The sequence below is a fragment of the Bacillus sp. JJ1562 genome (genome assembly GCF_036962705.1).
Taxonomy (GTDB): domain Bacteria; phylum Bacillota; class Bacilli; order Bacillales; family Bacillaceae_L; genus Ferdinandcohnia.
In genome coordinates this window covers 1-55,360 of record NZ_JBALOQ010000011.1, presented here as the reverse complement: position 1 = coordinate 55,360, position 55,360 = coordinate 1, and the positions used below count along the sequence as shown (strand labels likewise).

The 55,360-nt window shown below is 39.4% G+C and carries 74 protein-coding genes and 1 other annotated feature (1 of these 75 cut by a window edge); of the genes, 67 read left to right on the top strand and 7 right to left on the bottom strand.

The features are described from left to right. From V7097_RS07325 to V7097_RS07020, 61 genes are all read left to right on the top strand, one after another. Positions 1-300, top strand: partial view of a Mini-ribonuclease 3 gene (locus V7097_RS07325; RefSeq protein WP_335702949.1) — the 3' portion only. Its footprint begins 108 nt before the window's first position; only the last 300 of its 408 coding nucleotides appear in the window; the start codon falls outside the window, past its left edge; its stop codon occupies positions 298-300. Positions 301-317: 17 nt separating this feature from the next. Beyond that, positions 318-1,061, top strand: coding sequence for a 23S rRNA (guanosine(2251)-2'-O)-methyltransferase RlmB (gene rlmB / locus V7097_RS07320; RefSeq protein WP_335702948.1), 744 nt, complete (start codon positions 318-320; stop codon positions 1,059-1,061). A gap of 5 nt (positions 1,062-1,066) precedes the next feature. Then, complete coding sequence (locus V7097_RS07315) at positions 1,067-1,576, top strand: NYN domain-containing protein (protein ID WP_335702947.1); 510 nt, start codon at positions 1,067-1,069, stop codon at positions 1,574-1,576. 99 nt (positions 1,577-1,675) lie between these two features. After that, positions 1,676-2,329, top strand: coding sequence for an RNA polymerase sporulation sigma factor SigH (sigH, locus tag V7097_RS07310; RefSeq protein WP_058000110.1), 654 nt, complete (start codon positions 1,676-1,678; stop codon positions 2,327-2,329). A gap of 129 nt (positions 2,330-2,458) precedes the next feature. Continuing rightward, complete coding sequence (gene rpmG / locus V7097_RS07305; protein ID WP_335702946.1) at positions 2,459-2,605, top strand: 50S ribosomal protein L33; 147 nt, start codon at positions 2,459-2,461, stop codon at positions 2,603-2,605. Between the two features lie 37 nt (positions 2,606-2,642). Then, positions 2,643-2,825, top strand: coding sequence for a preprotein translocase subunit SecE (gene secE, locus V7097_RS07300; RefSeq protein WP_335702945.1), 183 nt, complete (start codon positions 2,643-2,645; stop codon positions 2,823-2,825). Between the two features lie 151 nt (positions 2,826-2,976). Then, a complete protein-coding gene (gene nusG, locus V7097_RS07295) occupies positions 2,977-3,510 on the top strand; it encodes a transcription termination/antitermination protein NusG (protein ID WP_335702944.1) in 534 nt (177 codons plus the stop codon). A 168-nt stretch (positions 3,511-3,678) separates the two neighbouring features. After that, positions 3,679-4,104 carry a 50S ribosomal protein L11 gene (rplK, locus tag V7097_RS07290; protein WP_229141879.1) on the top strand — a complete coding sequence of 142 codons (426 nt, stop codon included), beginning with the start codon at positions 3,679-3,681 and terminating at the stop codon, positions 4,102-4,104. A 156-nt stretch (positions 4,105-4,260) separates the two neighbouring features. Beyond that, complete coding sequence (gene rplA, locus V7097_RS07285; RefSeq protein ID WP_335702943.1) at positions 4,261-4,950, top strand: 50S ribosomal protein L1; 690 nt, start codon at positions 4,261-4,263, stop codon at positions 4,948-4,950. A gap of 62 nt (positions 4,951-5,012) precedes the next feature. Then, positions 5,013-5,141 (top strand) — a sequence feature (ribosomal protein L10 leader region). Between the two features lie 74 nt (positions 5,142-5,215). Next, positions 5,216-5,716: a 50S ribosomal protein L10 gene (rplJ, locus tag V7097_RS07280; protein WP_335702942.1), complete on the top strand. Its 501-nt coding sequence runs from the start codon at positions 5,216-5,218 to the stop codon at positions 5,714-5,716. A 61-nt stretch (positions 5,717-5,777) separates the two neighbouring features. Then, positions 5,778-6,140, top strand: coding sequence for a 50S ribosomal protein L7/L12 (gene rplL, locus V7097_RS07275; RefSeq protein WP_335702941.1), 363 nt, complete (start codon positions 5,778-5,780; stop codon positions 6,138-6,140). 107 nt (positions 6,141-6,247) lie between these two features. Then, the gene (locus V7097_RS07270; RefSeq protein WP_335702940.1) at positions 6,248-6,853 is read left to right on the top strand and encodes a class I SAM-dependent methyltransferase; all 606 of its coding nucleotides are present in this window, start codon (positions 6,248-6,250) and stop codon (positions 6,851-6,853) included. Between the two features lie 424 nt (positions 6,854-7,277). Continuing rightward, entirely contained in the window at positions 7,278-10,847 is a 3,570-nt protein-coding gene (gene rpoB, locus V7097_RS07265) for a DNA-directed RNA polymerase subunit beta (protein ID WP_335702939.1), read from the top strand. A 257-nt stretch (positions 10,848-11,104) separates the two neighbouring features. Beyond that, on the top strand, positions 11,105-14,701 hold the full coding sequence (rpoC, locus tag V7097_RS07260) for a DNA-directed RNA polymerase subunit beta' (protein ID WP_335702938.1): 3,597 nt from the start codon (positions 11,105-11,107) through the stop codon (positions 14,699-14,701). Positions 14,702-14,842: 141 nt separating this feature from the next. Then, complete coding sequence (locus V7097_RS07255) at positions 14,843-15,091, top strand: 50S ribosomal protein L7ae-like protein (RefSeq protein ID WP_335702937.1); 249 nt, start codon at positions 14,843-14,845, stop codon at positions 15,089-15,091. A gap of 106 nt (positions 15,092-15,197) precedes the next feature. Then, complete coding sequence (rpsL, locus tag V7097_RS07250) at positions 15,198-15,620, top strand: 30S ribosomal protein S12 (protein ID WP_335702936.1); 423 nt, start codon at positions 15,198-15,200, stop codon at positions 15,618-15,620. A gap of 38 nt (positions 15,621-15,658) precedes the next feature. Next, entirely contained in the window at positions 15,659-16,129 is a 471-nt protein-coding gene (rpsG, locus tag V7097_RS07245; RefSeq protein ID WP_335417558.1) for a 30S ribosomal protein S7, read from the top strand. Positions 16,130-16,211: 82 nt separating this feature from the next. Continuing rightward, on the top strand, positions 16,212-18,290 hold the full coding sequence (fusA, locus tag V7097_RS07240) for an elongation factor G (protein WP_335702935.1): 2,079 nt from the start codon (positions 16,212-16,214) through the stop codon (positions 18,288-18,290). 122 nt (positions 18,291-18,412) lie between these two features. Continuing rightward, positions 18,413-19,603 (top strand): elongation factor Tu, encoded by a 1,191-nt coding sequence (gene tuf, locus V7097_RS07235; protein WP_335702934.1) that lies wholly within the window; start codon positions 18,413-18,415, stop codon positions 19,601-19,603. 349 nt (positions 19,604-19,952) lie between these two features. Next, a complete protein-coding gene (rpsJ, locus tag V7097_RS07230; RefSeq protein WP_003348621.1) occupies positions 19,953-20,261 on the top strand; it encodes a 30S ribosomal protein S10 in 309 nt (102 codons plus the stop codon). Positions 20,262-20,305: 44 nt separating this feature from the next. Continuing rightward, a complete protein-coding gene (rplC, locus tag V7097_RS07225; RefSeq protein ID WP_335702933.1) occupies positions 20,306-20,935 on the top strand; it encodes a 50S ribosomal protein L3 in 630 nt (209 codons plus the stop codon). 25 nt (positions 20,936-20,960) lie between these two features. Then, positions 20,961-21,584: a 50S ribosomal protein L4 gene (gene rplD / locus V7097_RS07220; protein WP_335702932.1), complete on the top strand. Its 624-nt coding sequence runs from the start codon at positions 20,961-20,963 to the stop codon at positions 21,582-21,584. Then, positions 21,584-21,871, top strand: coding sequence for a 50S ribosomal protein L23 (gene rplW / locus V7097_RS07215; protein WP_116354140.1), 288 nt, complete (start codon positions 21,584-21,586; stop codon positions 21,869-21,871). The genes rplD and rplW overlap by 1 nt, the downstream gene beginning before the upstream one ends. Positions 21,872-21,897: 26 nt before the next feature. Next, the gene (rplB, locus tag V7097_RS07210) at positions 21,898-22,728 is read left to right on the top strand and encodes a 50S ribosomal protein L2 (RefSeq protein ID WP_335702931.1); all 831 of its coding nucleotides are present in this window, start codon (positions 21,898-21,900) and stop codon (positions 22,726-22,728) included. 57 nt (positions 22,729-22,785) lie between these two features. Beyond that, entirely contained in the window at positions 22,786-23,064 is a 279-nt protein-coding gene (gene rpsS / locus V7097_RS07205) for a 30S ribosomal protein S19 (protein ID WP_335702930.1), read from the top strand. Positions 23,065-23,081: 17 nt separating this feature from the next. Beyond that, on the top strand, positions 23,082-23,423 hold the full coding sequence (gene rplV / locus V7097_RS07200) for a 50S ribosomal protein L22 (protein WP_010285059.1): 342 nt from the start codon (positions 23,082-23,084) through the stop codon (positions 23,421-23,423). A gap of 3 nt (positions 23,424-23,426) precedes the next feature. Further along, positions 23,427-24,083, top strand: coding sequence for a 30S ribosomal protein S3 (gene rpsC / locus V7097_RS07195; protein ID WP_335702929.1), 657 nt, complete (start codon positions 23,427-23,429; stop codon positions 24,081-24,083). Position 24,084: 1 nt separating this feature from the next. Further along, a complete protein-coding gene (gene rplP / locus V7097_RS07190; RefSeq protein ID WP_335702928.1) occupies positions 24,085-24,519 on the top strand; it encodes a 50S ribosomal protein L16 in 435 nt (144 codons plus the stop codon). Continuing rightward, complete coding sequence (gene rpmC, locus V7097_RS07185) at positions 24,509-24,706, top strand: 50S ribosomal protein L29 (RefSeq protein ID WP_010285065.1); 198 nt, start codon at positions 24,509-24,511, stop codon at positions 24,704-24,706. The genes rplP and rpmC overlap by 11 nt, the downstream gene beginning before the upstream one ends. Before the next feature lie 28 nt (positions 24,707-24,734). Next, on the top strand, positions 24,735-24,998 hold the full coding sequence (gene rpsQ, locus V7097_RS07180; RefSeq protein WP_335702927.1) for a 30S ribosomal protein S17: 264 nt from the start codon (positions 24,735-24,737) through the stop codon (positions 24,996-24,998). A gap of 47 nt (positions 24,999-25,045) precedes the next feature. After that, the gene (gene rplN, locus V7097_RS07175) at positions 25,046-25,414 is read left to right on the top strand and encodes a 50S ribosomal protein L14 (RefSeq protein WP_071396707.1); all 369 of its coding nucleotides are present in this window, start codon (positions 25,046-25,048) and stop codon (positions 25,412-25,414) included. Between the two features lie 37 nt (positions 25,415-25,451). Continuing rightward, a complete protein-coding gene (rplX, locus tag V7097_RS07170) occupies positions 25,452-25,763 on the top strand; it encodes a 50S ribosomal protein L24 (RefSeq protein ID WP_335702926.1) in 312 nt (103 codons plus the stop codon). Between the two features lie 24 nt (positions 25,764-25,787). After that, positions 25,788-26,327, top strand: a complete 540-nt coding sequence (gene rplE / locus V7097_RS07165) for a 50S ribosomal protein L5 (RefSeq protein WP_335702925.1) — start codon at positions 25,788-25,790, stop codon at positions 26,325-26,327. 13 nt (positions 26,328-26,340) lie between these two features. Continuing rightward, positions 26,341-26,526, top strand: a complete 186-nt coding sequence (gene rpsN, locus V7097_RS07160) for a 30S ribosomal protein S14 (RefSeq protein WP_010285078.1) — start codon at positions 26,341-26,343, stop codon at positions 26,524-26,526. Between the two features lie 30 nt (positions 26,527-26,556). Then, positions 26,557-26,955, top strand: coding sequence for a 30S ribosomal protein S8 (gene rpsH / locus V7097_RS07155; RefSeq protein ID WP_335702924.1), 399 nt, complete (start codon positions 26,557-26,559; stop codon positions 26,953-26,955). A 28-nt stretch (positions 26,956-26,983) separates the two neighbouring features. Then, complete coding sequence (gene rplF / locus V7097_RS07150; protein WP_335702923.1) at positions 26,984-27,520, top strand: 50S ribosomal protein L6; 537 nt, start codon at positions 26,984-26,986, stop codon at positions 27,518-27,520. Positions 27,521-27,552: 32 nt separating this feature from the next. Continuing rightward, positions 27,553-27,915, top strand: coding sequence for a 50S ribosomal protein L18 (gene rplR / locus V7097_RS07145; RefSeq protein ID WP_335702922.1), 363 nt, complete (start codon positions 27,553-27,555; stop codon positions 27,913-27,915). Positions 27,916-27,937: 22 nt separating this feature from the next. Continuing rightward, positions 27,938-28,438, top strand: coding sequence for a 30S ribosomal protein S5 (rpsE, locus tag V7097_RS07140; RefSeq protein WP_335417525.1), 501 nt, complete (start codon positions 27,938-27,940; stop codon positions 28,436-28,438). 13 nt (positions 28,439-28,451) lie between these two features. Beyond that, a complete protein-coding gene (gene rpmD, locus V7097_RS07135; RefSeq protein ID WP_335702921.1) occupies positions 28,452-28,634 on the top strand; it encodes a 50S ribosomal protein L30 in 183 nt (60 codons plus the stop codon). 33 nt (positions 28,635-28,667) lie between these two features. Continuing rightward, positions 28,668-29,108 carry a 50S ribosomal protein L15 gene (gene rplO, locus V7097_RS07130; protein ID WP_335702920.1) on the top strand — a complete coding sequence of 147 codons (441 nt, stop codon included), beginning with the start codon at positions 28,668-28,670 and terminating at the stop codon, positions 29,106-29,108. Beyond that, positions 29,108-30,400 (top strand): preprotein translocase subunit SecY, encoded by a 1,293-nt coding sequence (gene secY / locus V7097_RS07125; protein ID WP_335702919.1) that lies wholly within the window; start codon positions 29,108-29,110, stop codon positions 30,398-30,400. Before rplO ends, secY begins: the two co-directional genes overlap by 1 nt. A gap of 58 nt (positions 30,401-30,458) precedes the next feature. Next, positions 30,459-31,109, top strand: coding sequence for an adenylate kinase (locus tag V7097_RS07120; RefSeq protein WP_335702918.1), 651 nt, complete (start codon positions 30,459-30,461; stop codon positions 31,107-31,109). Then, on the top strand, positions 31,110-31,856 hold the full coding sequence (gene map, locus V7097_RS07115; protein WP_335702917.1) for a type I methionyl aminopeptidase: 747 nt from the start codon (positions 31,110-31,112) through the stop codon (positions 31,854-31,856). A gap of 171 nt (positions 31,857-32,027) precedes the next feature. Further along, positions 32,028-32,246 carry a translation initiation factor IF-1 gene (gene infA, locus V7097_RS07105; RefSeq protein ID WP_010285101.1) on the top strand — a complete coding sequence of 73 codons (219 nt, stop codon included), beginning with the start codon at positions 32,028-32,030 and terminating at the stop codon, positions 32,244-32,246. A 32-nt stretch (positions 32,247-32,278) separates the two neighbouring features. After that, on the top strand, positions 32,279-32,392 hold the full coding sequence (rpmJ, locus tag V7097_RS07100) for a 50S ribosomal protein L36 (RefSeq protein WP_003156543.1): 114 nt from the start codon (positions 32,279-32,281) through the stop codon (positions 32,390-32,392). A 23-nt stretch (positions 32,393-32,415) separates the two neighbouring features. Beyond that, on the top strand, positions 32,416-32,781 hold the full coding sequence (gene rpsM / locus V7097_RS07095) for a 30S ribosomal protein S13 (RefSeq protein WP_335702916.1): 366 nt from the start codon (positions 32,416-32,418) through the stop codon (positions 32,779-32,781). A 19-nt stretch (positions 32,782-32,800) separates the two neighbouring features. Next, complete coding sequence (gene rpsK, locus V7097_RS07090; RefSeq protein WP_229141912.1) at positions 32,801-33,190, top strand: 30S ribosomal protein S11; 390 nt, start codon at positions 32,801-32,803, stop codon at positions 33,188-33,190. Between the two features lie 292 nt (positions 33,191-33,482). Further along, positions 33,483-34,427 carry a DNA-directed RNA polymerase subunit alpha gene (locus tag V7097_RS07085; RefSeq protein WP_335702915.1) on the top strand — a complete coding sequence of 315 codons (945 nt, stop codon included), beginning with the start codon at positions 33,483-33,485 and terminating at the stop codon, positions 34,425-34,427. Positions 34,428-34,549: 122 nt separating this feature from the next. Continuing rightward, complete coding sequence (gene rplQ, locus V7097_RS07080) at positions 34,550-34,912, top strand: 50S ribosomal protein L17 (protein ID WP_335702914.1); 363 nt, start codon at positions 34,550-34,552, stop codon at positions 34,910-34,912. A 315-nt stretch (positions 34,913-35,227) separates the two neighbouring features. Beyond that, on the top strand, positions 35,228-36,067 hold the full coding sequence (locus V7097_RS07075) for an energy-coupling factor ABC transporter ATP-binding protein (protein WP_335702913.1): 840 nt from the start codon (positions 35,228-35,230) through the stop codon (positions 36,065-36,067). Then, positions 36,043-36,918: an energy-coupling factor ABC transporter ATP-binding protein gene (locus V7097_RS07070; protein ID WP_335702912.1), complete on the top strand. Its 876-nt coding sequence runs from the start codon at positions 36,043-36,045 to the stop codon at positions 36,916-36,918. Before V7097_RS07075 ends, V7097_RS07070 begins: the two co-directional genes overlap by 25 nt. Continuing rightward, positions 36,915-37,706 carry an energy-coupling factor transporter transmembrane component T family protein gene (locus tag V7097_RS07065; RefSeq protein ID WP_335702911.1) on the top strand — a complete coding sequence of 264 codons (792 nt, stop codon included), beginning with the start codon at positions 36,915-36,917 and terminating at the stop codon, positions 37,704-37,706. Before V7097_RS07070 ends, V7097_RS07065 begins: the two co-directional genes overlap by 4 nt. A gap of 11 nt (positions 37,707-37,717) precedes the next feature. After that, positions 37,718-38,470, top strand: coding sequence for a tRNA pseudouridine(38-40) synthase TruA (gene truA, locus V7097_RS07060; RefSeq protein WP_335702910.1), 753 nt, complete (start codon positions 37,718-37,720; stop codon positions 38,468-38,470). A gap of 174 nt (positions 38,471-38,644) precedes the next feature. Beyond that, positions 38,645-39,082: a 50S ribosomal protein L13 gene (gene rplM, locus V7097_RS07055; protein ID WP_335702909.1), complete on the top strand. Its 438-nt coding sequence runs from the start codon at positions 38,645-38,647 to the stop codon at positions 39,080-39,082. Positions 39,083-39,102: 20 nt separating this feature from the next. Further along, positions 39,103-39,495, top strand: a complete 393-nt coding sequence (gene rpsI, locus V7097_RS07050; RefSeq protein WP_335702908.1) for a 30S ribosomal protein S9 — start codon at positions 39,103-39,105, stop codon at positions 39,493-39,495. Between the two features lie 258 nt (positions 39,496-39,753). Next, on the top strand, positions 39,754-40,563 hold the full coding sequence (locus tag V7097_RS07045) for a squalene/phytoene synthase family protein (RefSeq protein WP_335702907.1): 810 nt from the start codon (positions 39,754-39,756) through the stop codon (positions 40,561-40,563). Positions 40,564-40,642: 79 nt separating this feature from the next. Continuing rightward, on the top strand, positions 40,643-41,671 hold the full coding sequence (gene fni, locus V7097_RS07040) for a type 2 isopentenyl-diphosphate Delta-isomerase (protein WP_335702906.1): 1,029 nt from the start codon (positions 40,643-40,645) through the stop codon (positions 41,669-41,671). Between the two features lie 192 nt (positions 41,672-41,863). After that, positions 41,864-42,649: an ABC transporter permease subunit gene (locus tag V7097_RS07035; protein WP_335702905.1), complete on the top strand. Its 786-nt coding sequence runs from the start codon at positions 41,864-41,866 to the stop codon at positions 42,647-42,649. 20 nt (positions 42,650-42,669) lie between these two features. Continuing rightward, a complete protein-coding gene (locus tag V7097_RS07030) occupies positions 42,670-43,365 on the top strand; it encodes an ABC transporter ATP-binding protein (protein WP_335702904.1) in 696 nt (231 codons plus the stop codon). 5 nt (positions 43,366-43,370) lie between these two features. Then, positions 43,371-44,384, top strand: coding sequence for an aliphatic sulfonate ABC transporter substrate-binding protein (locus V7097_RS07025; protein WP_335702903.1), 1,014 nt, complete (start codon positions 43,371-43,373; stop codon positions 44,382-44,384). Between the two features lie 14 nt (positions 44,385-44,398). Beyond that, positions 44,399-44,914, top strand: coding sequence for a thioredoxin domain-containing protein (locus V7097_RS07020; protein WP_335702902.1), 516 nt, complete (start codon positions 44,399-44,401; stop codon positions 44,912-44,914). Between the two features lie 90 nt (positions 44,915-45,004). On the opposite strand, the gene V7097_RS07015 is transcribed toward V7097_RS07020, so the two are convergent. From V7097_RS07015 to V7097_RS06995, 5 genes are read right to left on the bottom strand one after another with little or no spacing between them, the layout of a single operon-like run. After that, positions 45,005-45,646 (bottom strand): response regulator transcription factor, encoded by a 642-nt coding sequence (locus tag V7097_RS07015; RefSeq protein ID WP_335702901.1) that lies wholly within the window; start codon positions 45,644-45,646, stop codon positions 45,005-45,007. 12 nt (positions 45,647-45,658) lie between these two features. Further along, entirely contained in the window at positions 45,659-46,777 is a 1,119-nt protein-coding gene (locus V7097_RS07010) for a GAF domain-containing sensor histidine kinase (RefSeq protein ID WP_335702900.1), read from the bottom strand. A gap of 45 nt (positions 46,778-46,822) precedes the next feature. Further along, positions 46,823-47,200 carry a VOC family protein gene (locus V7097_RS07005; protein ID WP_335702899.1) on the bottom strand — a complete coding sequence of 126 codons (378 nt, stop codon included), beginning with the start codon at positions 47,198-47,200 and terminating at the stop codon, positions 46,823-46,825. A 16-nt stretch (positions 47,201-47,216) separates the two neighbouring features. Further along, positions 47,217-48,245, bottom strand: a complete 1,029-nt coding sequence (locus V7097_RS07000; protein WP_335702898.1) for an S-adenosylmethionine:tRNA ribosyltransferase-isomerase — start codon at positions 48,243-48,245, stop codon at positions 47,217-47,219. Positions 48,246-48,247: 2 nt separating this feature from the next. Further along, positions 48,248-48,967 carry an SDR family NAD(P)-dependent oxidoreductase gene (locus tag V7097_RS06995; RefSeq protein WP_335702897.1) on the bottom strand — a complete coding sequence of 240 codons (720 nt, stop codon included), beginning with the start codon at positions 48,965-48,967 and terminating at the stop codon, positions 48,248-48,250. Between the two features lie 226 nt (positions 48,968-49,193). On the opposite strand from V7097_RS06995, the gene V7097_RS06990 reads away from it, so the two are divergent. The 4 genes from V7097_RS06990 (at position 49,194) to V7097_RS06975 (ending at position 52,563) form a co-directional block, all read left to right on the top strand. Continuing rightward, on the top strand, positions 49,194-49,424 hold the full coding sequence (locus V7097_RS06990; protein ID WP_335702896.1) for a hypothetical protein: 231 nt from the start codon (positions 49,194-49,196) through the stop codon (positions 49,422-49,424). 745 nt (positions 49,425-50,169) lie between these two features. Next, a complete protein-coding gene (locus V7097_RS06985) occupies positions 50,170-50,613 on the top strand; it encodes a YbaK family protein (RefSeq protein WP_335702895.1) in 444 nt (147 codons plus the stop codon). A 66-nt stretch (positions 50,614-50,679) separates the two neighbouring features. Beyond that, positions 50,680-51,393 carry an N-acetylmuramoyl-L-alanine amidase CwlD gene (gene cwlD, locus V7097_RS06980; RefSeq protein WP_335702894.1) on the top strand — a complete coding sequence of 238 codons (714 nt, stop codon included), beginning with the start codon at positions 50,680-50,682 and terminating at the stop codon, positions 51,391-51,393. A gap of 120 nt (positions 51,394-51,513) precedes the next feature. Beyond that, positions 51,514-52,563: a P-loop NTPase gene (locus V7097_RS06975; protein WP_335702893.1), complete on the top strand. Its 1,050-nt coding sequence runs from the start codon at positions 51,514-51,516 to the stop codon at positions 52,561-52,563. 51 nt (positions 52,564-52,614) lie between these two features. Here the strand turns inward: V7097_RS06975 and gerD are convergent, their stop codons facing one another. Next, on the bottom strand, positions 52,615-53,208 hold the full coding sequence (gerD, locus tag V7097_RS06970; protein ID WP_335702892.1) for a spore germination lipoprotein GerD: 594 nt from the start codon (positions 53,206-53,208) through the stop codon (positions 52,615-52,617). Between the two features lie 148 nt (positions 53,209-53,356). Between gerD and V7097_RS06965 the strand changes: the two genes are divergently transcribed. Next, positions 53,357-53,953 (top strand): KinB-signaling pathway activation protein, encoded by a 597-nt coding sequence (locus V7097_RS06965; RefSeq protein WP_335702891.1) that lies wholly within the window; start codon positions 53,357-53,359, stop codon positions 53,951-53,953. 46 nt (positions 53,954-53,999) lie between these two features. Here the strand turns inward: V7097_RS06965 and pdaB are convergent, their stop codons facing one another. Then, positions 54,000-54,764 carry a polysaccharide deacetylase family sporulation protein PdaB gene (gene pdaB, locus V7097_RS06960; RefSeq protein ID WP_335702890.1) on the bottom strand — a complete coding sequence of 255 codons (765 nt, stop codon included), beginning with the start codon at positions 54,762-54,764 and terminating at the stop codon, positions 54,000-54,002. Positions 54,765-54,910: 146 nt separating this feature from the next. On the opposite strand from pdaB, the gene V7097_RS06955 reads away from it, so the two are divergent. Further along, positions 54,911-55,141 (top strand): hypothetical protein, encoded by a 231-nt coding sequence (locus tag V7097_RS06955; RefSeq protein WP_335702889.1) that lies wholly within the window; start codon positions 54,911-54,913, stop codon positions 55,139-55,141. The last annotated feature ends 219 nt before the right edge of the window (positions 55,142-55,360 follow it).

The following is a 55,360-nucleotide window of genomic DNA, read 5'->3' as shown; positions in this document are numbered from 1 at the left end:
CAAAAGGGAAGCGTGAGACCTAACCAACTTCATAATCAGGCGAAGCATTATGTTTCTGCAAAAGCTCAGTCGGCTGTGATTCACAAGATGCTGGATGAAGAGTTTTTTTCAGAAGAGGAGCAAGGAGTAATTAGAAGGGGGCGTAATGCAAAGAGTGGAACCGTCCCTAAAAATACAGATGTCCAGACATACCGATACAGTACTGCATTCGAGGCTTTACTAGGTTTTCTTTTTTTACAAAATGACACAGACAGAATACATTCCATTATTGAAGAAGCATTTCGAATCATCGAATCTTAAGAAAGGAGGAAAAAGAAATGGCGAGTGATTATACGATTGGAAAAAACCCTGTTATTGAAGCATTAAAATCAGAGCGGGATATTAATAAAATTTGGATAGCAGAAGGCTCAAATAAGGGGCAAATGAACCAGGTTATCTCTCTTGCAAAAGAAAGAAATGTTATGGTTCAATTTGTTCCGAAAAAGAAGATTGACCAAATGGTTGAAGGGAATCACCAGGGGGTTGTCGCACAGGTAGCAGCGTATGAGTATGCTGAGGTTGATGATATTTTAGCTCTAGCTAAAGAACGAAATGAAGCTCCATTTATCATTCTCTTGGATGAATTAGAGGATCCCCATAATCTAGGTTCGATACTTCGTACGGCAGATGCAGTTGGGGCACATGGGGTTATTATACCGAAAAGAAGAGCAGTTGGATTAACCGCAACTGTCGCGAAGGCTTCGACGGGAGCGATTGAATATATACCAGTTGCGCGTGTAACAAATCTAGCAAGAACAATCGATGAATTAAAGGACCGTGGTGTATGGATTGTCGGAACAGATGCGAAGGGAAAAGAGGATTATCGAAATGTCGATGGTAAAATGCCAATAGGCTTAGTAATTGGCAGTGAGGGAAGAGGCATGGGACGTCTTGTAAAGGAAAAATGCGATTTTCTTCTAAATCTACCGATGGAGGGGAAAGTAACCTCTTTAAATGCTTCTGTTGCTGCAAGTCTACTTATGTATGAGGTATATCGTAAGCGGAATCCGTTAGGAGAGTAAGACAAATGGATATCCTGCTGGTAGATGGCTACAACATAATTGGTGCATGGCCAGAACTACGTCTTCTTAAAACAAAGGACTTTTCAGCAGCGCGTGATTTATTAATCGAAAAGATGGCTGAATATCAGGCGTATACAGGATATAAGGTGATTGTTGTATTTGATGCACACCTCGTCCCGGGAATTGAAACAAAAACGAAAAGTCGAAAGATCGAAGTCATTTTTACTCGAGAAAATGAGACGGCTGATGAACGAATCGAAAAGCTTGCAAAACAATTAAACAATATCAAAACACAAATCCATGTAGCGACTTCGGATTTTACGGAGCAATGGCAGATTTTTGGACAAGGGGCCTTACGAAAATCAGCAAGAGAATTATTAACCGAGATGGAAGTCGTGGAGTCTGGAATTCAAAAGGATGTCAAGAAAACCTATCAAGAAAAAAGTGTGTCAAAAATTCCACTTTCCGACGAAATTGCAGAAATATTTGAAAAATGGCGTCGTGGACAGCGATGAGCGGTTGACGCTTGGAAAAGCACTCCTGTATAATATTTCTAGATGATGTTTAAAAATTTTTGGTTGAAACAACTTCTAAGGTAGGTCGGAGGGATCGGTGTGAGTTCAAGCTTCGATGATTATGGCAACAGGTTATATTATGACCGACTAGAGGATGAGGAAGTCGTGGAATTGGTTCATGCTGGAGAAAGTGAGGCATTGGACTATCTAATCAATAAGTATAAAAATTTTGTGCGCGCAAAAGCCAGATCATATTTTTTAATTGGAGCAGATCGTGAAGATATTGTTCAGGAAGGTATGATCGGATTATACAAAGCCATTCGTGACTTTAAAGAGGACAAGCTTTCATCATTTAAAGCGTTTGCGGAGCTTTGTATTACACGTCAAATTATTACCGCGATTAAAACGGCGACAAGACAAAAGCATATTCCTCTAAACTCTTATGTTTCGTTGGACAAGCCGATATATGATGAAGAATCTGACCGTACATTAATGGATGTTATATCAGGAGCGAAGATTTTGGATCCTGAGGAATTAATCATTAATAGGGAAAAGTTTGATGACATTGAATTAAAAATGGCTGAGCTCTTAAGTGATTTGGAGCGGAAGGTATTGTCTTTATACTTAGACGGAAGGTCCTATCAGGAGATATCGGAGGATTTAAACCGACATGTAAAGTCAATTGATAATGCACTCCAGCGTGTAAAACGAAAATTAGAACGGTATTTAGAAATTCAAGAAATTAAATTATAAATAACCGTTATTTACCTTTTTTTACAGATAGGAGCTAGTATTGACATATAAATCAGGCCTGTGTTACATTTTTAAGGAAAATGAGAGTTTATTATAAAAAATATAGCATTTTATATGGAAGGTGATAAAATGCGAAAAAAAGTAATTTTAGCCTGTGTGCAATGTGGCAGTAGAAATTATTCCACTATGAAGAATAGCACTTCAGCTGAACGCCTTGAAATGAAGAAGTTTTGTAAGACTTGCAATTCTCACACGAATCATCGTGAAACGAAATAGATTAGGACTGTTTTGATAAAGTTGGAGGTTACATGGGATGAAACGCATAACCAAGTTTTTTCGTGAAGTAGCTCGAGAAATGAAGAAAACAAGTTGGCCAAAGAGAAAAGAACTTACACGCTATACAATTGTTACATTAACAACGGTAATCTTTGTATCTGTATTTTTTGCTGTGATTGACCTAGGAATTTCCGAATTAATTCGTTTAGTACTTGAATAAACACAGTACACTCATGGTATAATGATGGATAGACAATAAAGAATGTTTTACGAAAAAGCCCGGGTACGGGTTTTTTTAATTGTAAAAAAATAGAACGTCAGATGATGTTCAAACTCAGGTACAGGGAGGGAAGGACAAGCAGTCCTCACTTATGGAAAAGAATTGGTATGTTGTTCATACGTATTCAGGGTACGAAAATAAAGTAAAAGCAAATTTAGAAAAACGTGTCGAGTCAATGGGCATGCAAGATAAAATCTTCCGCGTAGTGGTACCGGAAGATGAAGAGACAGATATTAAGAACGGTAAAAAGAAAATTGTTAAAAAGAAAGTATTTCCAGGTTACGTATTGGTCGAATTGATCATGACGGATGATTCTTGGTATGTCGTCCGTAATACACCTGGAGTTACTGGCTTCGTTGGGTCAGCTGGTTCGGGTTCGAAACCAACACCGCTTTTACCAGAAGAAATAACATTCATCCTTAAGAGAATGGGAATGGATGAAAGACCAATGGAAGTCGATTTCGAATTGAAAGAAACAGTTCGTGTGAAAGAAGGTCCATTTACAAACTTCACTGGTGCAATTGAAGATCTTGATGTGGATAAGCAAAAAGTAAAGGTTCTTGTCAACATGTTTGGCCGTGAAACGCCGGTTGAATTGGACTTCACACAAATTGAAAAAATCTAATTAAGAAAAACTTGATATTGGAAATAAAAAGTGGTAATATTGCATAGGTCAGTATGTCTCAAAAGACAGAGACTAGTTATGATAACGTTCTTTATAGAATGTAAAGAATAGATGAGTGGGAGGGTAAACCCCTATTACCACATCACGGACTTTAAGGAGGTGTGTCTCGTGGCTAAAAAAGTAATTAAAGAGGTTAAATTACAAATTCCAGCGGGTAAAGCAAACCCAGCGCCACCAGTTGGACCAGCACTAGGTCAAGCAGGTGTTAACATCATGGGATTCTGTAAGGAGTTCAATGCTCGTACAGCAGAACAAGCTGGTTTAATTATTCCTGTTGTAATCACAGTTTATGAAGATCGTTCATTTACATTTATTACAAAAACTCCTCCTGCTGCAGTTCTTTTAAAGAAGGCGGCTGGTATTGAGTCTGGTTCAGGTGAACCTAACCGTAATAAAGTTGCAACAGTTAAGCGTGATAAAGTACGCGAGATTGCAGAAACAAAAATGCCTGATTTAAATGCGGCGTCTGTTGAATCTGCAATGCGTATGGTTGAAGGTACTGCTCGTAGCATGGGAATTGTTATCGAAGACTAATTCCTATTTGTTACATGCTTCAAGGGGTTGCGGATGGAACATCTCTTTTTTCGTTCGCAACCTTTGTTTTGTCTAGCGTCAGGATGAAATCGATTATGCTGTTTGCTGGACGTGGGAGGTTATTCCGTTAAAACCACAATTGAGGAGGAAATGATAATGGCAAAAAGAGGTAAAAAGTACGTTGAAGCTGCTAAATTAGTAGACCGTACAAAAGCATATTCAGTTGCAGAAGCAATTGAATTAGTAAAGAAAACAAACACAGCTAAATTTGATGCGACTGTTGAAGTTGCATTCCGTTTAGGAGTTGACCCTAAGAAAGCTGACCAACAAATTCGTGGTGCAGTTGTTCTACCAAACGGTACTGGTAAAACTCAACGTGTATTAGTTTTCGCTAAAGGTGAAAAAGCAAAAGAAGCAGAAGCTGCTGGAGCTGACTATGTTGGCGATAGCGAGTTCATCACTAAGATCAACCAAGGTTGGTTTGAGTTTGATGTAATCGTAGCTACTCCTGACATGATGGGTGAAGTTGGTAAACTTGGTCGTGTATTAGGACCTAAAGGTTTAATGCCAAACCCTAAAACAGGTACTGTTACTTTTGACGTAACAAAAGCAATCAACGAAATCAAAGCTGGTAAAGTTGAATACCGCATTGATAAATCTTCAAACATCCATGTTCCAATTGGTAAGATCTCATTTGATGATCAAAAACTAATTGAGAACTTCACTACGATTTATGAAACTATGCTTAAGGTTAAACCATCTGCAGCAAAAGGTACTTACATGAAGAACGTTGCTGTATCATCTACAATGGGACCTGGCGTAAAAGTTGACGGTTCTACTTTCTAATTAGAAAATAGTGGATATTGACTTTTTCGAAAGCATTTCATATAATAAATTTTGTTGTTAACAAATGAATAGCATTTGTACCGTAGACAGTAGGAGCTATTATTAGCTTAATTCCCTACCGAGGTGTAGTAAATAAACTAAGATCTTACTACCTCTATGTCTACTAGGCATAGAGGTTTTTTAATCTAGAGGTTGTCTATCATAGACACCATCAAACACCGAACGGTTTCAAGTGTCTGAAATTACTCACAGGAGGTGTAGAAGAATGAGTCGTGCAGTCGAACAAAAGCAACAAATCGTAACCGAAATTGCAGACAAATTCCGTGCAAGTAAATCAACTGTCGTTGTAGATTACCGCGGTCTATCTGTTGCAGAAGTAACAGAACTACGTAAGCAGCTTCGTGAGGCAGGCATTGATTTCAAAGTGTACAAAAACACATTAACTCGACGTGCTGCAGAACAAGCTGAGCTTGCTGGTTTAAATGATGCATTAACAGGACCAAACGCAATTGCATTCAGTAATGAAGACGTAGTTGCTCCTGCTAAAATTCTTAATGATTTCGCGAAAAAGCATGAAGCATTAGAAATTAAAGCAGGTATTATCGAAGGAAACATTGCAACTCTTGAGGAAGTTAAAGCCCTTGCTGATCTACCATCACGCGAAGGTTTACTTTCAATGTTGCTTAGCGTACTTCAAGCTCCAATCCGTAACCTTGCACTTGCTACTAAAGCAGTTGCAGAGCAAAAGGAAGAGCAAGGCGCTTAATCGTAATACAAACATACAAATCGAATTACAAATAGGATAATTATTTAAGGAGGATTTTCTAATGACTAAAGAACAAATCATTGAAGCAGTTAAAAATATGACTGTTTTAGAACTAAATGACCTAGTAAAAGCAATTGAAGAAGAATTTGGTGTAACTGCTGCTGCTCCTGTAGCTGTAGCTGCTGGTGGCGCTGCTGAAGCTGCTGCTGAGCAAACTGAATTTGATGTTGTATTAGCAAACGCTGGTGCACAAAAAATCAAAGTTATCAAAGTTGTACGTGAAATCACTGGTCTTGGCCTAAAAGAAGCTAAAGAACTTGTTGACAACACTCCAAAGGCTGTTAAAGAAGGCGTTTCTAAAGAAGAAGCTGAAGAAGTTAAAGCTAAACTTGAAGAAGTTGGAGCTGGCGTAGAAGTTAAGTAATACCTAATGAACGTAAGAAAAAGCTCGCTATGAAAGCGAGCTTTTTTTATCAACTTGGAATGATATGGGTACACTGTTCATATACTCTTATGTTGGGAGATACATAAATGGCTGAACATTACTATACTAGCAAACCCACGGTAGCGAGTAATCAAAAAACTCAGGCCTTTGTTTTAAAGGGACAATCATTTTCTTTTACAAGTGATAGTGGTGTTTTTTCAAAAAACGAAGTTGATTTTGGTTCGAGATTACTAATAGAGGAATTTCGTACTCCGGAAGTTGCTGGTCCGTTTTTAGATATAGGTTGTGGGTATGGACCGATTGGTCTTGCGCTAGCAAAAGTACATAATGAACGTACTGTTGAAATGATTGATGTGAACGAGCGAGCGATTGAGCTTGCGAAAAAAAACGCAGAAATGAATAAAGTCAACAATGTGGAAATCCATCAAAGTGATTTGTTTACAAATGTAGAAAATCGAGGCTTTGCTGCGATTATTTCTAACCCGCCGATTCGTGCAGGAAAGAAAGTAGTTCATCATATTTTGGAAGAGAGTTATCGATATTTAGTACCGGGAGGAGAGCTTTGGGTTGTAATCCAAAAAAAGCAAGGAGCTCCATCTGCGATCGAGAAGCTTGAAACAGTTTTTGAAGAGGTAGAGATCGTTGAAAGAAAAAAAGGCTACCATATCATAAAAGCTGTACGAACTATTTAGTTCGAGAGAAAAATCTGCTTGACAAAAACTAAAAAACATGTTGACTCGATATTTCTCGTGTGGTAGCATTATATAATGCCGATATGTAATTTTTCCATGAATAACTAAAAAATTAAATATATGTATAAATATAGTATGTATGGAAAAACTAATAAAATCAATAGTTTGTTTTTGAAAGTGTGGTTTTCTTAGTAGAAACCCTTTTTCTTTTTGTCTATAAAAATGGATGTTTTTTGTGGTCTAAAAACATTTTTAAAGACGAAAAATTAAGTACATGTTAGGCTTGAAAAGTCGAAGTAATTTAGGAATTGATAGGCNNTAACATTCTTATTAATTATATAAGGTTTCCATAATAGACTTTAATAATTAGTAAGTATTTATAAATTAGCAAGATTAATAACGCTTGATATGAGGGGTGAATGGGTTGATAGGTCAACTAGTTCAGTATGGACGACACCGCCAACGAAGAAGTTATGCTCGTATTAGTGAAGTTTTAGAATTACCAAATCTTATTGAGATTCAAACCTCTTCTTATCAGTGGTTTCTTGATGAGGGTCTTAGGGAGATGTTCCAGGATATTTCCCCGATTGAAGATTTTACAGGTAACCTATCTCTAGAGTTCATTGATTACAGTTTAGGTGAGCCAAAGTATTCTGTAGAAGAATCAAAAGAGAGAGACGTTACTTATTCTGCACCACTACGAGTTAAGGTGCGTTTGATCAATAAAGAAACTGGTGAAGTAAAAGATCAAGATGTTTTTATGGGTGACTTCCCACTCATGACAGAAACAGGAACATTCGTTATCAATGGTGCAGAACGTGTAATTGTTTCTCAATTGGTTCGTTCACCAAGTGTCTATTTCAGTGGCAAAATTGATAAGAATGGGAAACGTGGCTTTACTGCAACGGTAATACCAAACCGTGGTGCATGGTTAGAGTATGAAACAGATGCGAAGGATGTTGTATATGTTCGTATCGATCGTACTCGAAAATTACCAGCAACGGTTCTTTTACGCGCGCTTGGTTTTGGCTCTGATCAAGAAATCATCGATTTATTCGGTGAAAACGAATATTTACGCAACACACTTGAGAAAGACAACACAGAGAGCACAGAAAAAGCATTACTAGAAATATATGAGCGTCTACGTCCGGGAGAACCACCGACTGTAGATAATGCAAAAAGTTTATTAGAATCACGCTTTTTTGATCCAAAGCGTTACGACCTTGCTAGTGTAGGTCGTTACAAGATAAATAAAAAACTTCATATTAAGAACCGTTTGTTTAATCAACGTATAGCGGAAACACTTGTTGATCCTGAAACAGGTGAAATAATCGTAGAAAAAGACACTCTTCTCGATCGTAGAACGCTAGATCGTATCATTCCATATTTAGAGAATGGTATTGGTTTTAAATCACTTCAACCATCAGGCGGCGTAATTGATGAAGAAACTATCCTTCAATCTATTAAAATCTACGCTCCAAATGATCCGGATGGCGAACAAGTCATTAATGTCATTGGGAATGCCTATGTTGAAGAAGGCGTAAAGAATATTACACAAGCAGATATCCTTTCTTCGATTAGTTATTTCTTTAATCTGTTACATCAGGTTGGAGATACAGATGATATCGACCATCTAGGTAACCGTCGTTTACGTTCTGTTGGGGAGCTTCTGCAAAACCAATTCCGTATCGGATTATCAAGGATGGAACGTGTTGTTCGTGAGAGAATGTCAATTCAAGATACGAATACCATTACTCCACAGCAACTAATTAATATTCGTCCAGTGATTGCGTCTATTAAAGAATTCTTTGGTAGCTCGCAGCTTTCACAGTTCATGGACCAAACAAATCCATTAGCAGAATTAACACATAAACGAAGACTATCGGCATTAGGGCCTGGTGGACTAACACGTGAACGTGCAGGATTTGAAGTTCGTGACGTTCACTATTCTCACTATGGTCGTATGTGTCCGATTGAAACACCTGAAGGTCCAAACATCGGACTAATTAACTCATTATCATCATATGCAAAAGTGAATCGATTTGGGTTTATTGAAACTCCATATCGAAGAGTTGATCCGGAGACAGGTAAAGTAACTGATCGAATTGATTACTTAACAGCAGACGAAGAGGATAACTATGTTACCGCTCAGGCGAATTCTCGTCTAAGCGATGAAGGTGCATTTTTAGATGAAGATGTAGTTGCTCGTTTCAAGGGTGAAAACACAGTTGTTCACCGTGATCGAATTGACTACATGGATGTATCACCAAAACAAGTTGTATCTGCGGCAACAGCATGTATTCCTTTCTTAGAAAATGACGACTCAAACCGTGCGCTAATGGGTGCGAACATGCAACGTCAAGCTGTTCCACTAATGAACCCAGAGGCTCCACTTGTTGGTACAGGTATGGAATATGTATCTGGTAAAGACTCAGGAGCTGCTGTTATCTGTAAACACCCTGGTATTGTTGAGCGCGTTGAAGCAAAACAAATTTTGGTACGTCGCTATGCAGAAGTAGATGGTCAAAAGGTAAAAGGTGACCTTGATAAATACCGTCTCCTTAAATTTATTCGCTCTAACCAAGGTACATGTTATAACCAACGCCCGATTGTAACAGAAGGGGACGAAGTTGTTAAAGGAGAAATTCTTGCAGATGGTCCTTCAATGGAACAGGGTGAACTAGCTTTAGGACGCAACGTTCTTGTTGGTTTCATGACCTGGGATGGTTATAACTATGAAGATGCTATCATTATGAGTGAAAGACTTGTAAAAGATGATGTATATACTTCTATTCATATTGAAGAATATGAATCAGAATCTCGTGATACAAAATTAGGACCTGAAGAAATCACACGTGATATTCCGAACGTTGGGGAAGATGCGTTACGTAATCTTGACGAGCGTGGAATCATCCGTATTGGTGCGGAAGTAAAAGATGGCGACCTACTTGTAGGTAAGGTTACACCTAAAGGGGTAACTGAGCTTACGGCAGAAGAACGACTTTTACATGCGATCTTCGGTGAAAAAGCACGTGAGGTTCGTGATACTTCTCTTCGTGTACCACATGGTGGAGAAGGGATTATCCTTGATGTGAAAGTATTTAACCGTGAAGACGGGGATGAATTACCACCAGGTGTAAACCAGCTTGTTCGTGTTTATATCGTTCAAAAACGTAAAATTCACGAAGGCGATAAGATGGCTGGTCGTCACGGAAACAAAGGGGTAATTTCAAGAATTCTTCCGGAAGAAGACATGCCGTTCCTTCCAGATGGAACACCAATCGATATCATGTTAAACCCATTAGGGGTTCCATCACGTATGAACATTGGTCAGGTACTAGAGCTACACTTAGGTATGGCTGCTAGACAACTGGGGATTCATGTTGCGTCACCAGTTTTTGACGGAGCAACTGAAGAAGATGTTTGGGATACGCTAGCAGAAGCTGGAATGTCCCGTGATGCGAAGACAGTATTATACGATGGAAGAACGGGTGAACCGTTTGACAATCGAGTATCTGTTGGTGTGATGTACATGATTAAATTAGCACACATGGTTGACGACAAACTTCATGCTCGTTCAACTGGACCTTATTCTCTTGTTACACAGCAACCACTTGGCGGTAAAGCTCAGTTCGGAGGACAACGTTTCGGTGAGATGGAAGTTTGGGCGCTTGAAGCTTATGGTGCTGCATATACGCTACAAGAAATTCTGACCGTTAAATCAGATGATGTTGTCGGTCGTGTGAAAACATATGAAGCGATAGTTAAGGGTGAAAATGTACCAGAACCTGGTGTCCCTGAATCGTTCAAAGTATTGATCAAAGAACTTCAATCACTTGGTTTAGATGTGAAAATACTTTCCGGTGATGAAGAAGAGATTGAAATGCGTGATTTAGAAGATGAAGAAGAAGCAAGTCAATCAGAGGGAATGTCCCTTGATTCTGACCAAAAAATCGACTCAGAACTAGAGAAAAACGCAGTTGTGAAAGAATAGATAACAATATTCAGCAGAAGTCCATACTCCTGCTGAATATTGTTAAAGCCTTCGGCGGAAGCCACGATTTTTCAAAGGAAGTTTTTCCAGGCATAAGATCAAAGACCAAGTGTGCCACATCCTGTGGCCAACGTCTTTGTGACCCACCTCGTGTGGGCCTGAAAAATCGGGCGCAAATACGCTAAGGTGCATTTGATTGTCATTCAGAGCAAAGGTCAATTAGGATAATCCTGTAGATCAAAAGGGAGGTAGGCCCCTTGCTAGATGTTAATAATTTTGAATACATGAGCATTGGTCTCGCTTCACCCGATAAAATCCGTTCGTGGTCTTTCGGTGAAGTGAAAAAGCCAGAAACAATCAACTATCGTACATTAAAACCAGAAAAAGATGGGTTATTCTGTGAACGAATATTTGGTCCGCAAAAGGACTGGGAATGTCACTGTGGTAAATACAAGCGTGTTCGCTACAAAGGCGTCGTCTGTGACCGATGCGGAGTTGAAGTAACTCGTGCAAAAGTTCGTCGTGAACGTATGGGACATATTGAACTTGCTGCACCTGTATCACATATTTGGTACTTTAAAGGAATTCCAAGCCGAATGGGACTTGTATTAGACATGTCCCCTCGGGCTCTTGAAGAAGTTATTTATTTTGCATCCTATGTAGTAACAGAAACTGGAGATACTCCTCTAGATAAAAAGCAATTGCTTTCTGAAAAGGAATATCGTGCATACCGTGAAAAATACGGAAACACATTCCATGCTGCAATGGGAGCTGAAGCGATTAAAAAGCTTCTTCTTGACATTGATCTAGAAAAAGAAGTCGATGGCCTTAAAGAAGAATTAAAAACTTCTCAAGGACAACGAAGAACTCGTGCAATTAAACGACTAGAGGTACTAGAGGCATTCCGTAATTCAGGAAATGAGCCATCATGGATGATCCTTGATGTACTTCCAGTGATTCCTCCTGAACTACGACCAATGGTTCAGCTTGATGGTGGTCGTTTTGCAACATCAGATTTAAACGATTTATATCGTCGTGTAATTAACCGTAACAATCGCTTAAAACGTCTCTTAGATTTAGGCGCTCCAAGCATAATCGTCCAGAACGAAAAACGTATGCTTCAAGAGGCGGTTGATGCATTGATTGACAATGGACGTCGTGGAAGACCAGTTACGGGTCCGGGAAATCGTCCATTAAAATCACTTTCACATATGTTAAAAGGTAAACAAGGTCGTTTCCGTCAAAACCTATTAGGTAAACGTGTGGACTACTCTGGTCGTTCAGTTATCGTTGTAGGCCCGAACCTTAAGATGTACCAATGTGGTTTACCGAAGGAAATGGCATTGGAATTATTCAAACCATTTGTGATGAAAGAGCTTGTTGAAAAAGGGCTTGCTCATAATATAAAGAGTGCGAAACGTAAAATCGAACGTGTGCAGCCAGAGGTTTGGGATGTCCTCGAATCAGTCATTAAGGAGCATCCGGTTCTCTTAAACCGTGCCCCTACATTGCACCGTTTAGGGATCCAAGCATTCGAACCAACATTAGTTGAAGGACGTGCAATTCGCCTTCACCCACTCGTATGTACTGCCTACAACGCAGACTTCGACGGTGACCAAATGGCGGTACACGTACCACTTTCTTCAGAAGCTCAGGCAGAAGCAAGACTACTAATGTTGGCAGCACAAAACATTCTTAACCCGAAAGATGGAAAACCAGTTGTTACGCCATCACAGGATATGGTATTAGGTAACTATTACCTAACGATGGAACGTCCTGGAGCAGTCGGAGAAGGAATGATTTTCAAGGATACAAATGAAGCTATTCTTGCATATCAAAATGGATATGTGCACCTTCATACAAGAGTTGCGGTACATGCTGGTTCTTTAAAGAATCCAACATTTACTGAAGAGCAAAATAACATGTTGCTAATGACAACAGTAGGTAAGTTAATTTTTAACGAGATTCTTCCTAAATCGTTCCCATATATTAATGAACCTACAAGCACGAACCTAGAAGTGCAAACACCTGAAAAGTATTTCGTTCCTAAGGGTGCAAATGTTAGAGAACTAATTCAAAATCAGGAACAGGTTGATCCATTCAAGAAGAAAATTCTCGGTAATATTATCGCTGAAGTCTTCAAACGTTTTAAAATTACAGAAACCTCAAAAATGCTTGACCGCATGAAGGATCTTGGATTTAAGCATTCAACAAAAGCAGGTATTACCGTTGGTGTAGCTGACATTGTTGTACTAGCTGAAAAAGAAGAAATCTTAGCACAAGCACAAGCGAAGGTAGATAATGTATTAAAACAATTTAGACGTGGTTTAATTACAGAAGAAGAGCGCTATGACCGTGTTATCTCGATCTGGAGTGCTGCAAAAGATACAATTCAAGGTAAGCTAATGGCTTCACTTAATAAGCGCAACCCAATCTTCATGATGAGTGACTCAGGTGCCCGTGGTAACGCATCTAACTTCACTCAGTTAGCTGGTATGCGTGGACTTATGGCGAACCCGGCTGGACGTATTATTGAACTTCCAATTAAATCAAGCTTCCGTGAAGGTTTAACTGTATTAGAGTACTTCATTTCAACTCACGGTGCACGTAAAGGACTTGCGGATACAGCCTTGAAGACAGCTGACTCTGGTTACCTAACAAGACGTTTAGTTGACGTTGCTCAAGACGTAATTGTACGTGAAGACGACTGTGGAACTGACCGCGGGTTACTTGTTAGTGCCATAAAAGAGGGAACAGAAATTATTGAACCTCTAGATGAGCGTCTACATGGGCGTTACGCAAGAAAGAAAATTGTTCACCCCGAAACGAATGAAGTATTAGTTGCAGAAAACGATCTAATTACAGAAGATCTCGCAAAAGTAATTGTTGATGCAGGTGTTGAAGAAGTAACAATTCGCTCCGCATTTACATGTAATACACGCCATGGTGTTTGTAAAAAATGTTATGGACGAAATCTTGCAACAGGATCAGAGGTTGAAGTTGGGGAAGCGGTTGGTATTATCGCTGCGCAATCAATCGGTGAACCAGGAACACAGCTTACAATGCGTACGTTCCACACAGGTGGGGTTGCCGGAGACGACATCACTCAAGGTTTACCTCGTATTCAAGAGCTGTTTGAAGCGAGAAATCCGAAAGGGCAAGCTGTTATTACAGAGATCAATGGTGTAATAACGTCCATTAACGAAGTAAAAGATAGACAGCAGGAAATTGTGATCCAAGGTGAAGTAGAATCACGTTCTTACACTGCACCATACAGTGCTCGTTTGAAAGTTGCTGAAGGCGAGCAGGTTGAAAGTGGTCAGGTACTAACAGAAGGTTCAGTTGATCCGAAGGAATTATTAAAGGTAACAAATACGACTGCTGTACAAGAATACCTATTAAAAGAAGTTCAAAAAGTATATCGTATGCAGGGTGTTGAAATCGGTGATAAACACGTCGAAGTAATGGTTAGACAAATGCTTCGTAAAGTTAGGGTCACTGATGCAGGTGACACAGATGTATTACCAGGTTCACTACTTGATATACATCAGTTCACTGATGCAAATACGAAGGTTTTATTAGAAGGTAAAGCTCCTGCTACAGGTAGACCGGTACTTCTAGGTATTACAAAAGCATCACTAGAAACGGATTCATTCCTATCTGCTGCGTCATTCCAGGAGACAACACGTGTCTTAACAGATGCTGCAATTAAAGGAAAACGTGATGAGTTACTAGGATTAAAAGAAAATGTAATTATTGGTAAGCTTATTCCTGCAGGTACTGGTATGAATCGCTATCGTCGAGCAGAACCAGTAGTTGTAGAGGAACAAGAGGATCCAGTAGGTGTTGAATAAAGGTTAGAAGAGCATATCTAAGATATTGGATGTCTACTACGAGCAAAATAATTTTTATTTACTTGTAGTTGACATCCTTCTCTTAGGGTGTTAATATATCTAAGGTGCTCCTTAAACCTGTTACTTTGGAGGATATATTATATGTCTTATGAAAAAGTATCACAGGCAAAGAAGATTATCATTGGTACAAAGCAAGCAGTAAAAGCAATACAAGCCGATGAAGTATCAGAGATTGTTGTGGCAGAAGATGCCGATCGCCGTGTAATCAACAAAGTATTACAACTGGCTGAGGAACAACATATTCCGATATCAAAGGTAGATTCGATGAAGAAGCTTGGGAAGGCTTGTGGAATCGAAGTAGGAGCTTCTGCTGTGGCGATTATTAATTAAAAACTGTTTTTGTGGAGAAAAGATTCTACAAAGACGTTGTTTTTTGTAAAAAAATGAACCACCTGGATATGTGGTCTTGACGAAAATAGAAGGGAGGAAACAAATAATGCCTACAATTAACCAATTAATTCGTAAGGGTCGTGAATCTAAAGTTCAAAATTCAGACTCTCCAGCGTTAAATAAAGGTTATAACAGCTTCAAAAAGTCACAAACTAATACTACTTCACCTCAAAAGCGTGGTGTTTGTACTCGTGTTGGTACTATGACTCCTAAGAAGCCGAACTCAGCGCTTCGTAAGTATGCTCGTGTACGTTTAACAAACGGAATTGAGGTTACTGCTTACATCCCAGGAATTGGTCACAACTTACAAGAGCACAGTGTTGTACTGATTCGTGGTGGACGTGTTAAGGACTTACCAGGGGTACGTTATCACATCGTTCGTGGTGCGCTTGATACTGCTGGTGTTACTAACCGTGCGCAAAGTCGTTCTAAATACGGTACTAAGAGACCAAAAGCAGCTAAGAAATAATAGACTAACATATTTAAGACTGAAAGGAGGAAATATCAATGCCTCGTAAAGGACCTGTTGCTAAAAGAGATGTATTACCAGATCCGATTTACAATTCAAAGCTTGTGACTCGTTTAATCAACAAAATGATGGTTGATGGAAAAAGAGGTAAATCTCAAGCGATTTTATATAATGCGTTTGAATTAGTTCAACAACGTTCAGGTAAAGATGCGATGGAAGTGTTTGAACAAGCAATCAAAAACATCATGCCTGTCCTAGAAGTAAAAGCACGTCGTGTAGGTGGTGCAAACTATCAAGTTCCTGTTGAAGTTCGCCCAGACCGTCGTACTACTTTAGGTTTACGTTGGTTAGTAAACTATTCTCGTCTTCGTGGTGAAAAAACGATGGAAGAGCGTTTAGCTAACGAAATCCTAGATGCAGCTAATAACTCTGGTGCATCTGTTAAAAAGCGTGAAGATACTCACAAAATGGCAGAAGCAAACAAAGCATTTGCTCACTACCGTTGGTAAAATAAGAGCTCTGTTAAGTAGATTAACAGAGCCATTACTACAATAAAAATCATACTTACTCATAGGAAGGAGAAAGACCCGAATGGCAAGAGAGTTCTCCTTAGAAAAGACTCGTAATATCGGTATCATGGCTCACATCGATGCTGGTAAAACAACAACTACTGAGCGTATCCTTTATTACACTGGTAAAATTCACAAACTCGGTGAAACTCACGAGGGTGCGTCACAAATGGACTGGATGGAGCAAGAACAAGAGCGTGGTATCACGATTACTTCTGCTGCAACAACTGCGTCATGGAAGGAACACCGCGTTAACATCATTGACACACCAGGACACGTAGACTTCACAGTTGAAGTTGAACGTTCACTTCGTGTTCTAGATGGTGCTGTAACTGTTCTAGATGCACAATCTGGAGTTGAGCCACAAACTGAAACAGTTTGGCGACAAGCTACAACTTATGGAGTTCCACGAGCTGTATTCGTAAACAAAATGGACAAGATTGGTGCTGACTTCTTATATTCCGTTGGTACACTTCATGACCGCTTGCAAGCGAATGCACACCCAATTCAACTACCAATTGGTGCGGAAGATCAATTCCGAGGTATTATTGACCTCGTTGAAATGAATGCAACATTCTATGGTAATGACTTAGGAACTGATGTTGAAGTGGGAGAAATTCCTGAAGAATATCAAGACCAAGCAAATGAATACCGTGAAAAGCTTGTAGAAGCTGTAGCGGAATTAGATGAAGACTTGATGGAAAGATACCTTGGTGGAGAAGAAATCTCTAACGAGGAATTAAAAAAAGCAATTCGTACAGCTACACTTAAGGTAGAATTCTACCCTGTAATGTGCGGTACTGCATTCAAGAACAAAGGTGTTCAAAAAATGCTTGATGCCGTTATCGACTATCTTCCAGCTCCAACAGATGTTGCATCAATTGCTGGTCATGATGCAGATACAGGAGAAGATATCGAACGTCATTCAGACGACAGCGAGCCGTTTTCAGCTCTTGCGTTTAAAGTAATGACAGATCCTTATGTTGGTAAATTAACATTCTTCCGTGTATATTCAGGGACATTAAATTCTGGATCATACGTGAAAAACTCAACTAAAGGAAAGCGTGAGCGTATTGGACGTATCCTTCAAATGCATGCGAACCACCGTGAGGAAATCTCAACTGTATATGCCGGTGACATCGCTGCGGCTGTTGGATTGAAAGATACGGCAACTGGTGATACTTTATGTGATGAAAAAGATAATGTAATTCTTGAATCCATGACATTCCCAGAGCCAGTTATTCAACTTTCTGTTGAGCCTAAATCAAAAGCTGACCAAGACAAAATGTCTACAGCTTTACAAAAGCTTCAAGAAGAAGATCCAACATTCAGAGCGCACACTGACCCAGAAACAGGTCAAACGATTATTGCTGGTATGGGTGAGTTACACTTAGACGTCCTAGTAGATCGTATGAAACGTGAGTTCAAAGTAGAAGCAAATGTTGGTGCTCCACAAGTTGCGTACCGTGAAACTTTCCGCCAATCTGCACAGGTTGAAGGTAAATTCGCTCGTCAATCTGGTGGACGCGGACAATACGGACACGTTTGGATCGAATTCTCACCAAACGAAGAAGGAAAAGGCTTCGAATTCGAAAACGGGATTGTTGGTGGGGTAGTTCCACGTGAATACATTCCTGCTGTACAAGCTGGTCTAGAAGACGCTCTTGATAGAGGGGTTTTAGCTGGCTATCCATTAGTTGACATCAAAGCAAGACTATATGATGGTTCATACCATGATGTTGACTCAAGTGAAATGGCGTTTAAGATTGCCGCTTCTATGGCACTTAAAAACGCAGCATCAAAATGTCAACCAGTTATCCTTGAGCCTGTAATGAAGGTTGAAGTTGTTATTCCTGAAGAATACATGGGCGACATTATGGGTGGTATCACTTCTCGTCGTGGACGCGTTGAAGGTATGGATGCTCGTGGTAATGCACAAGTAGTACGTTCGATGGTTCCACTATCTGAAATGTTTGGTTATGCTACTTCTTTACGTTCTAACACACAAGGTCGTGGGGTATTCACAATGCACTTCGATCACTATGAAGAAGTTCCAAAATCAATTTCTGAAGAAATTATCAAAAAAAATAAAGGCGAATAATTGATTTTCACCTTTACATCAAGTATAACTACTTATGTAGGCCTTGAAAGTGGGGACGACCCCACTTTCGGGATATCATACTTAAAAATATAAAATAACAAATACTTAAGGAGGCTTTTCAAATGGGAAAAGAGAAATTTGACCGTTCGAAACCACATGCTAATATTGGTACAATTGGACACGTTGACCATGGTAAAACTACTTTAACAGCTGCTATCACTACTGTTCTTGCTAAAAGAAGCGGTAAAGGTGCAGCAATGGGCTATGACCAAATTGATGGTGCGCCTGAAGAGCGTGAGCGTGGAATCACAATCTCAACTTCACACGTTGAGTACGAAACTGACAACCGTCACTATGCACACGTTGACTGCCCAGGACATGCTGACTACGTTAAGAACATGATCACTGGTGCTGCTCAAATGGACGGTGGTATCTTAGTAGTATCTGCTGCTGATGGCCCAATGCCACAAACTCGTGAGCACATCCTTCTTTCTCGTCAAGTAGGTGTTCCTTACCTAGTTGTATTCATGAACAAATGTGACATGGTAGACGACGAAGAATTATTAGAATTAGTAGAAATGGAAGTTCGTGACCTTCTTTCTGAATACGAATTCCCTGGTGACGATGTACCAGTAATCAAAGGTTCTGCTCTTAAAGCTCTAGAAGGTGAAGCTGAGTGGGAAGAAAAAGTTCTTGAATTAATGGCTGCTGTAGATGAGTACGTTCCAACTCCTGCACGCGACACTGAAAAACCATTCATGATGCCAGTTGAGGACGTATTCTCAATTACAGGTCGTGGTACAGTTGCTACAGGTCGTGTTGAGCGTGGACAAGTTAAAGTTGGTGAGGTTGTTGAAATCATTGGTTTAACTGAAGAACCAAAATCAACTACTGTAACAGGTGTTGAAATGTTCCGTAAGCTTCTTGATTTTGCTGAAGCTGGTGACAACATTGGTGCACTACTTCGTGGTGTTTCACGTGAAGACATCCAACGTGGTCAAGTACTTGCTAAGCCAGGTACAATCAAGCAACACACAAAGTTTAAAGCTGAAGTTTACGTTTTATCAAAAGAAGAAGGTGGACGTCACACTCCATTCTTCTCAAATTACCGCCCACAATTCTACTTCCGTACAACTGATGTAACTGGAATTTGTAACCTTCCAGAAGGAGTAGAAATGGTAATGCCTGGTGACAACATCGAAATGACTGTTGAGCTTATCGCTCCAGTTGCAATCGAAGAAGGAACTAAGTTCTCAATTCGTGAAGGTGGACGTACAGTAGGCGCTGGCGTTGTTGCTACAATCACTGAGTAATAACAATAGATCTTTAAAAACAGGCGGGCGATCCGCCTGTTTTTTTGTACAGTTTCTTCTATATGTAAGAAGGACAATTCATTTCCAAAATCTAACGCAAAAATATATTGGTTCTTTTGTTGAAATGTGCATTCATGGTGTGTATAATTGAAAAAGTGCGAAGGACATGCATAAAACGAAGAATTATGTTGCATTTCGTATTTGATTTCTATATAATAGACAATGTTGGTCTTTGACTGCGATGATGTGGAAGGTTGCTGATACACCCGGCCGCTTTGCCATGGCGCGTGTAAGGAAATTTCCACGGAGAAGGTCTATTTTAAAAGTAGGCGAAAAAGGAGGGAAAGTAATGGCAAAACAAAAAATTCGTATTCGTTTAAAAGCATATGATCACAGAATTCTTGATCAATCTGCAGAGAAAATCGTAGAGACAGCAAAACGATCTGGGGCGGCAGTTTCTGGTCCAATCCCACTTCCAACTGAGAAGTCTGTATATACGATTCTTCGTGCTGTACACAAATACAAGGACTCTCGTGAACAATTTGAAATGCGTACACACAAACGCTTAATCGATATCATTAACCCAACACCACAAACTGTTGATTCATTAATGCGTTTAGATCTACCATCTGGTGTTGACATTGAAATAAAACTTTAATTTTAAAATGAAATAAATTGTAAATATTATAGGAGGTGTGACTAATGACCAAAGGAATCTTAGGAAGAAAAGTTGGTATGACTCAAGTGTTCGTAGGTAACGGTGAGCTTATTCCTGTAACAGTAATCGAAGCTGCTCCGAACGTAGTTCTTCAAAAAAAATCAGTTGAAACTGATGGATATGAAGCTGTTCAAATCGGTTTCGAAGACAAGAGAGAAAAGCTTGCAAACAAACCTGAAAAGGGTCATGCATCAAAAGCAAACACTGCACCTAAGCGCTTCGTTCGCGAATTACGCGGAGTAAACTTAGATGTGTATGAAGTTGGTCAGGAAGTCAAAGTTGATATCTTCGCTGAAGGAGATATCGTAGATGTAACTGGAAAATCAAAAGGTAAAGGATTCCAAGGTGCAATTAAGCGCCACGGACAATCTCGCGGACCTATGTCTCACGGTTCACGTTATCACCGTCGTCCTGGTTCTATGGGACCTGTAGCTCCAAACCGTGTATTCAAAAACAAACTTCTACCTGGTCGTATGGGTGGAGAACGTATCACAGTACAAAACTTAGAGATCGTGAAAGTAGATACAGAACGTAATCTTCTTCTAGTAAAAGGTAATGTACCTGGTCCGAGAAAATCTGTTATTACAGTAAAAAGTGCTGTTAAAGTAAAGTAACTTACTAGGAAAGGAGGACATTTGAATGCCTAAAGTATCATTGTATAACCAAACAGGTTCAACTGTTGGAGAAATCGAATTAAATGAGTCTGTATTCGGTGTTGAGCCAAATCAACAAGTATTATTCGATGCAGTAATCATGCAGAGAGCTTCCTTACGTCAAGGAACTCACAAAACTAAAATTCGTTCTGAAGTAGCAGGCGGAGGACGTAAACCGTGGCGTCAAAAGGGTACTGGTCGTGCTCGTCAAGGTTCAATTCGTTCACCACAATGGCGTGGCGGTGGAACAGTATTTGGTCCAACTCCAAGAAGCTACAGCTACAAATTACCTAAAAAAGTACGCCGTTTAGCAATCAAATCAGCATTATCAACTAAGGTATTAGAGGAAAATATTCTAGTATTAGAAAATCTAGTGTTAGATACTCCTAAAACAAAAGACATGGTTGCGGTACTGAAAGGATTAAACGTGGATCGTAAAGCGTTAATCGTAACTGCAGACGTAAATGAAGCAGTTGAACTTTCAGCTCGTAATATTCCTGGAGTAACTGTTGTTGCTGCAAATGGAGTAAGTGTTCTTGATGTTCTTAACCATGATAAGCTTGTGATTACTAAAGCTGCGGTGGAAAAAGTAGAGGAGGTGCTCGCATAATGAAAGATCCTCGTGATATTATTAAGAGCCCCGTTATTACTGAACGTTCATCAGACCTAATGGCTGAAAAAAAATACACTTTTGAAGTTGACGTGAAATCTAATAAAACTGAAGTGAAAGATGCTATTGAGCAGATCTTTGGTGTGAAGGTTGAAAAAGTTAACATTATGAACTACAAAGGTAAGTTCAAACGTGTAGGACGTTACAGTGGATACACAAATCGTCGCAGAAAAGCAATCGTTAAACTAACTGAAGACAGCAAAGAAATCGAATTCTTTGAAGTCTAATTTTATAGAGAAGGAGGGAAATAGAGATGGCGATTAAACATTACAAACCAACCTCTAATGGTCGTCGTGGAATGACAAGTCTAGATTTCGCTGAAATCACAACTGACAGACCAGAAAAGTCATTACTAGCGCCTATACACAGAAAAGGTGGTCGTAATAACCAAGGTAAAATAACTGTACGTCATCAAGCTGGCGGTCACAAACGTCAATACCGTGTAATTGACTTCAAACGTGAAAAAGATGGTATACCAGGACGCGTTGCTACAATCGAGTATGATCCAAACCGTTCAGCAAATATTGCATTAATTAACTATGTTGATGGAGAAAAACGTTACATTCTAGCTCCTAAGAACCTAAAAGTAGGTATGGAGGTAGTATCAGGTCCTGAAGCTGATATTAAACTAGGTAACGCACTTCCATTAGCGAACATTCCAGTAGGTACAGTAGTACACAACATCGAATTAAAACCTGGTAAAGGTGGTCAGTTAATTCGTTCAGCTGGTACTTCTGCACAAGTACTTGGTAAAGAAGGTAAATACGTTCTTGTTCGTTTAAATTCAGGTGAAGTTCGCATGATCCTAGCTACTTGCCGCGCTACTATAGGTCAAGTTGGTAACGAACAACACGAACTTGTTACCATTGGTAAAGCAGGTCGTTCACGCTGGTTAGGTAAACGTCCTACAGTTCGTGGATCTGTTATGAACCCTAACGATCACCCACACGGTGGTGGTGAAGGTAAAGCACCTATCGGACGTAAGTCTCCTATGACTCCATGGGGCAAACCAACTCTTGGATTCAAGACTCGTAAGAAGAAAAACAAATCAGATAAATTTATTGTACGTCGACGTAAAAAATAACGGGATTGTGCTACGGTTCAGTGGAACCGTAGGTCAATCACGAAGGGAGGTTCACTTATGGGACGCAGTTTGAAAAAAGGACCTTTTGTAGATGATCACTTATTGAAAAAGGTTGAAAATCAAAACGAATCTGAGAAGAAACAAGTTGTTAAAACTTGGTCACGTCGTTCAACGATTTTCCCTCAATTCATCGGTAATACAATCGCGGTATATGATGGTCGTAAACATGTACCAGTCTATGTTACTGAAGATATGGTAGGTCACAAACTTGGTGAATTCGCACCAACTCGTACTTACAAAGGCCACGCAAGTGACGATAAGAAAACAAGACGTTAATGAGAGGAGGATTATCTATGCAAGCTAAAGCTGTTGCGAGAACAGTTCGTATTGCTCCTCGTAAGGTTCGTTTAGTAGCTGATTTAATTCGAGGTAAGCAAGTAGGTGAAGCAATCGCAATCCTACGTCATACACCAAAGGCTGCTTCTCCTGTAGTAGAAAAAGTATTAAATTCTGCGATTGCGAATGCAGAGCATAACTACGAAATGGACGCTAATAACCTAGTTATTACTGAAGCATATGTGAATGAAGGTCCAACATTAAAGAGATTCCGTCCGAGAGCTATGGGACGTGCAAGTCAAATTAACAAACGCACTAGCCACATTACAATCGTGGTATCAGAAAAGAAGGAGGGATAAGTAGTGGGTCAAAAAGTTAATCCAATTGGAATGCGTGTTGGTATTATCCGTGATTGGGAATCCAAATGGTACGCAGGAAAAGACTATGCAGATTTATTACACGAAGACATTAGAGTACGCGAATACATCTCAAAACGTTTAAGTGATGCTTCTGTTTCTAAAATTGAGATCGAACGTGCGGCTAACCGTATTAACGTTACTGTCCATACTGCTAAACCAGGTATGGTAATTGGTAAAGGTGGTACAGAAGTTGAAGCACTTCGTAAAGCTTTAAACCAATTAACAGGTAAGAGAGTTCACATCAATATCCTTGAAATCAAAAGAGCAGATATGGATGCAACTCTAGTAGCTGAAAATATTGCTCGTCAATTAGAAAACCGTGTTTCTTTCCGTCGTGCTCAGAAACAAGCTATTCAACGCACTATGCGTGCAGGCGCTCAAGGTATCAAAACTCAAACTTCAGGTCGTCTAGGTGGAGCTGATATCGCTCGTGCTGAACACTATAGTGAAGGAACAGTTCCACTTCACACTCTTCGTGCAGACATCGATTACGGTACTGCTGAAGCTGATACGACTTATGGAAAAATTGGTGTGAAAGTATGGATCTATCGTGGAGAGGTCCTTCCTACGAAGAAGAAAACTCAGGAAGGAGGAAAATAATATGTTATTACCAAAACGTGTGAAATACCGCAGAGAACACCGTGGAAAAATGCGTGGTCAAGCAAAAGGTGGTACTGAAGTACACTTTGGTGAGTACGGTTTACAAGCTCAAGATGCTTCTTGGATCACAAACCGTCAAATCGAAGCTGCTCGTATCGCGATGACACGTTACATGAAACGTGGCGGTAAAGTTTGGATTAAAATTTTCCCATCTAAGCCTTATACATCAAAACCTTTAGAGGTACGTATGGGTTCCGGTAAAGGTGCTCCTGAAGGATGGGTTGCAGTTGTTAAACCCGGAAAAATTTTATTTGAAATTGCTGGTGTATCTGAAGAGGTCGCTCGTGAAGCACTTCGCCTAGCAGCTCATAAGCTACCAGTAAAAACTAAGTTCGTAAAACGTGAAGAAATTGGTGGTGAATCAAATGAAAGCTAATGAAATTCGTGACCTTACCACTGCCGAAATAGAACAAAAAGTAAAATCATTAAAAGAAGAGTTATTTAACCTTCGCTTTCAACTAGCTACTGGTCAACTTGAGAATACTGCACGTATTCGTGAAGTTCGTAAATCGATCGCTCGTATGAAAACAGTAGTCCGCGAAAGAGAAATCGGTCGTAAATAATCGATAACCAGGAAGGAGGTCTACGATAGTGAGTGAACGTAACCAACGCAAGGTCTACACAGGACGTGTTGTATCTGACAAAATGGATAAAACAGTTACAGTTCTTGTAGAAACTTATAAGAAACATTCTCTTTACGGTAAACGCGTAAAGTATTCAAAGAAATTTAAAGCGCATGATGAAAACAATGTTGCAAAAACTGGCGACATCGTTAGAATTATGGAGACTCGCCCATTATCTGCTACGAAACGCTTCCGTCTTGTTGAAGTGGTAGAAAAGGCAGTTATTATCTAATAATATATTGTTCGGATCAATCAATAATCCGAAGGGAGGTTTCATGAATGATTCAACAAGAAACTCGTTTGAAAGTTGCTGACAACTCAGGAGCACGTGAAGTACTAACTATTAAAGTATTAGGTGGTTCTGGTCGTAAAACAGCAAATATTGGTGATGTTATTGTATGTACAGTAAAACAAGCAACACCAGGTGGCGTTGTTAAAAAAGGTGACGTAGTTAAAGCTGTAATCGTACGTACGAAGAGTGGAGCACGTCGTAACGACGGAACTTACATCCGTTTTGATGAAAATGCTTGTGTTATAATCCGTGACGACAAGAGTCCACGTGGAACTCGTATCTTCGGACCAGTAGCACGTGAATTACGTGATAGTAACTTTATGAAAATTGTTTCACTAGCTCCAGAAGTATTATAATTCGAAATCGATTGGCCTTTAAGGAGGTGCGAACTAGATGCATGTGAAAAAAGGTGACAAGGTACAGGTTCTTTCAGGGAAAGATAAAGGTAAACAAGGTGTGATCCTTGAAAGCTTTCCAAAGAAAGACCGTGTAATTGTAGAAGGCGTTAATATTGTAAAGAAACACTCAAAACCGTCTCAAGAGAATCCACAAGGTGGTATCATTAGCCAAGAGGCACCTATTCATGTATCAAATGTAATGCCATTAGATCCTAAATCTGGTAACCCAACACGTGTTGGATACAAAGAAGTTAATGGCAAAAAGGTACGTGTAGCAAAAAAATCTGGTGAAGTTTTAGATAAATAGTAAACGAAGAAAGGAGGTATTTACATGAACCGCCTAAAAGAAAAGTTCCAAAAAGAAATTACACCTGCTCTAGTGAGCAAGTTTAACTATAAGTCTGTTATGCAGGTTCCAAAAGTAGACAAAATCGTGATCAACATGGGTGTTGGTGACGCTGTTCAAAACTCTAAAGTACTAGACAACGCAGTAGAGGAATTAGCTGCTCTTAGTGGTCAAAAGCCAGTTGTTACTAAGGCTAAGAATTCAATCGCTGGATTCCGTCTTCGTGAAGGAATGCCGATCGGTGCGAAAGTTACACTACGCGGAGAGCGTATGTATCAATTCTTAGATAAGCTTGTTTCTATCTCACTACCACGTGTACGTGACTTCCGTGGTGTATCAAAGAAATCATTTGATGGCCGTGGTAACTACACTTTAGGTGTTAAAGAACAATTAATTTTCCCTGAAATTGATTACGATAAAGTAAGTAAAGTTCGTGGTATGGATATCGTTATCGTAACTACTGCAAATACTGACGAAGAAGCTCGTGAGTTATTAACAGCGTTCGGTATGCCGTTCCAAAAGTAAAGGAGGCGAAAACGTGGCTAAAAAATCAATGATTGCGAAACAAAAACGCACACAGAAATTTAAAGTACAAGAGTACACTCGTTGCGAACGTTGTGGCCGTCCACACTCTGTATTACGTAAATTTAAATTATGCCGTATTTGTTTCCGTGAACTAGCTTATAAGGGTCAAATTCCTGGTGTAAAAAAAGCAAGTTGGTAAACCCCGAATTGGGAAGGAGGTAAAAATACTATGGTGATGACAGATCCAATTGCAGATATGCTTACTCGCATCCGTAATGCGAACATGGTTCGTCATGAAAAACTTGAAATCCCTGCATCAAATATCAAAAGGGAAATCGCTGAAATCTTAAAGCGTGAAGGTTTCGTTCGTGACGTTGAATTTATTGAAGATGACAAACAAGGTATTATCCGTATCTTCTTAAAATACGGTGCTAACAATGAGCGCGTAATAACAGGTCTTAAACGTATTAGTAAGCCTGGTCTACGTGTATATGCAAAATCTAACGAAGTACCACGTGTGTTAAACGGTTTAGGAATCGCGATCGTTTCAACTTCACAAGGTGTAATAACTGATAAAGAAGCTCGTCAAAAGCAAGCCGGCGGAGAAGTATTAGCTTACGTTTGGTAATAGCTTGATAAGAATGGAGGTGTAGTACATGTCACGTATTGGTAAAAAACCAATCGAAATACCATCTGGTGTTACTGTAACTTTCAACGGTAATACTGTTACTGTAAAAGGACCAAAAGGCGAATTAACTCGTACTTTCCATCCTGATATGCAAATCAATGTTGAAGACAACGTAATCAGCGTTGCTCGTCCAACTGAAAATAAAGAACACCGTGCACTTCACGGTACAACACGTAGTCTACTTGGAAACATGGTTGAAGGTGTATCCAAAGGTTTTGAAAGAGGCTTAGAGCTAATCGGGGTCGGATACCGTGCTACTAAAGCTGGAAACAAGCTTGTATTAAACGTTGGATATTCTCATCCAGTAGAAATCGTTCCAGAGACAGGCGTTGAAATCGATGTTCCATCTAACACAAAGATTGTTGTTAAAGGTATCGACAAAGAACGTGTTGGAGCGTTAGCTGCTAATATTCGTGGTGTACGTCCGCCTGAGCCTTATAAAGGAAAAGGTATTCGCTACGAAGGTGAATTTGTTCGTCGTAAAGAAGGTAAAACTGCGAAGTAAGCCTTTTTAGGTAAAAGAAAGGAGAGACGTAAATGATTACGAAACAGGATAAAAATGCAGTTCGTAGAAAAAGACATGCTCGTGTTCGTTCTCGTGTTTCAGGAACTGCTGCTCGTCCTCGCTTAAATGTGTTTCGTTCAAACAAACACATTTACGCTCAATTAATCGATGATGTTAACTCAGTAACAATCGCAAGTGCTTCTACAATGGATAAAGAACTTACTGTTGATGCTGGTGCTAACGTTGATGCTGCAACAAAAGTTGGAGAACTAGTTGCTAAGCGTGGTATCGAAAAAGGAATCAAAGAGGTAGTATTCGACCGCGGTGGTTACTTATATCACGGACGTGTTAAAGCACTAGCAGAAGCTGCTCGTGAAGCTGGATTACAATTTTAATAAAAAAGGAGGGACATTATAGATGCGTCGCATTGATCCAAATAAATTAGAACTTGAAGAACGCGTAGTTACCGTTAACCGTGTTGCTAAGGTTGTAAAAGGTGGACGTCGTTTCCGCTTTGCAGCATTAGTAGTAGTTGGTGATAAGAACGGACATGTTGGTTTTGGAACTGGTAAAGCACAAGAAGTTCCAGATGCAATTCGTAAAGCAATTGAAGATGCTAAAAAGAACCTAATCTCTGTACCGATGGTTGGAACAACAGTTCCTCACCAAGTAATTGGTCAATTTGGAGCAGGTGAAGTTTTACTAAAGCCTGCATCTGAAGGTACTGGAGTTATCGCTGGTGGTCCAGTTCGTGCGGTATTAGAACTTGCTGGTATCGGTGATATCCTTTCTAAATCATTAGGAACGAACACTCCAGTAAATATGATTCGCGCTACAATTGAAGGCTTAAGTCAATTAAAGCGTGCTGAAGAAGTAGCTAAGTTACGTGGTAAATCAGTAGAAGAACTGTTAGGATAGGAGGGAAACCACAATGTCAAAGAAATTAGAAATCACCCTCACTCGCAGTGTCATTGGACGTCCTGAAGACCAACGTGTAACTGTTCGTACTCTTGGATTGAAAAAATTACATCAAAGTGTTGTTCATGATGATAATGCTGCGATTCGCGGTATGATTAATAAAGTTGCTCACCTAGTTACGGTTAAAGAACAATAATTGAATTTTTTTCTGAAATAAGGAGGTGCCCAAATGAAACTTCATGAATTACAACCGGCTGAAGGATCCCGTAAAACACGTAATCGTGTAGGACGTGGAACTGGTTCAGGTAATGGTAAAACTTCTGGTAAAGGTCATAAAGGTCAAAATGCGCGTTCTGGTGGCGGTGTGCGTCCTGGATTTGAAGGTGGTCAAACTCCTTTATTCCAACGACTACCAAAACGTGGATTCACAAACATCAATCGCAAAGACTTTACGATTGTTAACCTAGAAACATTAAATCGTTTTGAAGACGGAACAGAAGTAACACCTGAACTTCTAATTGAAACTGGTGTTGTAAGTAAAGTGAATGCTGGAATTAAGATCCTTGGTAAAGGTACTCTTGATAAAAAGCTAACAGTCAGAGCTCACAAATTCTCCTCTACTGCTCAACAAGCGATTGAAGCTGCTGGCGGAACTACTGAGGTGATTTAATGTTTCAAACAATCTCCAATTTTATGCGCGTTGGTGATATAAGAAACAAAATTATATTCACCTTACTTATGTTAGTAGTATTTCGAATCGGCACCTTTATTCCAGTACCAAATGTAAATGCTGAAGTGTTGAAAGCGACTGATAGCAATACAGCGTTCGGCCTTTTAAATACATTTGGTGGTGGAGCATTGTTTAACTTCTCAATCCTTGCGATGGGTATCATGCCTTACATTACTGCTTCAATTATCATTCAATTGTTGCAAATGGACGTTGTTCCTAAATTTACGGAATGGTCTAAGCAAGGGGAAGTTGGACGTCGTAAATTAGCACAATTTACTCGCTATGGAACGATCGTGCTTGGGTTTATCCAAGCAATCGGTATGTCAATCGGATTTAACAATATGTCAAACGGGATGTTAATTGAGAATCCAAGCATCGGAACGTACTTATTAATAGCTGTTGTGTTAACTGCTGGTACTGCATTTTTAATGTGGTTAGGTGAACAAATTACAGCGAAGGGCGTTGGAAACGGAATTTCAGTTATCATTTTCGCTGGTATTGTTGCCGCTATTCCTACAGCTGTAAATCAATATTATATACAACAGTTCGAAGGTGCTGGAGACCAATTATTCCTAAGCATAATCACTGTTGTTCTACTGCTTATTGCTATTATAGCTGTCGTTGTCGGTGTTATTTTTGTACAACAAGCTTTACGTAAAATTCCAATTCAATATGCAAAGCGCTTAGCTGCTAATAGCCCGGTTGGAGGACACTCCTCACATTTACCATTAAAAGTAAATGCGGCTGGTGTTATTCCTGTAATCTTTGCAGTTTCCTTCATTATTACACCACCAACGATTGCATCGTTCTTCGGTCCTAATGCGGTAACTGAATGGATTCAAAAATATTTTGATTATACTCAACCAATTGGGATGATCATATATATCGCGCTAATCATTGCTTTCTCATATTTCTACACATTTGTTCAAGTTAATCCTGAGCAGATGGCAGAGAATTTGAAAAAGCAAGGCGGCTACATTCCAGGGATTCGCCCAGGAAGAAACACGCAAGAATATGTAACAAAAATTCTGTATCGCTTAACTTTTGTTGGTTCTATTTTCTTAGCAGCAATTTCTGTTCTTCCTGTATTCTTTATAAATTTTGCGAATTTACCTGAATCTTTACAAATTGGTGGAACTAGCTTGCTCATCGTTGTAGGTGTTGCACTTGAGACAATGAAGCAGCTTGAAAGTCAGCTTGTAAAACGTCATTATAAAGGATTTATCAAATAAGGTTCTGGGAATGTTTTTCCCAGCACCTCTAAGATAAGAGGCTGAGGGGGCAAATCACTTGAACTTAGTATTAATGGGGCTTCCGGGTGCTGGTAAAGGCACTCAAGCTGAAAGAATCGTAGAAAAGTACAATATCCCTCATATCTCAACAGGAGATATGTTCCGTGCTGCAATAAAAGATGGAACAGAACTAGGACTTCAAGCAAAGTCTTTTATGGATAAAGGTGAGCTTGTTCCTGATGAAGTTACGATCGGAATTGTCCGTGAGCGATTAAGCAAGGACGATTGCAACCAAGGATTTTTACTTGATGGATTTCCACGTACCGTTCCACAAGCAGAAGCACTTGAAGCAATCCTTACTGAACTCGAAAAAAAGATCGACTATGTAATTAACATAGAAGTTGACTCGAAAGATTTACTTGAGAGATTAACAGGTCGACGAATCTGTAAGGAATGTGGCTCAACTTACCACTTAGTATTCAACCCACCTAGTCAGGAAGGGACATGCGATAAATGTGGTGGAGAACTTTATCAACGTGCCGATGATAATGCGGAAACAGTTGGAACTCGTCTACAGGTAAATATCGAGCAATCTAAGCCACTTCTTGACTTTTATCAGGAAAAAGGCTATCTTCGCAATATCGATGGACAACAAGAAATAAACAAAGTTTTTGGTGATGTAGAGGAGCTCCTTGGGGGATTACAATAGATGATTATTTGCAAGTCTCCAAGAGAGATTGAGATTATGCGCGAAGCTGGTAAGATCGTTGCATTAACACACCAAGAATTACAAAAATATATTACTCCAGGGATTTCAACGAGAGAACTGGATACAATTGCTGAAAAGTTTATTCGTGGATATGATGCAAATCCTTCTTTTAAAGGGTATAATGGTTTTCGCGGTAGTATCTGTACTTCTGTTAACGAAGAGCTAGTACACGGTATCCCAGGTGATCGCGTCTTACAAGATGGAGATATTATTAGTATCGATATCGGCGCCGAGTACAAGGGCTATCATGGTGACTCAGCTTGGACTTATCCTGTAGGTACGATTTCACCAGAAAATCAAAAACTACTTGAAGTTACAAAAGAATGCCTTTATCGAGGATTAGAAGAAGCAAAGCCTGGTGTGCGTCTTTCAAATATTTCTCATGCAATTCAAGTTTATGTCGAGTCAAATGATTTTTCGATTGTTCGGGAATATGTTGGTCACGGTGTAGGCAAAGAATTACATGAGGAACCACAAATTCCACATTACGGTCCTCCTAATAAAGGACCACGTTTAAAACCAGGAATGGTACTTGCCGTTGAACCGATGGTAAATGCAGGTAGTCGATACGTGAAGACGTTAGCAGATAACTGGACTGTTGTAACAGTCGATGGCAAAACGTGTGCTCATTTTGAACATACGATTGCTATTACAGAAACAGGGTATGAGATCTTAACAAAATTGTAAGGCACAAACCCTATTCATGAGAATAACATTCATCTAATTTTTGATTACGTATCTCCGGAAGTTCAGAGCAGTATTAAGAAAACTGGTCGATGGCAAACGTAAAGGAAGTCATGAGTGTACCGAAGTTTGTCAATGAGCAAGTTACTGATTTGAAGAAGGGAGAACATTCCAATGGCGAAAGACGATGTAATTGAAGTTGAAGGTACTGTTGCAGAAACATTACCTAATGCAATGTTTAAAGTTGAATTAGAGAATGGTCATACTGTTTTGGCCCATGTTTCTGGTAAAATTCGCATGCACTTTATTCGTATTTTACCTGGAGACAAGGTTACGGTTGAATTATCACCTTATGACTTGACTCGCGGTAGAATTACGTACCGTTTTAAATAAATGCGCTCCGAACTATCAAGGAGGTTTGAAAAATGAAAGTGAGACCATCAGTAAAACCTATCTGCGAAAAGTGTAAAGTTATTCGTAGAAAAGGTAAAGTAATGGTAATTTGTGAAAACCCAAAACATAAACAAAAACAAGGCTAATAAATAAGGAGGTGTACGTCTAAATGGCACGTATTGCTGGTGTTGATATTCCACGTGAAAAACGTGTGGTTATATCTTTAACATATATTTTTGGAATCGGACGTCCAACTGCACAGAAAGTCCTAGCAGAAGCTGGTGTTTCTGAAGATACACGAGTTCGTGATCTTACAGAAGACGAATTAAACAAGATTCGTGAAATCGTTGACCGTTACAAAGTAGAAGGTGACCTTCGTCGTGAAGTTTCACTTAACATCAAACGTCTAATCGAAATCGGTTCTTACCGTGGTCTACGTCATCGTCGTGGATTACCTGTAAGAGGTCAAAACACTAAAAACAATGCTCGTACACGTAAAGGACCTCGTCGTACTGTAGCAAACAAGAAGAAATAGTAAGGGAGGTAATGGATAAATGGCACGTAAAACGAATACTCGTAAACGTCGTGTAAAAAAGAATATTGAATCTGGTGTTGCACACATCCGTTCAACATTCAACAACACGATCGTAACAATTACAGATGCACACGGAAATGCAATCTCTTGGTCAAGTGCTGGTGCACTTGGTTTCAAAGGTTCACGTAAATCTACTCCATTCGCTGCACAAATGGCTGCTGAAACAGCTGCTAAAGTTTCAATGGAACATGGTATGAGAACTCTTGAAGTAACTGTAAAAGGCCCTGGTGCAGGACGTGAAGCTGCAATTCGTGCTCTTCAAGCTGCTGGTCTTGAAGTTACAGCTATTAAAGATGTTACTCCAGTACCACATAACGGATGTCGTCCACCAAAACGTCGTCGTGTGTAACATTAGAGCAAATTAATACGATAAGACGTATTTGAATTTTTTCTGTATAAGACTTTTTATCCATGGCTATAATGGATTAATGGGTTTTGATAAACTTTTTTACTCTTATAAGTGTAACAAAGGCGTGAGTGAGGTTTATTCACGAATCGCCATGTTTTGTTTATAAGTTCTTTACAGAATGAATCGAGTTGTTGTTGTGCACAGATAGGGAACTTAACTATTGGGAATTTCGGTTAGACATCTTTGATCATAGTCTAGCCGAGGTTTCGACGTTTTGAAGGAGGGTTTATAAATGATCGAAATTGAAAAACCAAAAATCGAAACGGTTGAAATCAGCGAAGATGCCAAATACGGTAAATTCGTCGTCGAGCCACTTGAGCGTGGATATGGAACAACTTTGGGTAACTCCTTACGTCGTATCCTATTATCTTCTCTTCCTGGTGCCGCTGTAACGTCTATCCAAATAGATGGGGTACTGCATGAATTTTCAACAATCGAAGGCGTCGTCGAAGATGTAACATCTATTATCTTAAATGTGAAGAAATTAGCTCTTAAAATCTACTCTGATGAAGAGAAGACCCTTGAGATTGATGTTCAAGGTGAAGGTCCGGTAAAAGCTTCTGATATCACACATGACAGTGATGTTGAAATCTTAAACCCAGATCTACACATTGCAACTCTTGCTAAGGATGCACATTTTCGTGTGAGATTTACTGCGAAGCGTGGACGAGGATATACTCAAGCTGATGCAAACAAGCGTGAAGATCGACCAATCGGTGTAATCCCGATTGATTCAATCTATACTCCGGTTGCACGTGTTAATTACCAAGTGGAAAAGACACGTGTTGGACAGGTCGCGAACTTTGACAAACTGACTTTTGATGTTTGGACTGACGGCAGCACTGGTCCGAAAGAAGCGATTGCACTAGGTGCTAAAATCCTAACAGAACATTTAAATATTTTTGTAGGATTAACGGATGAAGCTCAAAATGCAGAAATTATGGTTGAAAAAGAAGAGGATCAAAAAGAGAAAGTCCTCGAAATGACAATTGAAGAGTTGGATCTCTCAGTTCGTTCATATAACTGCTTAAAGAGAGCAGGAATCAATACGGTTCAAGAGCTTGCTCATAAAACTGAAGAAGATATGATGAAGGTACGTAACCTTGGTCGTAAATCTTTAGAAGAAGTTAAGGCTAAACTAGAAGAGCTTGGTTTAGGCTTACGTAAAGATGACTGACTCGTTTTGAATTATGCGAATTAGAGGCATCTATTTCATCAAGTCTAGTCATACTTGTTACAAGAGCCTAGTTATCTAATGCTTTGTCTTTCATAATAATTCAACAAAGGAGGGAATACCTCATGTCATACCAAAAATTAGGACGTACAAGCGCGCAACGTAAGGCGTTACTACGTGATCTTACTACTGACTTAATCATCAACGAGCGTATTGAAACAACTGAAGCTCGCGCGAAGGAATTAAAATCAGTTGTAGAAAAAATGATTACATTAGGTAAGCGTGGTGACCTTCACGCTCGTCGTCAAGCTGCATCTTACATCCGTAACGAAGTAGCAAACGAAGAGACTGGTGAAGATGCGCTACAAAAATTATTCAGTGACATCGCAACTCGTTATGAAGAGCGCCAAGGTGGATACACTCGTATCATGAAACTTGGACCTCGTCGTGGTGACGGTGCACCAATGGTTATCATTGAACTAGTTTAATTCTTTACATTAGAGGGGCAGGACAGTTTAATAAACTGGTCTAAGCCCTTTTTGTTTTAGATTTATTATTTTTCGAAAAAGATAGAATTATCTACAAATAGCATTTTACTCTCCTTATTGAATACACACGATATAATCATACTTCTCCAGAAATATTGGAATAACGCGTTCTTATTCCCTTGACAGATAAGGAAGAAACAAATAGTTTGGAAGGTAGTAAGTTGAGAAGAGAAAAGTTTTATTTCTATGGAAATAATTTTATTGAGCACTGGCGCAAATGCACCAAGGCGCATTTGATTTTAGTGAGGGATGAGAATGAGTGAAAACCTTTTGGTCGTTGATCAGATAAGCTATAAATATGCAGAAAACACAAGATTCGCTTTGGAGAATCTATCATTCTCTGTTCAAAAAGGAGAATGGTTAGCGATTGTTGGTCATAATGGCTCTGGGAAATCCACATTAGCTCGAATCCTAAACGGCTTGTTGTTGCCACAAACAGGGAGCGTAACGATTGAAGGGGTACAGCTAAATGAAGAGTCTATTTGGGATATTCGAAGGAAAATCGGCATGGTGTTTCAGAACCCAGATAACCAATTCGTTGGAACCACTGTAAAAGATGATATTGCCTTTGGAATGGAAAACAACGGAATCCCTCGCGAAACGATGGTGTCTCGAATTGAAAGAGTGATTGATATGGTCAAGATGCAAGAGTTTCTTGAGCATGAGCCACATCAGCTCTCAGGTGGCCAAAAACAAAGGGTAGCAATTGCAGGTGTTCTTGCCGTACAGCCAGAATTAATCATCTTAGATGAAGCAACTTCAATGCTAGACCCTATTGGGCGTACAGAGGTATTAGAAACGATAAGGGAAATCAAGAATGAAAGCCAAATTACGGTTATGTCAATTACTCATGATTTAGAGGAGGCAGCAAGGGCTGACCGAATCATTGTCATGAATCAGGGAAAACTATTTGCGGAAGGGAAGCCTGAGGTAATATTTGCTTTAGATGATAAGCTTGTAGAAATCGGGCTAGATTTACCTTTTTCTGTGAAAGTATCTAAAAAACTACGATCAATTGGCGTTCCTCTTTCAAAGAATCATATAACAGAAGAAAGCTTGGTGAATGAGTTATGGACATTACAATCGAAAAGCTAGAGCATCGCTACCAGATTCGTTCACCTTTTGAAAGACTAGCTTTATATGATGTAAATGCAGAAATAAAGTCTGGTTCATACACTGCCATCATTGGTCATACAGGTTCTGGGAAGTCGACTATTCTACAACATTTAAATGGCCTCTTACAACCAACTTCTGGCTCAATCACGATTGGTGACCGTACAATCACTTCAAGGCAAAAGGAAAAAAACCTTAAGCCTCTTCGTAAGAATGTCGGGGTAGTCTTTCAATTCCCTGAGCATCAGTTGTTTGAGGAAACGGTAGAGAAGGATATTTGTTTTGGCCCCTTAAATTTTGGTGTGCCATTAGAGGAAGCAAAAGAAAGAGCAAAACAGACAATCAAAATGGTCGGTCTTTCTGAGGAATATTTAACGAAATCTCCTTTTGATCTAAGTGGTGGTCAAATGAGACGGGTTGCAATTGCGGGAATCCTGGCCATGAACCCACAAGTACTGGTCTTGGATGAGCCTACTGCAGGACTAGATCCACGAGGTCGTTTTGAAATAATGGAGATGTTTTATAACCTTCATAAAGAACGAGGCCTTACAACGGTCCTTGTAACCCATAGCATGGAGGATGCTTCCCGTTATGCTGATCAAATCCTTGTGATGGAAAAAGGAACAATTAAATTTCAAGGAAGCCCTGTTGAGATTTTCTCAAATCCTGAGCAAGTTTTGCATTTAGGGTTGGACGTTCCTGAAGCTGTTAGACTCAAAGGATTGCTTGAAGATAAATTAGGCATCGAGATCCCACGTACGGCTAGTTTATCAGTAGATGAAATTGTCCGTTATGTTGGAGAAGCCCTTAAAGGTGAGGGGGACGGTCAATGAACATTATTATAGGTCGCTATATACCAGGTAATTCCCCTCTTCATCGAATGGACCCAAGGGCAAAGCTATTATTAATTTTCTTTTATGTGTTTATAGTCTTTATAGCAAATTCAGTTCTTACCTATGCATTATTGGGAATATACACGTTAGCGATTGTCTTTTTAACCAAAGTTCCATTTCGATACATTCTATCTGGATTAAAACCAATTTTATGGGTCATCCTTTTTACATTCATTCTTCATATCTTTTTAACAAAAGAAGGAGATCTTTTAGTCGATTATGGTTGGCTTAAAGTATATGAGGGTGGCGTAAAACAAGGGGTTTTTATCTCTTTACGGCTATTATTTTTAATTATGATGACTACAATATTAACATTAACAAGTACACCAATTGAAATTACCGATGGCATGGAAAGTTTATTAGCACCATTTAAAAAAATCGGTCTACCCACACATGAACTTGCACTCATGATGTCGATTTCACTTCGATTTATCCCGACATTGATGCAAGAAACAGAGAAGATTATGAAGGCACAGGCTGCACGGGGCGTTGAATTTACGAGTGGCCCAATCAAGGATCGCATGAAGGCGGTTGTTCCTTTATTGATTCCTTTGTTTATTGGTTCATTTAAACGAGCAGAGGAACTCGCAATCGCCATGGAAGCAAGAGGCTATCGTGGTGGAGAAGGCAGAACCAAGTTGCGTCTTCTACAGTGGCGTGGCCTAGATACACTTATGCTTGTATTACTATTTGCAACAGCAGTAGTACTATTTTTATTACGTGGATAATGAGGGAAAAGATGAATCGGTACAAATGCATCATTTCATATGATGGGACCCAGTTTTCGGGGTACCAGGTACAACCGAATAAGCGAACGGTTCAATCGGAATTCGAAAATGCCTTACAGAAAATGCATAAAGGTGAACAAATAAAAATTGTCGCATCTGGTCGAACGGATGCAACTGTTCATGCCCTTGGACAGGTTGTTCACTTTGATTCACCTTTAACGATACCTGTCGAAGGATGGAGAAAAGCACTGAACTCATTGCTCCCTGAGGACATTCGAATTCGATCGGTTGAAATGGTCGAGCCTGATTTTCATGCGCGGTTTGATGTGAAGGCGAAGGAATACCGGTATCGATTGTTGGTTAGTAAAGAGTCGTGTGTTTTTAAGCGTCATTTAACCTATCATTACCCATATCCACTAAATCTTTACGTGATGAAGGAAGCTGCGGGTCTTTTGGTGGGCACTCATGATTTTACAAGCTTTTGTGCATCAAGGACAGAAGTGCAGGATAAGGTTCGTACCATTTACCAGATAAACATCGAAAAACAAGACGATGAACTCATATTTTCGTTTGTTGGAAATGGTTTTTTGTATAATATGGTAAGAATAATAGTAGGGACTTTACTAGAGGTTGGAAGTGGCCAAAAAGATGCAAGAATGATGGCATCTATTTTGACTGGAAAAGACCGATCACTAGCAGGAAAGACTGCTCCAGGCCAAGGTTTATACCTATGGCAGGTATTTTATGAGGAATGGCAGGAATAGGAAGTAAAAAAAATACCATAACAACTAATCCTGGTGTAACATTTCCTTGACATTGCAACGTGAAAGTTATATTATATTTTAGGTATGATATTTACACCCCACGAATAAAGCCCCGGAACTTTAATCGTGATTAAATAAAATATGAAATCGTTAATGAAATTAGGAGGGAATCTCATGCGTACAACATTTATGGCTAATGCTAATAATATAGAGCGCAAATGGTATGTTGTAGATGCTGCAGGCAAAACTTTAGGTCGTTTATCAACTGAAGTTGCAACATTACTTCGTGGAAAACACAAACCAACTTTTACACCACATGTTGACACTGGTGATAATGTTATTATTATCAACGCTGAAAAGATCGAATTAACAGGTAATAAATTACATGATAAAATTTACTACCGTCACAGCCAATTCCCAGGCGGATTGAAATCAAGAACTGCATTAGAAATGCGCACAAACTATCCAACAAGAATGCTTGAACTTGCAATTAAAGGAATGCTTCCAAAAGGTTCACTTGGTCGTCAAATGTATAAAAAATTGCACGTTTATGCTGGAAGCGAACATCCACATCAAGCACAACAACCTGAAGTTTACGAACTTCGCGGTTAATTATTAAGGAGGGTATTAATATGGCACAGGTACAATATTATGGCACTGGTCGTCGTAAAAGCTCTGTTGCACGTGTACGTTTAGTTCCTGGCGACGGACGCATTGTAATCAACGGTCGTGACATTGCAGACTATATTCCATTCGAAGCTCTAAGAGAAGTTGTAAAACAACCTCTTAATGCTACTGAAACTTTAGGAAATTATGACGTTCTTGTTAACGTTAGTGGTGGAGGATACACTGGTCAAGCTGGAGCTATCCGTCATGGTATCGCTCGTGCGTTACTACAAGCTGATCCTGAATTCCGTCCATCTCTAAAATCAGCTGGACTATTAACGCGTGACCCACGTATGAAAGAACGTAAAAAATACGGTCTTAAAGGCGCTCGTCGTGCACCTCAGTTCTCAAAACGTTAAGACCTTGTTATACAAAGAATACGCCCATTTGGTTATATGCCAAATGGGCTTTTTCAATTTAAGAATACACATATCCATAAACTCACTATATTTACCAGTCTTTTTTTAAACACGAAGTTTGTATAGAATTCAAACTAATTATAAAATAGTAGAGATAACTAAAAAAATGTAATTAATGTTAATCCGTTGTTTGGTATGATTTATGTATGTAATTGGGTTACGATGGGTATGGAGAGATTTGAATAGGAGGTAAGAACAATGAGTGGGTTTCCTAAAGATGCAATTCGAATTTTAAAAGAGACAAGTCGTACTTTTTATATACCGATTACTTTTTTGCAGAAGGAATTAAAGGATTCCGTTGCATCCGCTTATTTAGTATTTCGGGCAATTGATGAAATTGAAGACCATGAAAATTTGGACAAGGATGTAAAATACTCGATCTTAATGCAAGTAGGCGATTTATTTAAGCAACCATTTGATAACGAAGAATATTTACGAATATTGGGACCGACAAAGGATCAAATGCCTGAAGTTACACTTCGTTTAGAAGAATGGCTGCAAGCCTGTCCGAAGGATGCTCTGCAAATTATTATGAACGCCGCTAATGAAATGGCATTAGGTATGGCAAAATGGGCAAAAGCCAATTGGGATATCCACACACGTGAGGATTTGGACGATTATACATATTACGTTGCAGGACTTGTTGGAGTTTTGCTTTCAGACCTATGGGAGCTCTATGGCGGAGAAAAAACAGATCGGGAGCTTGCTATCGGTTATGGGCGTGGGCTTCAGGCCGTAAATATTTTGCGCAATGAGAAGGAAGACTTGGATGAACGTGGTGTTAGCTTTGTCCCTGATGGCTGGAATCGGGAGGAGCTATTCAAATATGCAGAAGAAAATCTAGCTAAGGCAGATTTGTATATGAAGTCTCTCAATAAGAGAAGCATTATATTATTCTGCCGTCTGCCGCTTGCCCTGGCCCATAAAACATTAAAGGCGATGAAAGAGGGGCGGGTAAAAATGACCCGTGCAGAAGTAGAACAAACGGTGGAAGAAGTGCAAAAATAATTCTTGTGTTTACGAGGGTAAAGGCTGCAGGTTCTTTCGTCCTTAAAGAATTTTGATAGATAAGGGCAGGTGTTGGTGAATGTCCAACTCAATCGAGCAAAGAAAATCTCAACATATTAAAATCACATTGAACGAAAAGGTTACGGGAGAATCCATTTCAACAGGATTAGAGTCGTTTGTATTCATGCATAATGCGCTCCCCGAAATTGATTTTGACGAAATCTCCATTGAATCAAGTTTCCTTGGCTTTGAATGCAAAACGCCGTTTCTCATTAGTTCCATGACGGGTGGGACAGCCTTCGCCGAGACGATTAACCGAAACTTGGCAATAGCGGCTGAGGAAAGCGGATGGATGCTTGCACTCGGGTCAACCCGCGCGCTGCTCGACAGTGACGGACATTCCACCTCATTTTTGATGAGGAAGTATGCGCCGAGTGTCCCGATACTTGCGAACTTGGGCGCTGTTCAGTTCAATTACGGATACGGTGTTGAGGAATGTAGGAAAATTATCGAATTGACTGAAGCAGATATGCTCGTTCTTCATTTGAACAGTATCCAGGAAGTAATTCAGGAAAATGGAGATACGAATTTTAAAGGGATATTAAAGAAGATTGAACAGGTGTGTAGCGTGTTGGAGGTACCGGTCGGGGTTAAGGAAGTCGGTTGGGGTATCGATGGACAGACGGCAAAAAAATTAATCGATGCAGGGGTTTCATTTGTTGATGTCGCTGGTGCTGGAGGTACTTCCTGGAGCCAGGTGGAAAAGTTCCGTGCCAATGATCCAATAAAGCGGGTCGCCGCTGAAGCTTTTAGCGAATGGGGCATTCCAACAGCGGAATCAATCAAGTTGGTTCGTGGAGAAAGTGCAGATATTCCGCTTATTGCTAGCGGAGGGATGCAGACCGGGTTGGAAGGCGCAAAGACCATCGTGCTGGGTGCAGACCTAGTCGGATTCGGGCGATCCATCTTGAAGGAAGCAACCCAGAGCGCAGAAGATGTCCTTGAAGTGATGAAAATCCGAGAAATGGAACTTCGGATGTCGATGTTCGGAGTCGGCGCGTCGAACATTCAAGAGTTGAAGAATACCTCGCGCTTAAAGGAAATATGATAAATTTATTAAATGTGGCAAGATCAAAGACTCTTAACCAATTGGTTGGGAGTCTTTTTTTATGCATAAAACAACATATTCAGTTTATTTTAATATTAAAAAAACGATAATGCTTTAATGTTTACAAAACCGATAGGAATAATTATAATTTAAATCATTGTGTTACATCCATCATCAAAAGTAGGTGAGAAAGTGAAAAGAAACACCAAATGGTATGACAATCAATTCGTCCCTTGGGTATTGCCAATTGTCCTTGTTGTCATCTGGCAGATATTTGGTCAATACAAAATTATCGCCTCATCGATATTACCTACCCCACTGGAGGTTATACAATCAGCGATTCGATTATTTAAATCTGGCGAATTACAGGAACATGTTTTAATTAGTACACAGCGTGCGTTACTAGGTTTTTTAATTGGTGGAATTGTAGGTTTTGTTCTAGGTCTTTTAAACGGTACGATTCTATTTTTTGAAAAAACAGTAGACACGACAATCCAAATGGTACGAACAATCCCCCATTTGGCGTTAATTCCGCTCGTTATTTTATGGTTTGGTATCGACGAAAGTGCAAAGATATTTCTAGTTGCACTTGGGGTGATGTTCCCGATTTACATAAATACATTTAATGGTATAAAAAATGTCGATCGTAAGTTAATTGAGATGGGTTCTGTTTATGGATTATCAAGATGGACGTTATTTACAAATATCATCTTACCTGGATCTTTGCCGTCTATATTAGTTGGAATCCGCTATGCACTTGGAGTTACCTGGATATCACTAATTGTCGCTGAAACTATTGGGGCAAATTCAGGCATTGGCTTTTTGGCAACGACTGCCCGTGAATTTATGCAAATGGACATTGTTGTTTTAACGATTGTGCTTTATGCGATTTTAGGTAAGTTATCCGACGTTATTGCGAAAGTTTTTGAAAATCGTTTATTAAAATGGAATCCATCCTATAACAGAAAAAATAATTGAAATCAGATGGGGGTGGTACGATGTTCAATATTGAACTAAATAATGTAGCTAAAAGCTATGGACAGAATGAAGTCTTACGGGATATTAATTTATCAATAGAACAAGGTAGCTTCACTGCCATCGTGGGACGAAGTGGATGTGGTAAAAGTACATTGCTACGAATTATCGCGAAGCTAGAGGAGCTTTCAAGAGGTGAACTGTCATTTTCAGGGGAGGAAGCTAAGGAACCGAAGATTCGTGTCATGTTCCAAGATGATCGGCTTATTCCGTGGAAAAGCATTCTAAATAATATTAACCTCGGTGCAGTCAATAAAGAGGTAGCATCAGAATCACTTGAAAAAGTTGGATTAATTGAAAAGAAAAATGATTGGCCCGACCAATTATCAGGTGGACAAAAACAGCGTATTGCTCTAGCCCGTGCATTGGCAAGCAATCCTGATATATTATTGTTTGATGAGCCACTTGGTGCGCTTGATGCACTCACACGTATTGAAATGCAAAAATTAATTGAGGGTCTTTGGCAGCAGCAGAAATTCACGTCTCTTCTTGTCACGCATGATGTAACGGAAGCTGTACGTTTAGCTGATCGTGTCATTGTCATCGACAAAGGGGTTATTCAATTAGATCAAAAAATAGATCTACCGAGACCTCGTGAGCGTGACGAGAAATTTACACATTATGAGAAAAAGATACTAGATCAAATCTTAGGGGGATAAACACAATGAAAAAATCAATCTTATTTTTATTCACACTATTATTATTTGTGTTGGCTGCATGTGGAAGTGGTTCTGGCGATGAAGCTTCATCAAATGACGCTAGTTCAAATAGTGGGGAAAGTGCTAAAAAAGAAGTGATTCGAGTTGGCTATCAAAGAGGAAATACATTAAACATTTTAAAAGAGCATGGTAATTTAGACGAAGCATTAAGTAAAGAAGGTTATACAGTTGAGTGGAAGGTATTCCCAACTGGAACAGTATTATTAGAAGCATTAAATACAAATAATATTGATTTTGGTCATGCATCTGACGGAAACGCTGTATTCATGCAAGCTGGTGGTCATCCGTTACATTATATCGCTTCGGAAGCACCATATCCAAATGGCGTTGCATTGGTCGCTAAGGCTGATTCAGATATTAAAACAGTTGAAGATTTAAAAGGTAAAACAATTGGTGTAACAAAAGGTGGTAATCAACACTACTTGTTATTAGTAGCATTAGAAAAAGCGGGTATTTCTTTAGATGAAGTAGAAATTAGATTTTATAAAGATGCAGCTGAAGGCTTATCAGCGTTTACAACTGATCAGTTTGATGTATATGGCACATGGGATCCATACCTAGCTATCGTTGAGAATAAAGTAGAAACTCGTACGATTGTAAATGGTTCTGATTTAACTGAGAACCGTACATTCTACTTTGCATCAGAAGAGTTTTTAGCTGAAAAACCAGATGTAATCAAAATTATTTTAGAGGAATTACAAAATTCTAACCAATGGGCTAATGAAAACAAAAAGGAAGTTTCTGAGATTTTATCAGCTGAATTAGGTTTAGAAATCGAGCCAATCCAATCAGCAAATGATCGTCGTACATTTGGTGTTGAAAAAATTGACGAAGCCATCATTACAAGTCAACAACAATTAGCTGATACGTTTTTTGAAGCTGGTTTACTAGAAACCGAAGTAAATGTTGAAGAAGCTACAAATATAGACGAAGCACTAATACCAGATAACATCAAATAAGGGGAGGGCTCCACATGACTAACGTAATTGAAAATGCATTTTTGAGCTATGGCAATACAGATGCTCCTGTAAAGGTTGAAGTCTTTTTAAATCTAGCATGTCCTTACTGTGCCACATTTTTTGAGGCTGCGGATGAAATACTAACTCCTTATATTGAAAGTAATCAAGTCCAATATGTAATTAAACATTATGATAAACCTCGTGAAATGCTGCTATATGGTACTTTAGCGAATTTGTTTTTTGACTACAAAGAACCAGAACGCATTTATGAGATTATGAAAGACTTATTTAGGAAACAAACTGAATGGAGTGAGTCAGATAGTCACTCTATTAAAAAAATGTTAACGGAACAGTATGGATTAAAAGAGGAACCAGATACAATTGACATCAGTTTAAAAATTACAGCTGAAGCGATTAAACGTCAGGTTAAAATGGTACCAACTGTTTTTATTAACGATAAGGAATTCCAATTCCCTGTTGAGCTTGATGCTCAAGCACTAAAGGAAGAAGTTGAAAAGGCTCTAGCTTAAAATGTGCACCTCAAAGACTCTCAATCAATGAATTGGGGGTCTTTTTTCTGTATGATAAAAGCGGATGTAGTATCCTTCCCACATCCGCTTTTAGTCTACTAATTTATTTTTTACGGCATAAAGAGCTGCTTGTGTTCGGTCAGTCAATTCAAGCTTACCCAGTAGATTTGATACATGTGTTTTGACTGTTTTTTCGGTGATAAATAGCGAACTTGCGATTTCTTTGTTGCTTTTTCCCTTGGCAATTTCCTTTAACACATCTAACTCTCTATTCGTTAATTCCTCAATTGCTTTTTTCTCCTGGATTCGATGATTGGATAAACTGGCCAGTAGGTGAGAAGTTGCTTTTGGGTGGAGCTGGTTTTCACCGTCCATCATTTTTTTGATGGATGTGACAAGGTCATCAGGCTCAATGTCCTTTAATTGATAGCCGGAAGCACCTGCTTCTAGAGCGGGGATAACATGATCCTGATCAGAAAAGCTGGTAAGCATCATAATTCTTATTTCAGGTAGTTCCTTTTTGATGACCCTAGTTGCTGCGATACCATCCATTTCAGGCATCACCAAGTCCATTAAGATGAGGTCGGGCTTTAAGGATTTTGCCAATTCAATTGCTTCAATTCCATTAGCTGCTTCTCCGATAATTTCTAGACCTTTTTGTGTCCGAAGAAAAAAGACAAGGCCACGTCTGACAACATGATGGTCATCAACTACTAATATTTTTATACTCACTACATATTCCCCCTAAAACGGAATGTGAATCTCTATTTCTGTACCACTTCCTGGTATACTTTGTAACAGAAAGGTTCCGTTTAAGCTTTCAGTCCGTGTTTTCATATTTCGTAATCCTAATGATGGTATTTCAAGGTTTTCTTCATAGTTGAAACCGCAGCCCATATCCTTTATGGTCATTTTCACCTCATCTTCAGAGGCTTGAAAATGTAATACGACCTCTGTGGTCTGGGAATGCTTTTTACAATTTGCCAGAGCCTCCTGCCCGATGCGCCACAGGGCTTCTTCTACCTTTCCGGGAATAGTTGCTGCACCTGTCACCGTTGTATCAATGGATAGACCAAGCATCTCAGCGTAACTCCGTAAAGCACTTACTAATCCATATTCTAGACCTGCAGGCCGCAGTTGCCAGATTAAGGCTCTCATTTCCCCAAGAGCCTCTTGAGCCATATCCTGTAGATAGGTGAACGTTTGTTTGACGTCGTTACTTTCTGTCATTTCTACGCCAGCTCTTGCAGTAAGGCTTAGGGAAAATAGGAGTTGATTAACCGAGTCATGAAGATCCCGTGCCAAACGATTTCGTTCAGCAACAAGTGCAGTCTCTTGCTCGCGCTGAGTCAGTTTGATACGCTTCAACGCGGTTCCGATTTGATAGGCCACGGCTTCAAGCAAGGCAAGTTCATTTTTTTCAAAATGAGTTTTATTTGGTGCTCCCACATTCAGGATACCAAATCGCTCTTGCCCAGCACGGAGCGGGACAGTTGCATGGTGGGTCAAGCCACATGTATCCCCGGCTTCTTCATTAATGGCATCTTCAATTCTTTTACACTCAATAATATTTGTTGCCTTATTAAGTTGTTGGTTGTTGTACTTATTTACACACCAGCAGTTGCCATTGCACATTCGTCGCTTTTCGTTACTTGCTAATGCAGGGGGGAGTGCTTCGTCAGCTATAAGCTGGTGTGTACCATGCTCATCTATTAAAAATATCCAACCAGTATGCAAGCCAGTTACCTGTAGAAGCTTATTTAATACACATGCTAAAACGTTCTTTGTGTCTGTCCCTTCATTTAACAGTTCAGCTATTTCCTTTAAAATGCTGATTTCCTCATATCTATCCCGAGCGGACATGAAATTCCCCCCACCAGTATTTTCTGCTTTCATTATAGCCTATTTCTAATTTTCAGACTTCATGTTTTTTGTGGAGCTCAGATTATGATCGTTCGTTGTCTGCAAAAATTCAAGGATTACTTTAGTAGGTCCTTCATAGAAGACTGTCTGCCAACCATTATCGAGTTTATAGGGGCCTTCGACTTTTCGAAGACCCGTAAGCCTAGTCATCATCTTATCAAGATTACTTACTTCAAAGCATATATGAGCATTTAACGTATTACTAACTATTAACTCTAATCTACAATCACCGTGGGTCAGAAACACTATTTCCTCTTCCATGAATCGAAACCTTTTTTCTTCTTGAAAACCTAAATGGTTTTTATAAAAATCGACAGAATCCTCAAGATTACTTACTTCAAGGCCAAAATGATGAAGTTTCATGACCACACCTCCAAAATCAGATAATAAGATTCATGTCACCAAATTCATGCCATAAATAGCTGGCATCAATTGCTTGGTCGTAAGCCCGAAGAAGGTGCCTTTCGGAAATAAACGCAGAAAGCATATCAAGATGGCTCGCCTTTGGCTCATGAAATCCAGTAATAATCCCATCGGCTATTTTCAAAGGAAACTGGTGATTAATGTATAAATTTGTTACTCCTGAAAGGCTACCGAATTTCACAGCACTCTCTAGAGCTCGAACCACGGTCGTTCCAACTGCAATAACTCTTTTGCCGGCTGCTTTTGTCTCAAGTATCCGTTGCATCGTTTTTTCGGAAATATGATATTCTTCCTCGTTCTCTTCAGGTGTCTGATGCCACTGATCATCAAGCAAATAGCTTAGACCCGTATGGAGTTGAATAAAATCAACCTGTATTCCGTTCCGCATTAATGTAAAAAGAAGCTCCCAGCTGAAGGCTCTTCCCGCAGAGGGCATTTCTATTGAACCGGGATGGCTGGCAAACACTGTTTGGTAATAGTCTAATTCCCATGGATAATCAATATATTCATATCGAACCGGCTCACCAAGTGTATAGATCGTATTGAAAAGGTCTGGCCCATTTTTAGTAAACTTCAACATTTTTAATGGTGAATTCTTTTTTACACCAATTACCGTTGCTGATAGTTCAGGTGAAAAAATGAATAAATCACCAATCTTTACATGACTATCAACAATGAGTGCCTCCCATCTATCTTCACCACGACGTCTAGCTAGTCGGATTTCGGTATTGGTTGCCATTTGGGTCATGTTTCTATACCATTTGGCATGTAAAACAGCAGGGATGGTGCGGCTGTTATTTAAAATAATTAGATCTCCTGGCTGTAGATACTGTGGTAAATGAAAGAAGTGGTCGTGCTCGGTTTTACCGGAAGTCCGATCAAGCACCATCATTCGGACGTGATCTCTCCTGATACCACGCTTTTCAGGAGGATGAGAAGCATTCAGTTTATCTGGAAGATAAAAATCTAAGGCTTTTGCTTCCATTATTACACCTCCTCATGAGATTGGGCTGAAAACCGTTTACCATTAATGCCATTAGCCTGGTCAGAAGCAAGGTATAAAAAAGTACCGACTACATCCTCCGGTTTTGCTAATGGATAATCACAATCTGGAACAGCCAATTGGTGCATTTCTGTATCCATTTCTCCGGGATCAACCATATTGACCCGAACACCGGTCTCGCTTAATTCATCCGCCCATGTTTCAGTAAGGCCTTCAACTGCAAACTTTGATATACCGTATGCTCCCCAGCCTGCATAACCAATGTGACCGGCTTCTGAAGTAACATTGATAATCGAACCTTGGTTGCGCTGTAGCATCCCAACAACAACTCTTCTGGTTACTAAAAATGGGGATAGTGCATTTACCTTGAGAACCTCCATAAAATCTTCTTCGGGGTAATCGAGTAATAATGGCATTGGGCTAGGGCCTAACATGGAGGCGTTGTTAATCAAAATGTCAATCTTGCCGAATACCTCTTCAGTCAATGCAACAAACCGTTCCACATCTCTAGACTTTGAAACATCAGCGGTCACTGCTAGAACCGTTGCTCCTAAGCTTTCAGCCTCTTGCTTTACTTTTATTAAGCTATCCTCCGTTCTCGCGCAGATTGCAAGTATTGCTCCTTCTTTGGCAAATGCTAATGTCAATGCTTTACCTAATCCTTTAGATGCTCCAGTAATCATGACAACTTTATTCTTCATCATCGTTATCTCTCCTTAAGTTCTTTATGACTTAAGCATACTGGCAACAAGGGAAATCATCTTCGTAAAAAAGCTTGAACTTTATCTACAACTTTTGGCTGAGAAGAACTGCATGGAAGATCGATGGTATTTCGGACAACCTTCCGCCAAAATTCAAGTTATTTCGAGCAATACACCCACATATGATGAATGTAGGAATGGTTACAAACCTTGAAGGGGTGGGTGATAAATGAGCCGTATCCAAAAAACAATGCTCGGTGCCTTTATTGGTGCTTCGTCGGCAGGAATGTGGTTAATCGTAGATCTCTTGCTTCCAGACCCGATTGGGGACTATTTATTATTTCTTATCATGGGTGTAGTCCATATGGTCATTGGGTGGCAGGTAGCGAGATTAGTCGGGAAACAAAAAGAAAGTCGATCACGTAAAAACTCAGAAAGTCTAAAGACATCGGATATATAGAGGTGAAGGCTCTTAATCAAGGGATTGAGGGCCTATTTTATTAATTTGATGAAGGGCAAAACCACGCTAAAATCTAGGAGAATTTCTCTTCATGCCCCAGATGAAGGGTAAAACCGTGCAAAAATACCGTGCGAAATGCTCTTCATTACCGCGATGAAGGGTAAAACTGTGCAAAAATACAGTGCGAAATGCTCTTCATAACTCTGATGAAGAGTAAAACTGTGCTAAAAACCAAGTGAAATCCTCTTCATAACTACGATGAAGGGTAAAGCGTGCTGAAAACCGGGCGCAATCCCCTTCATAATGCTGGTGAAGAGTAAAACTGTGCTAAAAACTAAGCGAATTCCTCTTCATAACCCATGAAAGTCTTTACCCGCTGCCTCCATATGAGTTTGGTCCTTCAAAACCTCGTTGAAGCACTTTCTGCGCGGGAGCCACGAAACAACTTTATTCTCAAGTTGAGTCCGAGTGAGTGCTTGATTTGGACACGTAGCGGGCTTTCTCCGTCAAGTTGAGTCGAAATGAGCCAACAGAGTTTGGTCCTTCGTACACCCGATGAAGGGCTTTCTGCGCGGGAGCCAACAGAGATAAATCCTTCACAACCCCACGAAGAGCTAAAACCAACAAATTCCCAACCGAATCCCCTGTATGCATAGTTTTATTTGGCAATTCAGGTAGTTTGTGTTCAGCGCATGTTTACGCTGGCGCAGTAGGAAACTATTTGTCAAAGGGGGTTTCTTATTTTATGAATGTAATTACAACCTTCAAGGAAAAGCGGAAAGAAAAACAAGTCAAGTATGAACGGAAAATGCTACGTGAGCTTTCATTAGAAGAACTTAAAAAGAGTGTTGAGGATAATTTTAGCAGTTTTTTTAGAATGGACTCCATACTTGGAAGTGCGATTGAAGAAGGCTGCATTGATGTTGCAATAGAATCATACCTATTAGGTGCTAAATATAGTAAATTCGGTTACTACGGGGAATCTGTTGAAGAAGTGAGAATGCGATGCTACAGATATGAAAAAAATCTGATTGATGCGTTATATGAGTTCGTATGCTACTGGGGTCATATTGGCGACCATGGCTTTGTCAATGAATCTCTTTACTACTCATGTGAGCATTATGTTACCTATTGGTGGACGGAAGGATTCCAGAAAGGGGAAAAAAGACACCGGCTAAAATTGCATTAGAATTTTTAATCATATATACTCTCCTTGTCCCATATAGTTAATGTAGGGACATGCAGGAGGGAAACAATGAATAAGAAAATAAAAATTGCGGGCTTCCTTTTAGGAGCTGTTATTATATTTATATTTATACAATATCGCTTTATGGATAAAGATGTTTGGGATCCGTGGAGTCTACCTCTATCGGGGAAGTTCATTATTATTGATCCTGGTCATGGTGGACCGGACGGTGGGGCCATGAATGGTGATGTGCAGGAAAAGGACATTGCCCTTGAAATATCCAACAAACTCCGTGATTACTTACAGCAGCAGGGTGCTTTTGTACAAATGCTACGGGAAGAAGATGTAGATTTAGCGCCGGACGGAATGAAAGGGTACAGCAGACGAAAAACAGAGGATTTGAAGAAACGCGTTCAAATCATTAATGAATCAGAAGCGGATTTATTTATAAGTATTCATTTAAATGCCATCCCTTCACCAAGATGGAGAGGGGCACAAACTTTCTACTTCAGTACCTTCAAGGAAAATGAAGAAGTAGCAAAATTCATTCAAGACGAACTTCGAAACAATCTCGGAAATACGACTCGACAAGCAAAAGCGATCAATGGCGTATATTTATTAAAAAGTGCAAAGAAACCTGGGGCACTTGTAGAAGTAGGATTCCTCTCAAACCCGGAGGAAAAAGCCCTATTAAAACAAGATAAATACCAAGATAAGGTCGCAGCCTCCATCTATACCGGAATCAACCGATACTTTTCAAACGAAACAAACCCACCTGAGTAAGAGGTGGGTATTTTCATGGAATTTTTACGAAGCTATGACACTCCTCACACTGTAAATTAGGACAGATATGGTATAATGAGGAAGGAGTGAAACCGAATACAGAATTTAGGTGGTGTATTTATGTTAACTGAGCAACAAGTGAGAGAAGTATTACATCAAATGCAAGATCCATTCTTACATAGAACATTCGAGGAAACGAATGCAGTCCAAGAGATTAAAATAAAAGAAGAAAAAAACCATGTCAGTGTAAAAATTGCCCTATCTAAGACTGGTACAGGTGAGCAACTTCAGCTTCAAACTGAAATTGTAAATGCATTAAAACAAGCGGGAGCAGAATCAGTAGGCCTTCGTTTTACCGATTTATCACCAGAAGAACTAGCGAAATTTAAGACAGAATCATCAGGGGACTCAGCTCCTTTATTATCTCCAGTAAATCAAACGACCTTTATTGCAGTAGCAAGCGGAAAGGGAGGGGTTGGTAAATCAACCGTCTCCGTCAACTTAGCCGTATCGTTAGCAAGACTAGGGAAAAAGGTTGGAATTATTGATGCTGATATCTATGGATTCAGTGTTCCGGACATGATGGGAATCACAAATCGCCCTGTTGTTCGTGGCGAAAAAATTATCCCTGTAGAAAGAAAAGGGGTAAAAGTGATTTCAATGGGTTTCTTTGTAGAAGACAATTCACCGGTTATCTGGCGTGGTCCTATGCTTGGGAAAATGTTGAATAACTTCTTTAATGAAGTTGAGTGGGGCGACCTTGATTACTTAGTTCTCGACTTACCACCAGGTACAGGTGATGTGGCATTAGATGTTCATACGATGCTTCCACATTGTAAAGAAATTATTGTGACAACTCCACATCCAACAGCTGCATTTGTAGCTGCAAGAGCGGGTGCAATGGCTCTTCGCACAGAGCACGAAATCCTAGGTGTTATCGAGAATATGTCTTATTTTGAAAGTAAGGTAACAGGTGAAAAGGAATTTGTATTTGGTAAAGGCGGTGGAGAGAAGCTTGCTGATGAGCTTCAAACATCTTTACTAGGTAAAATTCCATTGGGACAGCCTGATTGGAATGATGAAGACTTTGCTCCATCAGTATATGACGAAGATCACCCGACTGGAAAAATCTATAACGAAATTGCGAAACGAGTAATTGATTCAATTTAAATCAAAAGACCCTCCTGAAGTTTGGAGGGTCTTCAATCTATTGCGAACTAGCTATTTACTGCTTCCTTGACCTTTTTCCTTTTTTGCTTTTTCCTGTTTTTGCATTTCTTCAGCAGCTTTGATGAGAATATCTTCAATCTTCGCTTTATATAAAGGGCTCTCAAGTGTTTCACTTATTACCGTTTGAAGATGCTTTCTAAATTCCTGACTTTTAAGAACATCTGTGAATTGTTTTTCCATCTCAGGATTTTTTAAGATTTCCATGACTGTTTTTTGATAATCCGGATCCTTCATTAAGTCTTTAATGAGCTTTTCGTGTTCCGTTTTCATACTCTTTGCGTATTCTTCTACAAACTTTGTATCCTCGAACGTCTTTTTCCAAAATTCAACCCCATTGTCAGAGGTAAGGGTTTCCCGGATGGCATCTTTTACGACGACTTGGTCCATGACGAGATGCTGCTTAAACTTTTCATCACGCATGAGTTCCTCAATTGCTTTTTTACCATCATCGGTTTTCAATATATCGACAACCATTTTTTTGGTTTCTTCATAATCCATTCGATTTTGTTGAACATTCGCTGGGGCGCACCCCACAATAACCAAAAGAAAACTAAAAATGAGGAGGAGCGACATCCTTTTTTTCATTCATAAAGCTCCTTTCATAAGGGATCCTTATCTTTTAATATGCTTTTTTTGTTAAAAAATATTCACGTATTACACCGTGAGAAACTGGCATTCATCCCCTACGTTTTGGTACAATCATATTTGAATATATAGAGTGGGGGATTTTGTCGTGAAAAGTCGAAATTGGGTAAGGTTGTTTCTCTCTACCCTTCTAGTTGGTGCGATTAGCACAATCATTTTTGGATTTGCCGTTAAATGGAGTGAATATAAAGAATTATTTTTAGAAGCGGAAATCGTCGAAATACTTCTCGTAGTATTTTGGCTAATCGGTGTTGGATTTATATTTAGTATAATTAGCCAAATGGGCTTCTTTGCCTATCTAACCGTTCACCGTTTTGGACTTGGATTATTCAAAGGTGCTTGGGGTCCTGTGCAAATTGTATTAATCGCTTTTGTGTTCTTTGATTTAATTTATTTCCGATTTAAGGTGTTTGCAACAGGAGGAGAAGGCATCTTATCTTATATATGGATACCAACTTTGATTTTAGTATTTTCATTAATCATTGCATACTTTAAAAGCAAACAAACAAATGGCAAGGCTTTTATCCCGGCCGTCTTCTTTATGTTTGTTGTGTCTGTAATAGAATGGATGCCAGCCATCCGAGTAAATGATACAAGCTGGCTGTACTTAATGATTTTTCCACTTTTAATTTGTAACGCCTATCAATTATTAATACTTCCAAAAATAACAAGCCAAAAAAGCTGACCCAATGGATCAGCTTTTTTTCTTTTCAAGGTGAAATATTCTTTTCTTATTCTACTACTTCATTTTTTACATCTGCATTATTAAGCATATCACTAACCGTCACAAACGAGAGACCCTTCCCTTTAATTCCTTTTAATACACCAGGAAGAGCTTCAGCCGTTTGCTTGGCAGAATCTGAAGCATGGAACAAAATGATATCTCCACCCTTTACTTTATCTAAGACATTATTTGTAATTTTAGCGACTCCAGGATTGTTCCAATCATTTGAATCAATGCTCCAATGAATAAGGGTATATCCAAGAGAGTCTAATACTTTCACAACTCTAGAATCAAAATTCCCGTCAGGTGTTCGAGCGAATGAAACGGTTTTAACTCCCATCTTCTTAAATGCTTCTTGGGACCTGAGAATATCCTTTTTAATTTGTGCATCTTCTAATCCCGTATAGTTTTTAAAATCATAACCCTTGATGCCAATTTGATGTCCATCCTTCACAATTCGTTCCACAATTTGTGGGTGACGTTCAGCCCAGGAAGCAGAAAGGAAGAACGTTGCATTTTTAACCCCTTCATTTTTTAAGGTGTCGATAATGGGAAGGGCCTTTGTATCCCCCCAACTAATATTAAAGGTGAGTGCAACCGTCTTTTCGCTCTTTTCTCCTGTATAAATTACACGTGGTCCGTTTTCTGTCGAAAAAACAGGAGTAATATTGCCTTTTTCTATATAAAAAATACTGGCTGTAAATAGGGAAGCGAAAAGAATAATTAATGTTTGTTTAATTCTTTTGCTACTCAGGATGTAGAAAAAATTCATTTTTATCCTCCTTGTCCAAAGCATCTTCTGTTAAAAAGAATATGCTTGTCATCCAATTTCTATGTGTAAAACTCCTATGAAAAATTGATTCATAAAATAACTAAATCTGGTAATAATTAGAATTACATTAAACTTGGGGTGAAACTATGATTGGATTATTAGTCGATAAGAAGGAAGTTAAAGAATTAGAATACCTTCTAAAGAGAGAGATGGACGAAATACTATTTGATGTGGGAGATGCAAGGATTGACCATATCGTAAAAAGAGCGATGGAAGAAAGATATCAAATCCTATTTCGCTTATTTAAAAGGATTGCTGAACCATCAGATTGCAGCAGGTATATTCGTTCAAAGAAGGTAAATAGTAAAAAGGGATAAACGAAGTGGAGAGGATTATATGGTACTGATATGGTCCTCTTTTAAAAATTAAAATAGATTATTGACACACGTTTTAGATGATGATATATTAATAAACGTTGTCGCAGACGATAACTGATTCAAAAAAATGTTTCAAAAAAATGTTGACTTCAATTGGTCAGCATGGTAAATTAATAAAGTCGCTTCTGAGCGGCGAATCAAAAAAGTTCTTTGAAAACT

What these genes read in the sequence shown, in the direction of transcription:
- rplV (WP_010285059.1), top strand. Translation starts at nt 23,082, where the DNA reads ATGCAAGCTAAAGCTGTTGCGAGAACAGTTCGTATTGCTCCTCGTAAG.
- V7097_RS07025 (WP_335702903.1), top strand. Translation starts at nt 43,371, where the DNA reads ATGAAAAAATCAATCTTATTTTTATTCACACTATTATTATTTGTGTTG.
- rpmG (WP_335702946.1), top strand. Translation starts at nt 2,459, where the DNA reads ATGCGAAAAAAAGTAATTTTAGCCTGTGTGCAATGTGGCAGTAGAAAT.
- rplM (WP_335702909.1), top strand. Translation starts at nt 38,645, where the DNA reads ATGCGTACAACATTTATGGCTAATGCTAATAATATAGAGCGCAAATGG.
- rpmC (WP_010285065.1), top strand. Translation starts at nt 24,509, where the DNA reads ATGAAAGCTAATGAAATTCGTGACCTTACCACTGCCGAAATAGAACAA.
- V7097_RS07010 (WP_335702900.1), bottom strand. Translation starts at nt 46,777, where the DNA reads ATGTCCGCTCGGGATAGATATGAGGAAATCAGCATTTTAAAGGAAATA.
- rplN (WP_071396707.1), top strand. Translation starts at nt 25,046, where the DNA reads ATGATTCAACAAGAAACTCGTTTGAAAGTTGCTGACAACTCAGGAGCA.
- rplW (WP_116354140.1), top strand. Translation starts at nt 21,584, where the DNA reads ATGAAAGATCCTCGTGATATTATTAAGAGCCCCGTTATTACTGAACGT.
- rplE (WP_335702925.1), top strand. Translation starts at nt 25,788, where the DNA reads ATGAACCGCCTAAAAGAAAAGTTCCAAAAAGAAATTACACCTGCTCTA.
- rplP (WP_335702928.1), top strand. Translation starts at nt 24,085, where the DNA reads ATGTTATTACCAAAACGTGTGAAATACCGCAGAGAACACCGTGGAAAA.
- V7097_RS06990 (WP_335702896.1), top strand. Translation starts at nt 49,194, where the DNA reads ATGAGCCGTATCCAAAAAACAATGCTCGGTGCCTTTATTGGTGCTTCG.
- V7097_RS07085 (WP_335702915.1), top strand. Translation starts at nt 33,483, where the DNA reads ATGATCGAAATTGAAAAACCAAAAATCGAAACGGTTGAAATCAGCGAA.
- V7097_RS07075 (WP_335702913.1), top strand. Translation starts at nt 35,228, where the DNA reads ATGAGTGAAAACCTTTTGGTCGTTGATCAGATAAGCTATAAATATGCA.
- rpsL (WP_335702936.1), top strand. Translation starts at nt 15,198, where the DNA reads ATGCCTACAATTAACCAATTAATTCGTAAGGGTCGTGAATCTAAAGTT.
- rlmB (WP_335702948.1), top strand. Translation starts at nt 318, where the DNA reads ATGGCGAGTGATTATACGATTGGAAAAAACCCTGTTATTGAAGCATTA.
- rpsH (WP_335702924.1), top strand. Translation starts at nt 26,557, where the DNA reads ATGGTGATGACAGATCCAATTGCAGATATGCTTACTCGCATCCGTAAT.
- V7097_RS07030 (WP_335702904.1), top strand. Translation starts at nt 42,670, where the DNA reads ATGTTCAATATTGAACTAAATAATGTAGCTAAAAGCTATGGACAGAAT.
- V7097_RS07005 (WP_335702899.1), bottom strand. Translation starts at nt 47,200, where the DNA reads ATGAAACTTCATCATTTTGGCCTTGAAGTAAGTAATCTTGAGGATTCT.
- V7097_RS07045 (WP_335702907.1), top strand. Translation starts at nt 39,754, where the DNA reads ATGAGTGGGTTTCCTAAAGATGCAATTCGAATTTTAAAAGAGACAAGT.
- rpsG (WP_335417558.1), top strand. Translation starts at nt 15,659, where the DNA reads ATGCCTCGTAAAGGACCTGTTGCTAAAAGAGATGTATTACCAGATCCG.
- V7097_RS07315 (WP_335702947.1), top strand. Translation starts at nt 1,067, where the DNA reads ATGGATATCCTGCTGGTAGATGGCTACAACATAATTGGTGCATGGCCA.
- V7097_RS07065 (WP_335702911.1), top strand. Translation starts at nt 36,915, where the DNA reads ATGAACATTATTATAGGTCGCTATATACCAGGTAATTCCCCTCTTCAT.
- rplD (WP_335702932.1), top strand. Translation starts at nt 20,961, where the DNA reads ATGCCTAAAGTATCATTGTATAACCAAACAGGTTCAACTGTTGGAGAA.
- tuf (WP_335702934.1), top strand. Translation starts at nt 18,413, where the DNA reads ATGGGAAAAGAGAAATTTGACCGTTCGAAACCACATGCTAATATTGGT.
- rpsE (WP_335417525.1), top strand. Translation starts at nt 27,938, where the DNA reads ATGCGTCGCATTGATCCAAATAAATTAGAACTTGAAGAACGCGTAGTT.
- rpsM (WP_335702916.1), top strand. Translation starts at nt 32,416, where the DNA reads ATGGCACGTATTGCTGGTGTTGATATTCCACGTGAAAAACGTGTGGTT.
- V7097_RS06985 (WP_335702895.1), top strand. Translation starts at nt 50,170, where the DNA reads ATGAATGTAATTACAACCTTCAAGGAAAAGCGGAAAGAAAAACAAGTC.
- rplF (WP_335702923.1), top strand. Translation starts at nt 26,984, where the DNA reads ATGTCACGTATTGGTAAAAAACCAATCGAAATACCATCTGGTGTTACT.
- rpmJ (WP_003156543.1), top strand. Translation starts at nt 32,279, where the DNA reads ATGAAAGTGAGACCATCAGTAAAACCTATCTGCGAAAAGTGTAAAGTT.
- V7097_RS06955 (WP_335702889.1), top strand. Translation starts at nt 54,911, where the DNA reads ATGATTGGATTATTAGTCGATAAGAAGGAAGTTAAAGAATTAGAATAC.
- fusA (WP_335702935.1), top strand. Translation starts at nt 16,212, where the DNA reads ATGGCAAGAGAGTTCTCCTTAGAAAAGACTCGTAATATCGGTATCATG.
- V7097_RS06995 (WP_335702897.1), bottom strand. Translation starts at nt 48,967, where the DNA reads ATGATGAAGAATAAAGTTGTCATGATTACTGGAGCATCTAAAGGATTA.
- rpsK (WP_229141912.1), top strand. Translation starts at nt 32,801, where the DNA reads ATGGCACGTAAAACGAATACTCGTAAACGTCGTGTAAAAAAGAATATT.
- secE (WP_335702945.1), top strand. Translation starts at nt 2,643, where the DNA reads ATGAAACGCATAACCAAGTTTTTTCGTGAAGTAGCTCGAGAAATGAAG.
- rpsS (WP_335702930.1), top strand. Translation starts at nt 22,786, where the DNA reads ATGGGACGCAGTTTGAAAAAAGGACCTTTTGTAGATGATCACTTATTG.
- cwlD (WP_335702894.1), top strand. Translation starts at nt 50,680, where the DNA reads ATGAATAAGAAAATAAAAATTGCGGGCTTCCTTTTAGGAGCTGTTATT.
- rpsJ (WP_003348621.1), top strand. Translation starts at nt 19,953, where the DNA reads ATGGCAAAACAAAAAATTCGTATTCGTTTAAAAGCATATGATCACAGA.
- V7097_RS07020 (WP_335702902.1), top strand. Translation starts at nt 44,399, where the DNA reads ATGACTAACGTAATTGAAAATGCATTTTTGAGCTATGGCAATACAGAT.
- rpmD (WP_335702921.1), top strand. Translation starts at nt 28,452, where the DNA reads ATGTCAAAGAAATTAGAAATCACCCTCACTCGCAGTGTCATTGGACGT.
- truA (WP_335702910.1), top strand. Translation starts at nt 37,718, where the DNA reads ATGAATCGGTACAAATGCATCATTTCATATGATGGGACCCAGTTTTCG.
- rplC (WP_335702933.1), top strand. Translation starts at nt 20,306, where the DNA reads ATGACCAAAGGAATCTTAGGAAGAAAAGTTGGTATGACTCAAGTGTTC.
- V7097_RS06975 (WP_335702893.1), top strand. Translation starts at nt 51,514, where the DNA reads ATGTTAACTGAGCAACAAGTGAGAGAAGTATTACATCAAATGCAAGAT.
- nusG (WP_335702944.1), top strand. Translation starts at nt 2,977, where the DNA reads ATGGAAAAGAATTGGTATGTTGTTCATACGTATTCAGGGTACGAAAAT.
- rplQ (WP_335702914.1), top strand. Translation starts at nt 34,550, where the DNA reads ATGTCATACCAAAAATTAGGACGTACAAGCGCGCAACGTAAGGCGTTA.
- secY (WP_335702919.1), top strand. Translation starts at nt 29,108, where the DNA reads ATGTTTCAAACAATCTCCAATTTTATGCGCGTTGGTGATATAAGAAAC.
- rplJ (WP_335702942.1), top strand. Translation starts at nt 5,216, where the DNA reads ATGAGTCGTGCAGTCGAACAAAAGCAACAAATCGTAACCGAAATTGCA.
- infA (WP_010285101.1), top strand. Translation starts at nt 32,028, where the DNA reads ATGGCGAAAGACGATGTAATTGAAGTTGAAGGTACTGTTGCAGAAACA.
- map (WP_335702917.1), top strand. Translation starts at nt 31,110, where the DNA reads ATGATTATTTGCAAGTCTCCAAGAGAGATTGAGATTATGCGCGAAGCT.
- rplB (WP_335702931.1), top strand. Translation starts at nt 21,898, where the DNA reads ATGGCGATTAAACATTACAAACCAACCTCTAATGGTCGTCGTGGAATG.
- V7097_RS07270 (WP_335702940.1), top strand. Translation starts at nt 6,248, where the DNA reads ATGGCTGAACATTACTATACTAGCAAACCCACGGTAGCGAGTAATCAA.
- rplR (WP_335702922.1), top strand. Translation starts at nt 27,553, where the DNA reads ATGATTACGAAACAGGATAAAAATGCAGTTCGTAGAAAAAGACATGCT.
- rplL (WP_335702941.1), top strand. Translation starts at nt 5,778, where the DNA reads ATGACTAAAGAACAAATCATTGAAGCAGTTAAAAATATGACTGTTTTA.
- rpsI (WP_335702908.1), top strand. Translation starts at nt 39,103, where the DNA reads ATGGCACAGGTACAATATTATGGCACTGGTCGTCGTAAAAGCTCTGTT.
- V7097_RS07070 (WP_335702912.1), top strand. Translation starts at nt 36,043, where the DNA reads ATGGACATTACAATCGAAAAGCTAGAGCATCGCTACCAGATTCGTTCA.
- rplO (WP_335702920.1), top strand. Translation starts at nt 28,668, where the DNA reads ATGAAACTTCATGAATTACAACCGGCTGAAGGATCCCGTAAAACACGT.
- V7097_RS07255 (WP_335702937.1), top strand. Translation starts at nt 14,843, where the DNA reads ATGTCTTATGAAAAAGTATCACAGGCAAAGAAGATTATCATTGGTACA.
- rplA (WP_335702943.1), top strand. Translation starts at nt 4,261, where the DNA reads ATGGCAAAAAGAGGTAAAAAGTACGTTGAAGCTGCTAAATTAGTAGAC.
- gerD (WP_335702892.1), bottom strand. Translation starts at nt 53,208, where the DNA reads ATGAAAAAAAGGATGTCGCTCCTCCTCATTTTTAGTTTTCTTTTGGTT.
- fni (WP_335702906.1), top strand. Translation starts at nt 40,643, where the DNA reads ATGTCCAACTCAATCGAGCAAAGAAAATCTCAACATATTAAAATCACA.
- pdaB (WP_335702890.1), bottom strand. Translation starts at nt 54,764, where the DNA reads ATGAATTTTTTCTACATCCTGAGTAGCAAAAGAATTAAACAAACATTA.
- rplX (WP_335702926.1), top strand. Translation starts at nt 25,452, where the DNA reads ATGCATGTGAAAAAAGGTGACAAGGTACAGGTTCTTTCAGGGAAAGAT.
- V7097_RS07000 (WP_335702898.1), bottom strand. Translation starts at nt 48,245, where the DNA reads ATGGAAGCAAAAGCCTTAGATTTTTATCTTCCAGATAAACTGAATGCT.